Genomic DNA, 56,354 nt, shown 5'->3' on the forward strand with positions numbered 1-56,354 from the left:
GTGGGCGGCAGATTTTCTGTTCACGACTTTCTGTTCCACGACACGGCATACGTCGTGAGCATCTGGCATAGTGCCCTCCGTGGCGCAACTGAGAATGGATGGGCACCGGGTCCTGGTCGCAGACCTGGTGGGGGACACCATCAAAGCGATCAACGGCTCGATGGTGGCGTACGAGGGTGCGATTACCTTCAAGAACGCCGGAATGGGCGGTGGCGGTGGGTTACGTGCCGCGCTGAAACAGAAGGCGGCAGGTGAATCACTGTCCCTGATGGAAGTCAGCGGTCAAGGCACCGTCTACTTCGCGGTCGACGCCCAGGACATCACGATTATCGAGCTCAACAACGACGCTTTGCACGTCGAAGCCTCGCAATTGCTCGCATTGGTCGGCCAACTGCGAACCGACGTGAAATTTGCCGGTCTCCGCGGCGCAGGTTCCGGACAGGGCTTGTTCACGACGGTCGTCAGCGGCACCGGTCTGGTGGCCGTGCTGTCGAAGGGCGGACCGATCATCGCGCTCGAAGTCAGCCCGCAGTATCCGCTGGTTGCCGATCCCGACGCATTCGTCGCTCACCGTGGCCAGCTGAACCAGAGCTTCGTCACCGACGTCACCTGGCGTTCTGCGATCGGCGGTGGCAGCGGTGAAGCGTTCTCGCTGCGATTCGACGGATCCGGAGTCGTCTACATCCAGCCCGAGGAGCGCTGAACCATGCCGTTGGAATTGGTGAACAGCAAGGTCGTCAAGTCGACCCTCGCGCCGGGCCAGAACGTGCTCGCCCGCACCGGGTCGATGCTCTACTACACCGGTGACGTCCGCTTCATCCCGCACAGCATGGGCGGTGGGCCCGGCGCCATGCCGAACATGGGCGGTATCGCCGGGATGGCCGGCCGCATGATGTCCGGCGAGCATGCACGCATGATGGCGGCCGAGGGAAACGGTGAGGTCTTCTACGGGCATGCCGGCTTGTACGTCGAGGTCATCCACCTCGACGGTTCGTCGATGCTCACCGTCGAAGCCGACCGACTCCTCGCACACGACGGTTACCTCCAGAGTTCGATAGTCGCTCTCACGTCGCAGGGCGGCGTGCGCGGAGCAGTACGCGGCGCCATGACCGGTCAAGGACTGTTCACGACGCAGTTGCACGGCCAGGGAAGCGTCGCGGTTCTCTCGCACGGGGGTGCGATTCCGTTGCAGGTCGGTCCGAACAATCCTCAGGTCGTCGTCGACCCGCAGGCATACGTGTGCCACATCGGTCAGATCAACGTCGACATCTCCGCGAACGTCGGTTGGCGCGAGGCCGTCGGCAAGGGCTCGGGGGAGTCCATCCAGCTGAAGATGACCGGCGCCGGCACCGTCTGGGTCCAGGCGTCCGAGCAGAAGTTCTGAGAGGGCACAGAGCATGGGTATCGAAATTCACAATCCGGCAACTCTGCCCGCCAACGACAACGTCCCGGGCAACGATTACGCCTTCTGCGTCGAGATGGCCGGGCAGCCGTGGTTCACGTCCAAGGGCGCGATGATCGCGTACTACGGAAACATCAACTTCGAGCCGCTCGGGCGCACGAGCATGACGGCGATCGTCGCGGCCAGGTTCTCTTCACCGCTCTACGCGGACGACTGGGTGCTCGCTCAGGGACAGGGCAAGTTGATCCTCGGGGACCGCGGATTCAACATCAATTCCTACGACCTCGACGACGGCAACCTCACGATTCGCGCGGCCAATCTCCTCGCCTTCGAGACCAGCCTGGACCTCAAACAGTCCATCGTCCCAGGCTTTTTGACGCTACTGGGGACAGGCAAGTTCCTGGCGTCGTCCAATGGCCCGGTCATGTTCGCGGAGCCGCCGCTCCGCATCGACCCGCAGGCGTTGGTGGGTTGGGCCGACTGCCCGTCGCCGTCCCACCACTTCGATGCCGACTGGATGCAGAGCTTCCTGGGCGCGGTTCGCGGAAGCATGTTCGGCGCGAACACCGGCGAAGAACGCCAGTTCGATTTCACCGGAGCCGGGACGGTACTGATCCAGTCGAGCGAGAAGGTCGTCCACGACGGACACCTCCTCAAACACATCGAATCCGAGACGGTCGCACTCGGGCAGAACAGTCTGCGCGCACTGCACGCCTCGATCGGTGCGCGGCTGCAGAACTGACGTCTCGGGGTACGCGAGGTCTCACCGAGGGGGCCGGTCCGGTAGCGTATGGGCGTAATCGTCGGTATTTGTGTGCGCGCTCTGGGTCTCGAGTCGAACGATCCATCTCGCGTCACGAGGATTGCAAACACTTCACATTGCAAGACCACTTACCTGTGCACGAGCAATACGTGCTCGCGAGAAATACAAGGCTGGAGTAGTAACCCGATGACCGAGGACAGTCACCGCACCGCAGGCGCCTCCTACGCGGCAGCAGGAGTCGATATCGCCGCAGGCGACCGGGCGGTGGAACTCTTCGCCCCTCTGGCCAAGAAGGCCAGCCGCCCCGAGGTCATGGGTGGCCTCGGTGGTTTCGCCGGCTTGTTCTCCCTCAAGGGTGACTACAAGGAGCCGTTGCTCGCCGCATCGACCGACGGCGTCGGAACCAAGCTCGCTGTCGCGCAGGCGATGGACAAGCACGACACGGTCGGACTCGACCTCGTCGCCATGGTTGTCGACGACCTCGTCGTCTGTGGCGCCGAGCCGCTGTTCCTCCAGGACTACATCGCCGTCGGCCGGGTCATCCCCGAGCGCGTCGCGGAATTGGTCAGCGGAATCGCCGAGGGCTGCATCCAGGCCGGCTGCGCTCTCCTCGGCGGCGAGACCGCCGAGCACCCCGGCATCATGGCCGACGGTGACTACGACCTTTCCGCCACCGGTGTCGGCGTCGTGGAGGCAGAGAAGCTGCTCGGACCGGATCGCGTTCGCCCCGGCGACGTCGTCATCGCCATGGGTTCTTCGGGACTGCACTCCAACGGATACTCACTGGCCCGCAAGGTCCTGCTCGAGATCGACCGCATGAACCTGAGCGCACACGTCGACGAGTTCGGCCGCACGCTCGGTGAGGAACTGCTCGAGCCCACCAAGATCTACGCCAAGGACTGCCTGGCACTCGCTGCCGAGACCGACGTGCGCACGTTCTGCCACGTCACCGGTGGCGGCCTCGCCAACAACCTCGCGCGCGTCATGCCCAAGGGCTTGGTCGCCGAACTCGATCGCGGAACCTGGAGCCCCGCTCCGGTCTTCGCCATGATCGCGCAACGCGGACGCGTCGAGCGCGCCGAGATGGAGCAGACGTTCAACATGGGCGTCGGCATGGTCGCCGTCGTCGCACCCGAGGACGTCGACCGCGCACTTGCCGTCCTCACCGCACGCCACATCGACTGCTGGACGCTCGGTAGCGTCAAGAAGGCGTCGGACGCCGCTGCAGAGCGTGCGTTCCTGGCCGGAGACCACCCGCGCTTCTAGACCGCAACGTCAGCTGCCCCATCGGAGAGATCCGGTGGGGCAGTTTTGTGTGTCCGTACAAGCAGGCGCGAGGCGGAAAATGGAACGCAAAAATGAGGAAGAGCGATCAGCTCTTCCTCATTTCACAGTCTGCGCGGTGGCAGTGCGCGGTCAACGCCGCCAGTCGTCGTAGTCGTCCTCTCGCGCATGCCCTTCCCTATCGGAAGTCTGGTCCGATCGGACACTGCTCCGATGCGAGTTGGTCGATCCACCTGCGAGCTCTCTTTGCAGGCTGTCGAAATCCGTGGTCGGTACGCTGTATTTCAATTCGCGTGCAACCTTGGTCTGCTTTGCCTTAGCCCGGCCGCGGCCCATGGCTGACCCCCTCGCGCTTTCGCGGGGCGGCCTGGGGAATTTGGCGGCCCCGTTTGAGTGTGTAAGTTTCCTGACACACACTCTAGCGTGGAAAAGTCGCTTCCGCTTCCACGAAGGCCTCACCGCCGTGTCTGATTGCTCTCACTATGGCCGCGAGCTGCCAGGATGCTGAAAGAACTCGTCAGAACTTTGTGAGAACTGCTCAGAAGTTTCCGGGAATTGCGCGAATCGTCCCCACTCGGGCGTCGCCGCCGAAGACCGGAGCGGATGCGAGAGCCGCCAACTCCTCGGTCCACTCGGTGTTCATCCGCTTGAGCAGAGCTGCCGCCAAGGGCAGGAGCGCCCGCTCGTGACCGTCGTCGATCTTGAGGGCGAAAGCGGAACCGTCGGGAAGCGCTCCGGCGTAGATGCCGTCGTATCCGGTCTTGGAGAACAGACCCGGCACGGCGGACATCAGGCGCTGATCGTTGCGGCCGGTGCCCGAGACGAGGAAGGGGTTCTCGCGGACCGCGTCGGCCACAGCTCGTTCGGGTGAGTCGGGCTCAGCCGAGGGCAGGCGTCCGAATGCCCGAGCCAGGTTCGTGAGCGAGAGCGGCACGATCGGGAGACCACAACCGTCGATGCCGAGTTCCTGCTCTTCCTCGCCGCTGAGATCGAAGATCGTCTCCTGGATCGCGAGCTGCAGGGGATGAGTCGGCTCCATGTACGTCTCGAGCGGCCAGTCGTTCACGACGCACGTGGCGAGCATCGCGGAGTGCTTGCCCGAGCAGGTCATGTAGATCGGGCTGGGAAGCTCGCCCGCTGCGATCAGTTCGGCTCGGGCCAGTTCGTTGCCCGGCAGATCGGAGGGGCACTGCAACTGGTCGACACCGAGTTGGTAGCGAGCGAGAAGCGCTGCGACCAGTTCGATGTGATCGGCCTCGCCCGCATGTGAGGACGACGCGACGGCCAGCTCTTCCGGACTGGTGGGTGCAAAGCCGTTACGAAGCGCAGCGACGGCTTGCAGCGGCTTGTTCGCCGAGCGCGGGTAGATGGGTGTGTGAATTTCCCCGAGTCCGACAACGACCTCGCCGTCGGCGCCGAGAATGACGGCCGATCCGCGATGCACGCATTCGCGGAATCCGGAGCGGACCACTTCCACCAATTCGATACTCACGAGTGCACCTGCGCTTCTGCTTGTTCGATGAACCTCTGGACGCGCGCGGTGACGTTCGGTGCAAGGTCGGTGTGTTCTGCGAGCAGCCGTCGAAGCCGCTCAGGGTCCGTTCCGGCGAAGACCTCTCGAACAGTCACTCCGTGATCCGGTACGTGGACTCGGGTGACCGAATCGCCCGCGGCGATCGTGCCGGTCCGGTTGACGCGAAGGTAGGCGCCGACGTCGGTCCGCTCGGTGAATCTTTTGACCCAGCCCTTTTCCGCGGCCCAGATGCCGAAGGTGCCGCACGGGACGCGGGGAGCAGTCACCTCGAGTTCGAGAACGTCCGACGCCTCGGCTCCGGTGATGTGCCAACGCTCGCCGATCACGGCGTCCGTGACGAGCATCCCGCTGATGTGAAGATTCTCGCCGAACCATCCGGGGCCGAGAGGTCGGCCCAATTCGTCCGACCAGCGCTGCGCTTCGTCGCGCTGATACGCGTAGACAGCTTGGAAGGCGCCGCCGTGGAACTCGGTGTCGCAGACGTAGTCGCCACCCAGACCGAGTCGGCCGACCGCGACGCGGCCGTCGACGGGACGCTTGTCGATCGCGGTACGGGGGACTCGCCTGACGCCACTGTCACGTTCGGTGTGGACGACGCAGACCGCGTCGACCATGCCCGTCACTTTCCGCGCAATCGGTTGACAGCCTCACGTCCGGCCTGGGGTGCGTCGTCCGCCACGATCGAATCCGGATCGATGGACGCAGCGCTGGGGCCGGCCATCAGTTCGGTGTCGACCGGGATGTTGCGCTTGATCAGAGCGAGTGCGATGGGGCCGAGCTCGTGATGATTGACGACGGTCCCGACGCGTCCGACGGCCCGTCCGCCCGCCGTGATCGGGTCACCCGGTTCCGGGACGGCTTCGGCGCTGCCGTCGAGGTGCAACATGACGAGATGGCGCGGGGGCTTGCCGAGATTGTGAACTCGGGCGACGGTTTCCTGACCGCGGTAGCACCCCTTGTCGAGGTGGACGGCGCCGTGCTCGGCCGGCCCACCGATCCAGTGGACCTCGTGCGGGATGGTCCGTTCGTCGGTGTCCAGTCCGAGGCGAGGCCTCGTCGCTTCGACGCGCAGTGCCTCGAAGGCCCAACTGCCGGCGGGCTTGGCGCCGGAATCGGTCAGCCTGGTCCACCACGCTGCCAGTTGCTCACGTGGGACGAGAAGATCGAAAGAGTTCTCGGTAGGCCACGGCATGCGGCGGACAAATCCGCCGTCGGCCAAGGCGTGAGCGTCGTAGGCCTCGGTGGGTGTCTGAACCTCGAGTGCGGCGAGGACAGTTGACGCTTCGGGTCCGATCAGGCTCAGGACCGCGAGTTCGTTGCCGTCTCGAGGTTCGGCCTTGGACCAGAACACCATCTTCTTCAAGAAGGAGAGAAGGTCGGGTCCGCGGTTCGCCTCGGTGTCGATCCAGGTGACACCTGCCAGGTCCGTCTGCACGAAGTGGTGCTCGACGCGTCCGTTGACGTCCAGGCTCAAGTTCTCGGCACTCTTGCCGTCGGGGAGCGCGGCGATGTGCTGGCTCGAAATCGTGTGCAGCCACGTGAGGCGTTCGTCGCCGGGAATGGCGATCACGAATCTGTGACTGCGGTCGACCACCACTGCTGCGCGCTGCGCGGTTCGCTGTTCGCCGAGAGGATCGCCGTAGTGCCACGCGACACCGATGTCGGCCGAACCGTCCGGTGCGGTGACCGCGCCGGGGGAAGTCAGAAGTGGGCTGTTGGGCACAAGAGCGTTGTCGACCACGAGACCAGTCTAGGAGTGTGGGCGGGATCGCGGTTACAGGGCGGCCCCGGCGGCTTGGCGGATCGTTAGGGTTGATGGCATGCCTGATCGCGTATTGGTGACTCTCGACCATGAGGTGCTCGATGCTGACGCACCGTTTCTGCACGCCGACGACCTGGCGGTGGTGCGCGGCGACGGAGTCTTCGAGACGCTGTTCGTACGCGACGGCCGCGCCCGGGTGGTCGAGGGACACCTGAGTCGACTGGTTCTGAGCGCGCGGGCACTCGGTCTGCCCGCTCCCGTTCTCGATGATTGGCGTCTGGCGATCGAGATGGCTGCCGAGGAGTGGGGGACCGAGAAGGAAGGCGCTCTTCGTCTTGTTCTGACCCGCGGCCGTGAGAGCGGTGACAAGCCGACAGCCTTCGTGATGGTCGGTCCGGTGGCCGATCGGGTCAGACAGGTCCGCGAATCGGGGTTGTCGGTGATGACTCTCGAGCGAGGTTTCTCTGTCGATCTCTCTGCCCGGGCACCCTGGCAGCTACTGGGCGCGAAGACGTTGTCGTACGCAACCAACATGGCAGCGCTTCGATATGCGGCGAATTTGGGTGCTGACGATGTGATCTTCGTCAGTTCCGAGGGCAATGTGTTGGAGGGGCCACGCTCGACGGTGGTGGTCGTTCGGGACAGGACTTTGATCACACCGCCTCCCGCACAGGGCATTTTGATGGGCACTACGCAGCGCGCCCTGTTCGACGTTGCCGGCAGTGCTCGCTTCGATTGCCGATACGAAACCCTCCGACCTGCGGATTTGATTGCGGCCGACGGAGTGTGGATGGTTTCGAGCGTCACGCTGGCCGCACGCGTCCATACACTCGACGGGCTCACATTGCCAGAGCCGAAGGTCTCCGGGGAATTCGCGGAATTGGTTGAACGTGCAATTGATTCGGATTCAGCAGGGCGATAGGCGAATAGGAATCGCGACAGGTCTCTACTACATTTGGTAGTAGCAAAGTCCTGCGGTCCAAACCGGACAGCAGTACCGTGTCCGCAGGGGCCGAGCGACTGCCCGCGTCTCGAACCCCGAAGCCTGTCCCAGGGCCCTACTCTCGGAGTAGCCAATGGATACTTTGGACGTCTCCAGGTGGCAGTTCGGTATCACTACCGTCTACCACTTCATCCTTGTTCCGCTGACCATCGGACTTGCGCCGATGATCGCGATCATGCAGACGATGTGGGTGGTCACCAAAAAGGACCACTGGTATCGGCTCACCAAGTTCTTCGGCAAGCTTTTCCTCATCAACTTCGCACTCGGTGTAGCCACCGGCATCGTGCAGGAGTTCCAGTTCGGCATGAACTGGAGCGAGTACTCGCGATTCGTCGGTGACGTCTTCGGAGCTCCGCTCGCATTGGAAGGCCTCGTCGCCTTCTTCATGGAGTCCGTCTTCATCGGACTCTGGATCTTCGGTTGGGGCAGGCTGCCCAAACTTGTACACCTGGCGTGCATTTGGCTCGTGGCGATCGGCGTCAACGCGTCGGCATTCTTCATCATCGCGGCCAACTCGTTCATGCAGCATCCGGTCGGTGCGACGTACAATCCTGAAACGGGTCGTGCCGAGCTCACCAGTATCTGGGAGCTGCTGACCAACAACACCGCTCTCGCTGCCTTCCCGCACGCGGTTGCCGGCGCCTTCCTGACAGCGGCGACGTTCGTCGCCGGCATCAGTGGTTGGTGGATGGTGCGGAACATGCGCCGCGCCAAGCAGGCTGAGGCCGCCGAAGCCGAGCGCCTCGAAGCCGACGCACGGACGATGTACCGCCCGGCAACACGATTCGCGTTGCTCGTCATGATCGTGGCCGGAATCGGCATCATCTATACCGGTGACGTCCAAGGCAAGCTCATGTTCCAGCAGCAACCCATGAAGATGGCGTCGGCGGAATCGCTGTGCGACACCGAGATGGATCCGGACTTCTCGATCCTCACTATCGGCACTCACAACAACTGTGACAGCGTGACGCACGTTCTGAAGGTGCCGTTCGTTCTTCCATGGTTGGCCGAGGGCAAGTTCACCGGCGTCGAACTGCAAGGCGTGAACCAACTGCAGGAGCAGGCGGAGCAGGACTTCGGACCGGGTAACTACCGACCGAATCTCTTTGTCACGTACTGGTCTTTCCGCGCCATGATCGGCCTCGCCGCCGGTTCGGCAGCACTGGCTCTCGCGGGACTGTGGGTCACTCGTAAGGGGCGAGTCCCGGACCAGAAGTGGTTCGGAATCCTCAGCCTCGTCGCGATTCCCACTCCGTTCATGGCGAACAGTGCCGGCTGGATTTTCACCGAGATGGGCCGTCAGCCCTGGGTGGTGCATCCCAATCCGACCGGCGTCGACATGATCAGACTCACTGTCGACCAAGGTGTTTCGGACCACGCGTCGGCTACCGTCTGGGCTTCGCTGATCACCTTCACCCTCCTGTACGGAGCGCTGGGTGTGGTCTGGTTCAAGCTGATCGTGCGGTACGCGAAGGAAGGCCCGTTGGAGCACGACATGCATCCGCCGGGCGATACAGATCATGATGAGCCGGAAGATCCGGACAAGCCCAAACAACTGTCGTTCGCGTACTAGGAGGCGATCATGGGACTTCAAGAAGTATGGTTCGTGCTCGTCGCAGTACTGTTCATCGGGTACTTCGTCCTCGAAGGGTTCGACTTCGGTGTCGGGATGCTCATGCCGATCGTCGGCAGAGGCAGTGACCTCCCGGCCGATACGCGTCGACGGGTAGCGCTCAACACGATCGGCCCGGTGTGGGACGGCAACGAAGTGTGGCTGATCACCGCCGGTGGCGCGATGTTCGCGGCATTCCCGGAGTGGTACGCGACGTTGTTCTCCGGGTTCTATCTACCGCTGCTGATCATCCTGGTGGCCTTGATCGTTCGTATCTGTGCCATCGAATGGCGAAGCAAGATCGACGACGACAAATGGCGTCAGCGTTGCGACTGGGGCATCATCTTCGGCTCCTGGGTCCCGGCAGTTCTCTGGGGCGTGGCTTTCGCGAACATCGTTCGGGGCGTGGCGATCAACGCCGACAAGCAGGTCGAGTCGGGATTCTTCGATCTGCTCAATCCGTACGCGCTGCTCGGCGGTCTGACCACCGCGCTGGTGTTCGCTCTCCACGGTGCAGTGTTCCTGGCACTCAAGAGTGCCGACGAGGTTCGTGAAGATGCCGTGAAAATTGCTGCACGACTGGCAATTCCAGCTATTCCTGTTGCCGGCGGATTCGTTCTGTGGACGCAACTCGCCTACGGCAAGGGATGGACGTGGATTCTGGTAGCTGCCGCTGCTGCGGCACTGATCGGCGTCGTCTTCCTGACGCGGGCCGAGCGCGAAGGCTGGGCCTTCGTTCTCACCTGTGTGGCCGTCATCGCCACCGTCGTGCTGCTGTTCGCCTCGCTGTTCCCGAACGTCATGCCGTCGACGCTGGATCCGGCGTACAGCCTGACCATCGAGAACGCGTCGTCGAGTCCGTACACGCTCAAGGTGATGACGTGGGCCGCGGCATTCATGACACCGGTGGTGATCATCTACCAGGGCTGGACGTACTGGGTGTTCCGACAGCGCATCTCCTCCAAGCAGATTCCGGCGTCGATCGGTCTCCGATTCAAGGAGAAGACTTGGTAGTCAGGAACCCTGAATCACGACACATTCGAAACACGAAAGAACTGACGGTCGAATTCACGTGACAATCGAAGTAGGCGACGCTCCCACCACTCGGGAGCGTCGCCGGGGGCCGATCGACCCGCGGCTGTGGCGACATTCCGCTTCTGCGCGCGGCTACCTGATCCTGACTGTTGCTCTGTCGATGGTGAACGTCGTGATGGTCATCGTCGCGGCGCTCATGATCGGCCGGGTGCTGGCCGGAGTGATCACCACTCGAACTGTGGATGTTTCCTCGTGGACAACCGAATTGGTTGTTCTCGCCGCAGCTGTGGCGGTCCGAGTTCTGGGGACCTGGCTGCAGACCAGGTATGCGCACCGGGCGTCGACTCGCGTCGTTGCCGAGATCAAGAACGGCGTGCTGACGTCGGCGACGGCGATGAGTCCTCGCGATCTGGATCCGCGGCGTGACGAGATCGCGACCGTGGTCACCCGAGGTGTCGACGGCCTTGGTCCGTACCTGACGGGATACCTTCCGGCCCTGGTCTTGTCGGTGACGCTGACACCCATCACCCTGATAGTCATTGCGGTGCAGGATATGACGTCTGCGGTCATCATCTTCGTGACGCTGCCGCTGATCCCCATCTTCATGATTCTGATCGGCCTGCTGACAAAGGGTAAGTCGGAGAAGACGCTGGCAGCGATGACCACGTTGTCTTCGCAACTGCTCGATCTCCTTGCCGGTTTGCCGACGCTGCGGGCGCTCGGTCGTCAGCAAGGTCCTGCCGAGCGCGTCCGTGAACTCGGTGACGCTCATCGGCGAACGACGATGTCAGCTCTCCGCGTCGCGTTCCTGTCCTCGATGGTGCTGGAACTGCTCGCAACGCTCTGCGTCGCGTTGGTGGCCGTGAGTATCGGCTTGCGACTGGTGTACGGCGACATGTCACTCGAGCCGGGGATAGTCGCGTTGATCCTCGCCCCCGAGGTGTACCTGCCACTTCGGATGGTGGGAACCCAGTTCCACGCCGCCGAGGACGGAATGGCGGCAGCCGACAAGGCATTCGAGGTTATCGAGGCGGATTCTGCCGCGCCGGAGGGTGGTAGCACGACGGTGGTCGCTCGAGGCGCCGACATCGTCTTCGACGGACTCGGTGTGGCCTCTCGTGGCGGAGTCGCACCGTCTCGACTTTCCGCCGTGGCGTCCCCAGGGGCGATCACCGTGCTCACCGGTCCCAACGGCTGCGGCAAGTCGACGGCAGTGCACGCGCTGCTCGGGTTGATCGAACCGAGCAGTGGGCGTGTGACGGTCGCCGGCGTCGATGTCCGAGACCTGGACGAGCACGCGTTGTGGAGTCAGTTGGCCTGGCTTCCCCAGCATCCGGTCCTCCTACCCGGCACCGTTCGTGAAAATCTCGATCTCACCGGGGTCGTCGATGCGCAAGCACTGACCCACGCCGCTGCTGCGACGGGATTCGACGCGGTACTGGCCGAGCTGCCTGCGGGCGTCGAGACCGTGATCGGCGTCGGCGGTACAGGTCTGTCTTTGGGGCAGCGGCAACGGCTGGCACTGACACGCGTGCTGGCCTCGGACCGCGCAGTTCTTGTCCTGGACGAACCCACCGCTCACCTCGACTCGGATTCGGAAGGGACAGTGTTGGCTTCTCTGAGAGCACGGGCGGAGCGTGGCGACACCGTTGTCGTGATCGGCCACCGTCCGAGTGTGCTTGCCGCAGCTGACCGGATCGTCGAGGTGCGCGCTCATGAGAAGTGACGCTCACGATCCGCTTCTGCGTGCTCTGCGGCTACTGGAACTTCGGCCACGACGCGTTCTGACGGCGGTCGCGGCGGGCGTCGCAACACTCGGCAGCGCACTCGCCTTGGCCGCGCTGTCTGCGTGGTTGATCACGCGGGCCTGGGAGATGCCTCCCGTTCTCGACCTCAGTGTTGCGGTGGTTGCCGTACGCGCATTGGGAATCTCACGTGGTGTCTTCCGCTATCTCGAACGATTGACGACGCACGACGTCGCGTTGCGCGGAACCACCGCGGCGCGATCGAGGATCTACCAGCAGTTGGCCGCAGGAGATCCCGCGGCAGCAGCCGGACTACGACGCGGTGACCTGCTCTCACGTACGGGCGCCGACGTGGATGCACTGGGCGACGTCGTCGTCAAAGCACTGATCCCGATTGCGGTCTCGATTGTCCTCGCGTTTGCTGCGGTGGGAATCCTGTTGTTCATCTCGGTTCCGGCCGCGCTCATTCTGGCCGTTGCGCTGGCGGTGTCCGGGATCGCGGCACCCTGGCTGTCGGCTCGTGCTGCTCGACTAGCCGAGGCCGACAGTTCTGCTGCCGCAGCGCGATTCAGTGAGTCCGCGGTGACCGCCCTCGACCATTCCGCCGAGCTCCGGGTATCGGGTCGCTTGGATCAGGCGGTGAGCGAGGCGGTCTCTGCCGAGAACGATGTGGTCGACGCAACCGATCGCGCGGCGGTCCCGAGTGCCTTTGCCGCCGCTACCACGCCCCTGGCAATCGGAGTGAGCGTCCTCGGTGCCCTGCTGATCGGAATTACGCTGTACGGAACCACCGAGATGTCACCGATGTCTATGGGAATCCTTGTACTGCTTCCGCTGTCGGCTTTCGAGGGAACCGCGATACTGCCCAGCGCGGCGGTGGCATTGACCAAGGCGCGGCTGGCGTCGGCACGCATCATGGCGGTACTCGATCGAGCCGACGCCGAACACGTTGAAGGAAATCGTGCGTGGCCGGAGGACGGGATTCTCAGCGTGCATGCATTGCAGGCGGGTTGGCCCGGGGGAAAGGTGACCGAACCGCTCTCCGTGGATCTTCCTCGCGGTGCCCGCGTTGCCGTCGTCGGCGAGAGCGGATCCGGAAAGACCACCGCGCTGATGACGATGGCGGGACTGCTGCCGCCTATCGCGGGAACAGTGCGCGTTGGCGGAGTGGATGTTTCGGAAGTCGATCCGGCCGAACTGCGCAGGCACGTCGGGTACTTCGCCGAAGACGCACACCTCTTCGAGACGTCGGTACTCGAGAACCTGCGCGTCGCGCGGGGTGACCTCACCGCCGAGGACGCGGAGAAGGCACTTGCCGCAGTCGGTCTCGGCGACTGGCTGTCGGAACTGCCTGAAGGGCTCGACACCTACCTGGTCGGCGGCATGCGAGCGGTTTCGGGCGGTGAGCGTCGTCGGTTGCTGTTGGCGCGCGCGATCGTCTCGCCTGCGGAGGTGCTGCTGCTCGACGAGCCGACCGAGCACATGGACGCGGAGGCCGGCGCTCAGTTGCTCCGCGAGTTGCTCGGTCGCGACGCAACGCTGGTCGATTCTTCGCGAACCGTTGTTGTCGTCACCCACCAACTTCCGGACGGCACACCAGCTGACCAGGTGGTATGCGTCGGAAAAGTTTCTGTGGAAAATACGTTGCCGTCATCGTGAAGTGGGCGTACTTTCTCCTGTACACAAGGAAGGAGGTGGTCTGAAATTGAAGTACAGACGGACGCGTGAGGTGGCTGCCAGCTAGCCGCAATCGCTGATGGAATTCACTTACCGCGTGAGCGGCCGGCGAATCCCAGGCAGCCACCCGACCCCCGAGCCCCCGATCAGTCCGACCGGGATCCGCGCGAAAGCGTGGGTGTGGCTCGGGGGTCGCTTCGTGCCGTGCGCCTTTATCAACCCCCGGCGGTTAATAAAGGCGCACAGCGTGGACAAGGATTAGGCCCCCACCATCCACCGCGCTCGAGGATGGCTCTGACCTCGGCTGCAGTTCGGCACGAGGCCCCCTCCACCTCCTCCCAACCGAAGACCAGTGTGGCGTTGCCTGACAGTTCGGATGCGTTTCCTCGCCGACGATCCCGCAGCGCAGTCGCCCGAGAAGAGTGGAAGGCAAATCCGTCGAGTCGAACGATCAGTGCGACACCGCAATTGCGGTAGTCGACGTCCTCGTAGAAAGTTCTCCCATCGACGAGGACCGGCGATTGCCGTCGTGCTTCCGGCAAACCGTGTGCTCGCTCGACCTCGATTGCGTAGCGATGTTCGAGTACCGACTGGACACCGCGATCCAACAGGTCCAATGTCGAGGACAGCGCTTTGACATATCGCCTCGGCCGTCGGCATTCCATTCGGGTGCGCAATTCCATCCGTGACACTTTGCACGCCGTGGCCGAGCGAATCAGAGAACGAGCGGCGTCGCGAGCCGACGGCTCTGCAACCGCCAGGTCAATTGCGGTGTCGGCCAGCGAAGTACGAGCAGGCTGAGTGGCAACGCCGATGTGGGCCTGAGCGCGTGAACGATGAACGATCACTCCGGGATGGGCAGTGGACCACCCCAACGGAACGGGGCGCGCCGGGGAGCGTTCGGGTCTGACCGTCGGACTCTGACAGCGGGAGGATCTGCCGTATCGGACCGTGATGTGGATCGGCAGTTCGGACTCGATGTGCGTGAGTCCCCACTCTTCAGCTGCAGTCCGGTGGCTCAGGTAAGTCTCTCCGCCGCCGAACAGCAGTGCGGCCTCGAGAATCATTGCTCGGTTGAGCGGCCCGTTGGTGCTGGATTGAACGCCGTGGAGGACGGAAGTCCATTGACCCGATTCGACCAGATGTTGGATGCGGCGCGGTGAATAGCCGAAAGGGCGTAGTTGTTTATTGGTCGCGAGTCCGTGTTGGAAGTCGAAGAGTCTTCGGAGATCAGGATCGATGTAGTCGCAGCTCATGCGAATACCGTGAGATCGCGGACCGACAAGAATCGGTCGAAGATGCCGCTCCGAAGTCCGCCTGTGGAATTTGTCGGTGCCTGTGGATGAATCTGCTGTGCGCCTTTATTAACCGCCGGGGGTTAATAAAGGCGCACAGCAGAACTAGCCGATGTAGCGCGTCAGGCGGGCCGAGAGACGCGGTTCCAGGCCACCGTCAGACATGATCCGCTCTTCGACGTACGCAAGGTCGCCGCCTTCGACGATGCCGTACAGACGCTTCGCGCCGCCGTACAGTGCACCGGACTGGCTGCGGATCACCACGTCGGTGGCAAGTTCCCACGACGCCTGGGTGAGTGCGCGCCCGTAGTACATTTCGACGACACCGGAGCTGTGGCTGAGCAGGAGTTCGACCACTTCCTGGTTGACGCTGCCCGGGATGCCGTCGCCGCCCATGCGCCAGTAACCGCTCTCGCGCAGATCGGGGCTCACGTACTTGCCCTCGGCGTCGAGGCGCCAGGACCGGGACTCCCAATTGAGGTACGGGCCGCCGTCGTGCGAGATGACGATCTGCTGACCGAAGGCGTAGTCGCCGGTCTCGTCGTGTCCTTCACCCTCGCCGCGCCAGACACCGACGAGGGGGAGAAGCGCGAGGAGTTCGGGATTGATGTCCGGGCCGAGGCGCAGGTTTGCGGTGTCCTCCGGCAACGGAAGGTCCGGCAGGGTCGGAATGTTGAGCGACGCCGTCGACTTGGAGCGCTCGACGGCGATGGCGACAGCTTCGTCCCCGCTGCCGCGCCTCACGGCACCTGCAGCGGCGGAATCGTCAGCGGTCGCGTCGGACCCTGAATCCGGAGCCTGACTCACGACTCGTCGGTGACCAAGCGGTACACGACGTACACGGAGAACCAAGCGATCATGACGGATGCGAGTGCGAGGAGTACCTCGAAGAAAATGACCACGGGTACATCTTAGACCGCGGCGACCGACCGGAAAAATCGGGAGCCGGAATGCAGAAGGCCCCGCACCGGAGGGGTGCGGGGCCGCCTGACAAAGCAGGAATTACTTGCTGACGGTCACGTCCACGTTGTGCACGCCCGAGCCCTCGGGAGCGACGGTGGAAGTGCCGTTGCCCGAGCTGGACAGTGCACGCACGGTCCACTCGCCCGGAGCGGCGAAGAAGCGGAAATCGCCGGTTCCCGATGCCACGACCTCGGCCGTGAACTCTCCGGAGCCGTCGAGCAGACGCACGAATGCGCCGCCGATGGGCTGGCCGTCAGCTGCGAGAACGCGGCCGGTGATGACCGTTTCCTTCTCGACGTCGACGCCGGCAGGCAGGGTCTGGCCCTGAGTAGGTGCTCCACACATGATCAGGCTCCCAATTCGATCGGTGCGCCGACGAGTGAGCCGTATTCGACCCAGCTGCCGTCGTAGTTCTTGACGTTGTTCTTGCCGAGGATCTCCTGCAGGACGAACCAGGTGTGGCTCGAACGCTCGCCGATGCGGCAGTAGGCGATCGTTTCCTTGGTGTCGTCGAAGCCCTTTTCCGCGTACAGCTTGGCGAGGTCGTCGTCCGACTTGAAGGTGCCGTCCTCGTTGGCGGTGGTGCTCCACGGGATGTTGATGGCTCCGGGGACGTGGCCACGCTGCTGCGCCTGCTCCTGCGGAAGGTGGGCGGGAGCGAGGATCTTGCCGGAGAACTCGTCAGGGCTACGAACGTCGACGAGGTTCTTGCTGCCGATGGCGTCGATGACCTCGTCGCGGAATGCGCGGATCGAGAAGTCGGGGGTCTCGGCCTTGTACTGCGTGGCTTCGCGGTTGACTGCGTCCTTGGAGAGCGGGCGTCCGTCGAGTTCCCACTTCTTGCGGCCGCCGTCGATCAGCTTGATGTCCTGGTGGCCGTACAGCTTGAAGTACCAGTACGCGTAAGCGGCGAACCAGTTGTTGTTGCCACCGTAGAGAACGACGGTGTCGTCGTTCGCAATGCCTTTGGCGGAGAGCAGATCCGAGAACTGCTCCTGGTTCAGGAAGTCGCGTCGGACGCCGTCCTGGAGGTCCTTGCGCCAGTCGAGCTTGACTGCACCCTCGATGTGGCCGCCGTCGTATGCGCTGGTGTCCTCGTCCACCTCGACAAAAACGGTCTTGGGGGTGTTGAGGTTCTGCTCAGCCCAGTCAGCGGAGACTAGGACGTCGGAGCGAGCCATGGTGTTCCTTTCGATGTGGTCTTGCATCGGTCGTTTTCTAGCAGGGGTTCAGCAGGGTTGTGGGGCAAGCGTTTTCACGCGGTGGTAGCGCGGCCGGTATTTCGCAGCCTTGCGACGAGTGGATAGATCTGGCAGCCGAGGCAGATGCCGAACGCGGCGTTGAGCAGGGCCGCGAACAAGGCGAAGCCGGTGGCAACGGTGCCGACGATCGTCGACCCGGCCAGGAAACCGACCGTGCCGGCGAGTGCGAAGACGAAGCCGACGAACTGCGCGAAGCGCAGCGGCGCCACGGGTTCGCGTTCGCTGACCGGCGAGAGTCGCGGGGCGACGAGCTTGCCGAAGATCTGGCCGTACGGGCTGCGCTTGGGGCCGAGTACCGCTCCGACCGCGAAGACTATGGCCTGCAGTGCGAGAACGACGGTGGCGGCGGGCAGTGAGAAGGTCGAGAGGATGAGCGTGAGTACGAGAACGCCGGTGGTGACCCACGCGGCGAATCGAGGTCCGCGGACGTCGACCTGCTCGAGCTGGGGTGTGGTTGTGGACATCGGGAGTGCTCCTGCGCTGGATTGCATGATGCTGTGCCTGGGCCGAGAAAACGGGACGTCAAAGTCCCACTCGGTGGATTGATCACGTGAGCGAAAGCTCGAAGGTCAGAGAGATCTGACGGATGAGGTGATCAGCAACAGGTACAGCAACAGCCCCCGAGGCGGCACAGGTCTACTGCGCGGCGTCGGGTGAGCATCAGCTCGTGGCGGGTTTGCACGTCGGCGAGTTTACCCCGAATTCTCGGATTTTGGCTCGTGGGGTCCGGATAGTGGTACGAGTGCAGCTTTCAGATCGGCTGCGGATGGCACTCCGGACACCCGGAACTGTTCCTCCAGGCCACCGTCGAGGATGAAGGTGGTGGGCAGCGAGAGGACACTCATCTCGCGTGCCAGAGCCGGTTCCTTGTCGATGTCGAGCTCGATCTCCACCGGCGGACGGGGAGCGTCGGCCATCGAGATCACGACCTGACCGACGACGCGGCGTACTGCCGCGCACGGTCCGCACCAGTCGGCAGAGAAATGCAGTACGACGGGTCCGCCGTTCGGCGAAGAGACTCCAGCGGCGCGGAGCAGTTCGAGGCGACTGTCCGCCGCGCCGGTCGCGGCCGGCGCGGTGACTCGGACCTTTCCGTTGCGCGACTTGAGAAAGAGCCCGACCGCGACGACGGCCACCAGCGCGACCAGCAGAATTGTGATCCCGGTCATCGGTTCTGCAGCTCTGCGAGATCGATCGTCGTGTTTTCGGCGCTGCCCTCGATCACGATTCTTCCGCCTTCCGCGTAGACCAGGCTCGGCTGAATTCCGTAGGGAAGTGCCTGCGGATCGATCGTGTAGCTGAACAAGCCGAGGACGACGGGTTCGAGTGCTGCGGGGATCGAGAAATCGGCTTTGCCCTCCGGACCGAAGTACAGATTGCTGGCGACGATCTTGACCTGCCCACCTTCCAGAACGAGGTTGGCCTGCACGCTCACTGCAGTCTCGACCGGACCGACGGCAACCGTTCCCGTCAGCACGACGGCGCCCGCGGTGCTCGCTCCGGTTCCGCCGCTGCCCCCGGTGCCATCCGACTTGTTGGCAGGCGGCGAAGATACCTGCAGGTCAGGGATATTGAGCAGCTTTCCGAGGTCGGTGGCGTTGATTCCCATCCGGCCGTCGAGTTTGTCGACGGGGAGTTGGGTGACATTGCCGTTCACGATGTCGGAGAAGGGAACGGTGACCCCGCGCAGATCAGCCTCGACGGTCACTTCGCCCACCACGTCGCTCTGGACGCCGGTAGCTCTGACGTAGACGTCCTTGTATTTCCCGCCGAGTGCCTGGGTGAGGAAGGGGAACCCGTTGAAGGTGACCTCCGGATCCGACTCGAGTGATGCGCCGGTTCGGAGCTCGCGGGAAACCCGGTACTCGGCGTACGCGGCCGCGCCGAAATCGGCCACCAGTCCGAGGCCGAGGAGAAAGACGATGCCGATGATCAGTTTGCGCACCGCACCATTGTGACGGACTCCGGTCGGGGTTCGATGCGACGGCCCCGGTACCAGGCACGCTAATGTAGGGACCGACCAAAAGCGTCGAACTACTCGAGCGTTGCCCTCACGGGTTGCGCGGGCTACTAGATAGGAGGCCGTGTGGAACTGCTCCTCCTCACCTCCGACCCCAACCCGGAAGCTGTACTACCGGCGTTGGCGTTGCTGGCGCACTCGGTTCGGCCTGCCCCCACAGAGGTTTCCTCGCTACTCGAGGCAAGTTCCGCGGACGTGGCATTGGTGGATGCGCGCACCGATCTGGCTGCCGCACGCGGGTTGTGTCGATTGCTCGGAAGCACAGGATCCGCAGTACCTGTGGTCGCCGTCCTCACCGAAGGCGGACTCGTTGCCGTCAACGCCGACTGGGGGTTGGACGACATCCTGCTTCCCGGTACCGGTCCGGCTGAGGTGGACGCCCGATTGCGGTTGTTGGTCGCCCGCAGCGGCGGTGTGGCCAGTCCGGAAGCGTCGGGAAAGATCACGCTGGGCGAACTGATTATCGACGAGGGGACGTACACGGCACGACTGCGTGGACGGCCCCTTGATTTGACTTACAAGGAATTCGAGCTGCTCAAGTACCTCGCGCAGCACGCCGGACGGGTATTCACCCGGGCGCAGCTGCTGCAGGAAGTGTGGGGCTACGACTTCTTCGGCGGCACCAGGACGGTCGACGTCCACGTGCGTCGTCTGCGGGCGAAACTCGGCACCGAATACGAGTCCTTGATCGGTACAGTCCGAAATGTCGGATATAAGGCAGTGCGTCCGACCAGGGCCAAGGGTGGCGCAGCTGCTCCCGTTCAGTTCGAGGACGACGAGGACGTCGACTACGACGCGGCCGACGGATCGGTGGTCTGACGTGGGTTGGACAGATTCACTGCCGGCTGGATTCGCCGAGCAGGTTTCCGCGCTTCTCGATCGCGCAACCGAGTTCGACGGCAAGGCGCCCGTGTCGGAACAGGGGCGCCATGCCGTTGCCGGGCGCGGCGGCGCGCGACACTTCCTCGAACTCGACGGCGATGCAGTCGTCGGTTATGCGCAGCTGCAAGCCGGTTCGGACGAGCATCCCGACATGGCGGAGTTGGTGGTCGACCCGCAGGCGCGGCGCCGCGGCATCGGAACCAGGCTTGCCGCAGCGGTATTCGACGAGGGCCGGCCGGGCACGCGTGTCTGGGCGCACGGAAACGTCGACGCCGCAGTCGAATTCGCCAAGAGCCTCGATCTGGTCAGCGTTCGTGAACTCCTGCAGCTGCGTCGACCACTCGATGCTCCGCAGCTTCCGGAAATCGTTGTGCCCGAAGGTGTGACGATTCGGACGTATGGTGGACCCGAAGACGATTCCGAGATCCTTCGCGTCAACAATGCGGCCTTCTCCTGGCATCCCGAGCAGGGTGGCTGGACCCAGGCGGAGATCGACGAGAGAACGGCCGAAGGTTGGTTCGACCCTGCTGGTCTGTTCATGGCGTTCGCGGACACCGATCCCGATACTCTTCTCGGCTTTCACTGGACCAAGGTGCACGCACCCGAAGGTGACGATCCGGAGCTGGGGGAGGTGTACGTCGTGGGGATCGATCCCGCGGCGCAGGGACGAGGTCTCGGCCGAGTGCTGACTCTCGCGGGCATGCATTACCTGCGTGATCGCGGCCTCGGAACCGTCCTTCTGTACGTCGAAGGCGACAACACGGCCGCCCTCCACACGTACGAACGACTCGGCTTCGATCGGTTCCACGTGGACATGGCTTACGCCCGCGCGCTCTGACGTCACAGTCGGACACGCAGAAATGTCCAGTCTGTTCATTCTCCGTTAACCATGTGTGGTCCAGCCGGACACCGCGCCCGCCTACTTTTCTCTGTGGGCAGCGCCGTGTTGCCTGATGCAGATTTCAATCATTCTGCGTCTCATGTCGCCGCCCGATCGTGGGCGTGGCGGTAGCGATTTCCGGAGGATCTTGGTGAATCTCAAGCGCAGTGGTGCCCTGCTCGGTGTAGTGGCCGTGGGCGCCATGACCTTGGCCGCATGTGGCAGCGACAACAACTCGTCGTCGACGGGTGTGGACGCGTCCGCATCGAACGCAACGTGCGAAGGCAAGAGCAACCTCTCTGCCGCTGGTTCCTCGGCACAGAAGAACGCCATGGACCAGTTCGTCGCCACTTACATCTCCGTGTGCCAGGAAAAGGGCAAGACGGTCAACGTCGCGTACAACCCCAGCGGTTCGGGCGACGGTCGTACACAGTTCATCGCCGGCCAGATCGACTTCGCCGGCTCCGACTCGGCCATCAAGGACGAGCAGGCCGACAAGGCCAAGGAGCGTTGCGTCGGCGGCGAAGCCTGGAACCTTCCCCTCGTCTTCGGCCCGATCGCAGTTGCATACAACCTCGACGGCGTCGACAAGCTCGTTCTCAACGCAGAGGTTCTCGCGAAGATCTTCAACGGCGGCATCACCAAGTGGAACGATCCGGCAATCGCCGCGCTCAACTCCGGTGCATCGCTTCCCGACGAGAAGATCACCACCGTGATCCGCTCCGATTCCTCGGGTACCACCGACAACTTCCAGAAGTACCTCGACGCGGCATCGAACGGTGCTTGGACGTCGGGCGCAGGGTCCGACTTCACCGGTGGCGTCGGTGAGGGCGCCAAGGGTTCGGCGGGCGTTGCACAGGCAGTTGCCACGGCACCGGGTTCGATCACCTACGTCGAGAAGTCGTTCGCCGATCAGAACAAGCTCTCGGTTGCCGAAATCAACACCGGCTCCGAGGCAGTCGCACTGACCAACGACACGGCCGCGAAGTCGATCGCAGGCGCGAAGTTCAAGTCCGACGCAACCGGCGACCTGACGCTCGACCTCGCGTCGATCTTCAAGACCAACGAAGCCGGCGCCTACCCGCTGGTTCTCGCCACGTACTCGATCGTCTGCTCCAAGGGCTACGACGCGGACACCTCCGCAGCAGTGAAGTCGTTCCTGACGAGCGCGGCCAACGAGGGTCAGGCCAACCTGGCCGAGCAGGGTTACGTCCCGCTGCCGTCCAACGTCCAGGATCGCCTCAACGCGTCCATCACGGCAATCAGCTGACCTAGAGACTCGTGCGGACAAGCTCATGGATCTACATTCAGACGTGAAGGAAGTGAGCGCGCATGAGTGACGCGCCCATCACCTCGACATCTCGTTCTCCCGGCCCCGCAACCAGCGGGGCCGGGGTGGGCGGTCCGAACGGCAGCACGGAGGACACGATTACTTCCACCAAGGCTCCAGAAACCGAGCATCCTCCGAAGGGTGACGGTCCGGGTAGCGGCAACAGCAAGACGGTGACCCGTCCGGGTGACCGCATCTTCAGCTCGCTCGCCTCCGGTTCGGCAATCTTCATCACGGTTGTCATCGCGGCGATCGGCGCGTTCCTGATCTGGCGCGCTGTTCCTGCTTTGAGCCGGAACCAGGTCAACTTCCTGACCAGCCGTGAATGGGTCACGCAGAACATCAACGCGATGGCGTTCGGTGTCCTCGACCTTTTCCAGGTCACGGTGTTGGTCTCGCTGTTCGCACTGGTGCTCGCGATGCCGATCGCACTGGGCATCGCGATCTTCCTGACTTCGTACTCACCCAAGTGGCTCACGCGGCCACTGTCGTACACGATCGACCTTCTGGCAGCTGTGCCGTCCATCGTCTACGGCCTGTGGGGACTTCTCGTCTTTGCTCCGGCGATCACCCCGGTCGCGGTGTGGCTCAACGACACTCTCGGCTGGTTCCCGCTCTTCGCCGACGGCAGCGGATCGATCACCGGCGGCGGCACCATCTTCACCGCAGGCATCGTCCTCGCCGTGATGATCCTTCCGGTCATCACCGCAGTGACCCGCGAGGTGTTCATCCAGACCCCGCGATCACAGATCGAAGCCGCACTCGCCCTCGGCGCCACGCGCTGGGAAGTTGTGCGCACCACGGTCATCCCGTTCGGTAAGTCCGGCTACATCAGCGGCTCGATGCTCGGTCTCGGACGCGCACTCGGTGAGACGATGGCGCTGTACCTGATCCTGCGCACCACCTCTCAGGCCTTCGGCTGGTCGCTGTTCGACGGCGGCTCGACCATCGCCTCCAAGATCGCCCTCGGCTACGCGGAGTTCAACAACGACATCCAGGCAGGCGCGTACATCGCAGCCGGACTGGTGCTGTTCGTACTGACCTTCGTCGTCAACGCGGCTGCCCGCGCAGTGATCGCCGGAAAGAAGGACTGACCCATGACCTCCACTCTGGACCGGCCGGTCAAGGCCCCCACTTTCCAAGGCGTCGGCGCTCGTCGTCGTGCCAAGGACGTCATCGCGACCATCCTGGTGAGCCTGGCAGTCGTCATCGCGCTCATCCCGTTGGTCTGGGTGCTCTTCACGGTCATCGCCAAGGGCCTGCCCGCTCTGACGTCGCCTACCTGGTTCACCAACTCGCTGAGCGGATTGACGGCGTCGGCCGACGGCGGCGGTATCTATCACGCATTGATCGGCACCTTGCTGCAAGGCATCGTGTGCGCGGTCTTCTCCATCCCGCTCGGTATCTTCGTCGCGATCTACCTGGTGGAGTACGCCGACCGGAAGTCGAAGCTGGGCAAGCTGACCACGTTCATGGTCGACATCCTCAGCGGTGTTCCGTCGATCGTGGCAGCGCTGTTCATCTACGCCCTGTGGATCGCGACCTTCGGCTTCCCCAAGTCCGCGTTTGCGGTGTCACTGGCTCTGGTCCTTCTGATGGTCCCGGTCGTCATCCGCTCCACCGAGGAAATGCTGCGCATCGTCCCGATGGATCTGCGAGAGGCGTCGTACGCGCTCGGTGTGCCGAAGTGGAAGACCATCTCGAAAATCGTTCTGCCGACGGCACTTCCCGGCATCATCACCGGCGTCATGCTGGCCCTGGCCCGCGTGCTCGGTGAGACCGCACCGCTGCTGATCCTCGTCGGCTACGCACCGTTCATCAACTTCGACCTGTTCAACGGCGAAATGGGCACACTGCCTTCCGTCATGGTCGCCGAGATGAACAACCCCACCGACGCCGGCACCAACCGCATCTGGGGCGCAGCACTGACCCTGATCCTGCTGATCGCGATCCTCAACATCGTCGCGAAGCTGATCGGTCACTTCTCACAGGTCAGAAGTAAGTGATGCGGCCTCGGAACATGTTCGTACTCAACAGCGTCAACAACTCAGTAGGGAGCCGGTAATGGCCAAGCGTCTGGATCTCAAGGACGTCAACATCTACTACGGCAAGTTCCACGCCGTCGCCGATGTGGGCCTGTCCGTCCCGCCCCGGAGCGTCACCGCCTTCATCGGCCCGTCCGGTTGCGGCAAGTCCACCGTTCTCCGTTCACTCAATCGCATGCACGAAGTGATTCCCGGTGCGCGTGTCGAGGGTTCGGTGCTGCTCGACGGCGAGGACATCTACGGCTCGAACGTCGATCCGGTCGGTGTTCGCAAGACCATCGGCATGGTGTTCCAGCGACCCAACCCCTTCCCGACCATGTCCATCAAGGACAACGTCGTCGCGGGCTTGAAGTTGCAGGGCGAGCGCAGCAAGAAGAAGCTCGACGAGGTGGCCGAGCGTTCGCTGCGCGGTGCCAACCTGTGGAACGAGGTCAAGGATCGCCTCGACAAGCCCGGTGGCGGCCTCTCAGGCGGTCAGCAGCAGCGTCTGTGCATCGCGCGTGCCATCGCGGTCTCGCCCGACGTCCTGCTCATGGACGAGCCGTGCTCCGCGCTCGACCCGATCTCGACTCTCGCGATCGAAGACCTGATCACCGAGCTGAAGAAGGACTTCACGATCGTCATCGTCACGCACAACATGCAGCAGGCTGCGCGTGTGAGTGACCAGACGGCATTCTTCAACCTCGAGGCAACCGGCAAGCCCGGTCAGCTCGTCGAGATCGACGACACCGAGAAGATCTTCTCGAACCCGACGCAGAAGGCCACCGAGGACTACATCTCCGGCCGCTTCGGATAGGTCCCGGGATCAACCCTGCACGATCATGTTTCACCCCCGTTTCCAACAGGAGACGGGGGTGAAACTTTTTGGTTGTGGTGATAGTTCCCACTCCGGTGCGCAGAGCTGAGCGTCGTTGGGCGCCCGAATAATTCGATGAGCAGCGCAAGTGCGCCGAGTGGGCGCTGAAGTAGCCGACGACGTGAATCTCGTGGATACTGACGACGCTTCGGACAATGCTAATCTCGGCCCGACAGCACGCTGTCGATCGATGTCGTTTCACAACCGGAAGGGCTTGTCAGTGCACCTCACCCCTTCAGATACCGAAAAGCTGCTCCTGAGCGTCGCGGGCATGGTCGCCCGTGACCGCCGCGAGCGCGGGGTACTGCTGAACTACCCCGAAGCGATGGCACTGATCTCGTGCTGGATTCTCGAGCGCGCGCGTGACGGAATGACGGTTGCGGAACTGATGAACGCCGGTCGGCAAGTGCTCACCCGCGACGACGTGATGGAAGGGGTACCCGAGATGATTGCAAACGTCCAGGTGGAGGCCACTTTCCCGGACGGTCGCAAGCTGGTCACCGTGACGGAGCCCATTCGATGATTCCCGGCGAAGTACGTGTGTCCACCGAACCGCTCGAGTTCGGCATCGACGCGGAAAAAATCACGATGGTCGTCGTCAACGACGGCGATCGCCCCATTCAGATCGGTTCACATCTCCACCTTCCCGCGGCCAACCCGGCGTTGACCTTCGATCGCGAAGCGGCAGACGGCTTCCGGCTCGACATCCCCTCGGGAACGTCGGTTCGGTTCGAACCCGGGGTCAGCAGAACGGTGACACTGATCGCGCTCGGCGGACTCAAAAGGGTTCCGGGCCTGCAGATCGTGCCGGACGAAGACCTACCGACACATGCGCGCGAGCCCAAGACCGTCATGCCGTTCGGCACGCCCGGCGTCGAGGTCGAAGAACCTTTGCGAGCGTCCTCGGTGAACGTGCGTGTGAGTGATGTTCCAGTCGAGGCGGATTCACCGGATGACGCCGCGACGACAGTTGAGAGGACAGCCGAATGAGCAGGATCGATCGACGCGGCTACGCCTCCCTGTACGGCCCGACCGCAGGCGACCAGATCCGTTTGGCCGACACAGATCTGTGGATCGAGATCGAGCACGACTACACCGCGACCGGCGACGAGATGGTCTTCGGCGGCGGTAAGAGCATCCGCGAGTCGATGGGCCAGGGCCTGACCACTCGCGACCAGGGTGCTCTCGACGTCGTCATCACCAACACGGTGATTCTCGATCACTGGGGAATCGTCCGGGCAGACGTGGGAATTCGCGACGGACGCATCGTTGCGATCGGCAAGTCCGGTAACCCCGACATCATGGATGGCGTGCATCCCAAGTTGCTCATCGGGCCGAGCACCGACGTGATCGCCGGCGAGGGGAAGATCCTCACCGCGGGTGCGATCGACACTCACGTGCACTTCCTCAGTGAAATCGAGATGATGGAGGCGCTCGCGACCGGTACGACGACGGTGGCGGGCGGCGGAACGGGCCCCACCGAGGGAAGCAAGGCAACCACCGTCACACCCGGCGCCTGGTCCTTGACGATGATGCACCGCGCCCTCGACCACATCCCGCTCAACGTTCTTCTCCTCGGCAAGGGCAGCACCGTCAGTCATGAGGCCATGCGTCAGGAAGCTCTCGCCGGCGCAGGCGGATTCAAGGTCCACGAGGACTGGGGTTCCACTCCGGCTGCGATCGACGCAGCTCTGCGCGCAGCCGACGAGTTCGGCCTCCAGGTAGCGCTGCACGCCGACAGCCTCAACGAAACCGGTTACGTACAGCACACTTTGGATGCGATCGCCGGACGTGGGATCCACGTGTTCCATGCGGAAGGCGCCGGCGGCGGGCACGCACCGGACATCATCGTGACGGCAGGTGAGCCGAACGTTCTTCCGGCATCGACCAATCCGACGTTGCCGCATACCGTCAACACGGTTGCCGAGCACCTCGACATGCTCATCGTGTGTCATGCGCTCAATCCCCGGGTTCCGGAGGATCTTGCCTTTGCCGAGTCCCGGATCCGTCCGACAACGATTGCAGCAGAAGACTTTCTGCACGACATCGGAGCCATCTCGATCACCTCGTCCGACGCCCAGGCGATGGGCCGTATCGGTGAGGTGACCCTGCGGACATGGCAGGTGGCTCACGTCATGAAGGCCCAGTACGGCAAGCTGGGCACCAGCATGCCGGCCGACAACGAGCGTGCGCGGCGTTACGTCGCCAAGTACACGATCTGCCCCGCGGTGGCGCACGGTATCGATCACGAGATCGGCTCGGTCGAGGCCGGGAAGATGGCGGACCTGGTGCTGTGGGATCCCGCGTTCTTCGGAGTCCGTCCTTCTGCCGTGATCAAGGGCGGGGCGATAGTTGCTGCGCCGCTTGGTGATCCGAATGCTGCTATCCCGACCCCGCAGCCGGTGTTCGTTCGCCCGGCCATCGCGGCGACTCCGGGATCGGCCCCGCACCTGTCCACGACGTTCGTCTCTCCGATGGCCATCGAGGACGGTCTGGCCGATCGTCTCGGTCTCACCCGCACCCTTACCGGTGTTCGTCCGACGAGACACCTCACCAAGGCGGACATGCCGAACAACACGGCGCTGCCGTCCATCGACGTCGATCCGGAGACGTTTGCCATCAAGGTCAACGGCGACCTGATCGCGCCCAACCCCGTTGACGTAGTGCCGATGGCTCAGCGCTACATGCTGTTCTGAAACCATGTCGATCGAGACGGCGTCTGCCGAGATAGCATCGATGCTCTTGGCAGACGGGCGTCTGCCTACCGGCGGTCACGCGCACTCGTCGGGGTTGGAACCGGCACTGGCGGGCGGACTCCTGCAGAGTCAGGTCCCTGACTTCATTCGCGGTCGACTCGAAACAGTCGGACTTGTCGAGGCCGCTTCAACGGTGGTCACGCGCCGCTGGGCCGTAAGTGAGGGTAGTGCAGGCGAACTCGAGGACATCTCGAGGGAACTGCTCGCTCGGACTCCCAGCGCACCGCTGCGTGAGGCGTCGATTCAGCTCGGCCGTGGGCTGGCGAGACTGGCGTCGCGATTGTGGCCGCAGCACCCCGCGGTGCAGATGCTCATGGCGCTGCCTGGGCATCCGATGCGTCCGCTCGCGTTGGGCGTCTTCACGGCGGTCTCCGGGATGGACGACCTACAGGCAGCCAGATCTTGTTTGTACGACGACGCCCAAACGGTGGCGTCGGCGGCATTGAAGCTACTGCCGGTGGATCCGGCAGAACCGGTCGAATGGTTGCTCCGAGCAGCCCCGACCATCGAAACCGTCGCCGCGGCTGCCGTAGCCGTCGAGGGCGTCGCAGATATACCCGCAACAACAGGGCCGTTGGTCGAACAATGGTCACTCGAACACCACGCTCGATCCAGGAGGATTTTCCGTGCTTGACAACCTGAACAACACCACCACTGCTGCAAGAGGTTTGAGGCTCGGCGTTGCCGGCCCCGTCGGCACCGGCAAAAGCACCCTCATCGCCACCATCTGCCGCGAACTCGCGGCGGAGTACGAGATCGCGGTGGTCACCAACGACATCTACACCGACGAGGACGCGCGACTGTTGCGCGCGGCCAACGTTCTGCCGATCGAGCGCATCGTCGCAGTCGAGACCGGTGCGTGCCCGCACACGGCTATTCGTGACGACGTCACGCCGAACCTCATTGCGGTCGAAGACCTCGAGCGTCAGTTCCATCCCCTCGACATGGTGATCGTGGAAAGCGGCGGTGACAACCTGACCGCCACGTTCAGTCCGGCACTGGTCGACGCCCAGATCTTCTGCATCGACGTCGCGGGCGGCGGAGACGTCGCCCGCAAGGGCGGTCCCGGAATCGAGCGGGCAGATCTGTTGGTGGTCAACAAGATCGACCTGGCCCCGTACGTCGACGTCGACGCGGTCCAGATGGTTGTCGATGCCACGGCCGCGCGTGACGGACTTCCAGTTCTCGCGCTCAGCCAGAAGGATCACTCAACGATCGACCAGCTCAGTGCGTGGCTCCGCCAGGTCATCGCATCTCATCGCGCGGGTAGTCACACCCCGCAGGATCCGGGGCCGATGGCGCCGCACTTCCATGCCGATGAAGAAGACCACGGTCACGGTCACGGGCACAGCCACTCTCACGCTCACTGATGCGCACTGGAGCTACGCGGGTCGTCGTCGAGAGAGTGGGTGACACCGCTGTTGCGCGAGAGCTGATCTCGGGCGACTTCCTGGCCCCGCGGTTCGTCGACGCTCGCCGGCTCACCGTGCGAATTGCCTTGGTAGGCCACAGTGCAACGCTGCTGGCCGGCGACGACCTGCGTATCGAGTTCGTGGTCGCACCCGGTACGTGTCTCGAGGTGATCGAGCCGTCCGGGACCGTCGCGTACAACGCACGCGGTGGCCGGGCGTCGTGGTCGGCTTCGGCGAGCGTCGGTGCCGGTGCGGCGCTGATCTGGCGTGCGGCACCGTTTGTCGTCGCCGGCGGCGCGGATGTGACCAGGCGCGTGGATATTTCACTGGAATCCGATGCCGTTGCGCTGCTCGACGAGATGATCGTATTCGGCCGGACCGGCGAAACCGGCGGTGCGCTTCGCTCGGATCAGCGCATTACCGTCGACGGTGACGCGCTGCTCGTGGAAACTCTCGACCTGCGTAGCGTTCCTGGCCGTTCGCTGCCGGGAATTCTCGGTGGCCATCGCGTGCTCGGTACGACCATGCTGTTGGGGATGAAGACTACCGACGACGTCGAAGGGCACGTGACGCCGCTGGCGGGAGCAGGGATGCTGGCACGGGCCGTTGCCGATCACGCACATGAGGCGAGCGCAGCGTTGGATCCGATCTGGTCGCAGTGGCGTGGGCGAGTTTCGCAGGAGTACACCGACTGATTCGCCCTACCGTCACACTTCGGGAGGCTGCGTCGTCCAGTATGTGACCAGGCCGAAGAGAGCCGGGCGCACAGGTTTGACGGAGGCATCATGCGAATTGTTGTTCTGGGCGGAACCGGCCAGATGGGAAAGCTGGTCGTCGAGCAGGCAAAGGCAGGGGGCCACGACGTGGTCGCTGCCGCTCGATCGACGGGAGTCGACATCTCCACGGGTGCGGGGTTGGACGAAGCATTTGTCGGTGCCGACGTGGTCGTCGACGTGAGTGATCACGTCACCAACAGTGCCAAGAAGGCAATCGAGTTCTTCGAGACGGCAGCGAAGAACATCGCCGCGGCCGAAGCCAGGGCCAGCGTGAAGCACCACGTGTTGCTCTCGATCGTGAACTGCGACGATCCGCAATTGAAGTCCTTCGGTTACTACCAGGGGAAGGCTGCGCAGGAACGCGCGGTGGAAGCGTCGAGTATTCCCTTCACGATCCTGCGATCCACTCAGTGGTTCGAGTTCGGCGAGAAGACGATCGCGCTGTTCGGACTGGGGCCGATCGCTATGGTTCCTCGGATGCGGTCACAACCGGTGGCAGCGAAGACCGTTGCCGAGGCGCTCGTGACCTGCGCTCAGAACGGTCCGACCGGGAGGGCTCCGGACCTGGCCGGGCCCGAGCTCCTCGAGATCCCGGCCATGACGCGCGAGATCTTGAAATACCGTGGCCGACGTAAGTGGCTGATCCCGATCTCGATGCCGGGAGCGGGTAAGGCGATGAAGGGTGGGGCGCTGCTGCCCGGGCCGGGATCCACAACTGCAGGACCCACGTTGGAAACCTGGTTGCACGAGAACTGAATAGGAAAGGCGGCCGCGCAAGTGCGCGGCCGCCTTTTACTCACGTGGACGGTTGGGTTCAGAGATCCGGGTAGTTCAGAGATCCGGGTACGAGGTGAGGTTGTCGACCTTCTCGGTGGTTTCGGGCTCTTCGGGCAGCTTGCCGGTCACCAGGAAGATGACACGTCGGCCGACCTCGACGGCGTGGTCGGCGAATCGCTCGTAGAAGCGGCCGAGCAGCGTGACGTCGACTGCGGCGGCAACGCCGTGCTTCCACTCACGGTCCATGAGGACGGTGAAGAGGTGGCGGTGGAGGTCGTCCATCGCTTCGTCTTCTTCGCGCAGACGGGCAGCGCGCTCGGGGTCGCGGGTCTCGAGGACGACCTTGGCGGCCGCACCGATGGAGACAGCGATGCGTCCCATCTCGGCGAAGTAGCCGTTGACCTCTTCGGGAAGCACGTGGTTGGGATGTCGGCGGCGCGCGATCTTGGCGACGTGCAGGGCGAGTGCGCCCATGCGGTCGATGTCGGCGACGATCTGGATTCCGCTGACCACCGAGCGCAGATCTCCGGCAACGGGAGCCTGCAGGGCGAGCAACGCAAACGCGCGCTCCTCGCAGATGGTGCTGAGTTCGGTGATCTTGTCGTGTTCGCCGATTACTTGTTCTGCCAGGGACAGGTCTGCCTGGAGCAGGGACTGGGTGGCGCGCTCCATAGCGGCACCTGCCAGTCCTGCCATCTCGCCGAGCGTGTCTGCAAGCTCGGTCATCTGTTCGTTGTAAGCCACGCGCATGAGGTCAGAGCCTACGTGCCGTGAAAGACCAAGTCACAAGCACCAGGTGAACGCAAGGTGAATGAACGCGTGTCAGTCGCAGGTGGTGTCGCCGGCGTTGACGCTGGCGATGTCGGCGGGCAGAGCCGTCGAGGTGCTGGTGTCGACCGACGTCGGATTTGCCGCCAGGATGGTTCCCGGGTCCGCGGGGGCGACGACGGTGCCGGCGAAATTGCTTCCGACGACGACCTCGATCATGTCTCCCATGCTCGGAGCGAGAACCAGAACCGCGCCGGGAATCGAGGACGCGACGGTCACCGCTTCAGCCTCGTAACCTGCGGCGTAGCGCACGACGGTGGTCGACGCTTGAGCATTCGCCAGGCCGGTGGCTGCGCTGAAGTTACCGACCGTGGAGATCTGGAAACCGTAAGCCGCGAGGCTGTCGGCGATCGTCGCGGCCTGCCCGGCGATTCCCGACGCGTTGGAGACGTCGACCGAGATGTTGTAGGCGCTCATTGCCTCGACGGAAGTGGCGGCCGGCGGCGTGCTGGACGTAGGAGCGGTTGTCGTGGAACTGGTCGACGACGGTGTGGTGTCCTCGCGCTCTTCGCCCGGAAGCGGATCGTCGTCGATGATCGCCTGGAAGAGGGACTTGATCTCGTCCGTGCGAGGAATCTCGTTGCCCCAGTCGTTGGTGCCGTCCGTGGGGACCGTCAAGAACGTGACCGCGCCTGCGTCGACGTTCTGGAGCGAGCGACCGAGGGTGACCAGTGACTTGGTGTCGATGTTTTCGACGAACGTGTCGCTGGTGAAGGCGTTGATGAATCCGTTGAGCTTGCTCGGATTCAGGAGGACCTGGTTGGACAGGGCCGAGCGGAGCAGCGCCGACAGGAACTTCTGCTGACGGGTGATGCGCCCGTAGTCGCCGTTGCCCTCGGCTTCGACGTGGCGAGCACGCACGTAGTTGAGGGCGGTACGGCCGTCGAGCATCTGCGTGCCGCCGGAGGCGAGGACGGTTCCGAGGATGCCGTCTTCGATCGGTCCGGGGGAGCAGACGTTCACACCGCCGACGGTGTCGACCATGCGCTCGAAACCGGCGAAGTCCATTCCGACGAAGTGCCCGATTTTCAGGCCGGACATCTTCTGGATGACCTTGACCAGGCATTTGGGGCCACCGAGTGCGTATGTCGCATTGAGTTTGTCGCCGCTCGCTGCCGGGAAGGTTTCGCTGGTGTACTTGCCGGCGTCGTTGTCCCATCCCTGACAGATCGGACGTTCGACGTCGAGGTCACGCGGGAAGGAGACGGCGACGACGCGGCTTCGGTCGGCGGGAATGTTCACCAGCATGACCGTGTCGGCTCGGGCGCCTTCGGCGTCTTCGACGGTTCCGGCGCCGATCTCACCGCTCGCACCGGCGCGGGTATCGGTGCCGATGATCAGGTACGTCTCGTCGCCGAGTTGACCACCGGCGTCGATGATGTCGTCGGACTCGGTGTCGAGTGCCGCAATCTGATCGAATCCGCCTTCGACCGAGCGCAGATAGCCCCACACGACGCCGGTCAATGCGAGAGACATGACGGCCAGGAACGCTACTGCCGATCGGCCGATCACTTTTGCGCGATGGCGGCGGCGAATCTTGCTTTGCGCCAGACGAGTGGCGCCGGTGTCACCGACTACCCGCGGCACTGCGGAGGTGACGGGATGTTCTTCGGTGATCCAGTCCGCAGCGGCGGGCGGAACGGACGGACGGGCGGGAATCGGCCGGGCGGGGGGCGGCGACGACGCTGCTGAAGATTGAGTCTTGGGTGGTACGGATTTGTTCGGCGCCAGCTTGGGCGGCGTAGCCGGGGCTGGTGGCGGCTTCTTGTCGCCTACCCGACGGACCAACTCGGCGACCGAAACAGAGTCGTCGGTCGGAGGCGAGTCCCGTCGCCCGGTACGTCCACTGCTGCGACGCTCCGGGGGACTGGGTGGTTGCGGTGTTGGTCGCTGGGGTGTGGCAGGGCGCTGGGGCGTTGCCGGTTGGTCCGGTCGGGCGTTGCGGAAGCGCTTGTCTGCGAGCGGACGTTCCCAGGGGGCGCGGCTCTCGGGCGGAGGTGGGCCCGAATCGTGATCATCACCCACCGATGCAACCTGTCCCGTCGTCGACTGTCAGTAACTCGTCATTCAGATGCCGGCGTCAACCGGTTGTCGACGAAGCTGGAGCCATATTACTGGTGAATCCTGAGTGCTTCACTCAGAAAGTGATGTGAGTAATCCGACGGCGTGTTTTCGCTAGCCACCCGAGTGCATCATGTCAGCTCCCACCGGCACAAGGTCGTCTTCGGGATCGTCGAGCCAACCTTCCGGGAGTGCTACCTGACCGGGTGAGCCTTGGCGTCCGCGCGGGCCTTCGGCGTCCTTGGGGAACGGGACGTCGTGGTCGAGCTGTCCGAGCAGATCGTCCAGTTCGGACAACGTGCTGACCAGAGCCATCGAGACCCGCAGATCCGATCCGACCGGGAACCCACGCATGTACCAGGAGACGTGCTTGCGAAGTTCGCGCAGACCCTTCATTTCACCGTGATGTGCGGCGAGCAGTTGGGCGTGACGGGCGATGATCTTGGTGACTTCGCCGAGCGTCGGCGGCGTGGCGATCTGTTGTCCGTTGAGAGCTGCGCTGAGTTCCGCGAACAGCCATGGCCGTCCGAGGCAGCCGCGTCCGACGACGACGCCGTCGCAGCCGGTCTCGTTCATCATGCGGGCAGCATCCGAGGCGTCGAAGATGTCGCCGTTGCCGAGGATCGGCACGTCGGTGACGTGTTCCTTGAGGCGCGTGATCTCGTTCCAGTCAGCAGTGCCGGAGTAGCGCTGCGACGCGGTACGTGCGTGAAGTGCGACGGCAGCGGCGCCTTCAGCTGCGGCGATCCGGCCTGCGTCGAGGTGCGTGTGATGTTCGGGGTCGATGCCGACGCGCATCTTGACGGTGACCGGAATGTCGGTGCCTTCGGTGGCGCGCACGGCTGCCGCGACGATCTGACCGAACAGTCGACGCTTGTACGGTAGCGCCGATCCGCCGCCCTTGCGGGTCACCTTGGGTACCGGGCAGCCGAAGTTCATGTCGATGTGATCGGCCATGTTCTCGTCGACGATCATCTTGGCCGCGGCGTAAGTCGTATCCGGGTCGACGGTGTACAGCTGCAGCGACCTGGGCGTTTCGGTCGGACCGAACGTGGTCATGTGCATCGTGGCGGGTTGGCGTTCGACGAGCGCGCGGGCGGTGACCATCTCGCAGACGTAGAGCCCGGACGTGCTGCCTGCACGTTCGAGTTCGAGTTCACGGCACAGCGTGCGGAAGGCGACGTTGGTGACGCCCGCCATGGGTGCGAGGACCACGGGGCTGTGCAGCTCGAGTGAACCGATACGAAGGGATGACATGTCTACCTCTGAACAAATACTTGTGACAATTGGAAGTGCCCGGTACCGAATCCGGTACCGGGCACAGAATAGCTGGTGAAACTAAGAAGCCTGCTGTTCGCGCTTGGCGGCTTCGCGTGCGAGCATGCGATCGCGCTGTTCCTCGAACTTCGTCGCGTTGGCGGCGAGTGTCTCGAGGAAGGCCGCCAACTCTTCGCGCGTGTTCTCGCCTTCGGCGCTGAAATCGTTGCGCTCGAAGATGTTCCACTTACGCAGGACAGGCCAGACGACCTCGTCGAGGTGCTGGCGAAGGTCGTAGATGCCGTGCTTGGCCATGAGGGCGCCGTTGCGGCGGAAGTTCGGCATGCCGGCACCGGGCATCTGGAAGTTCTGGACGATGTTCGCCACAGCCTTGAGCGCCTGATCGGGAGCAAGATCGAGCGCGGCGGCGCAGATGTTGCGGTAGAAAATCATGTGCAGGTTCTCGTCGGCGGCGATGCGCTGAAGCATCTTGTCGGCAATCGGCTCGTCGCAGGCCTTGCCGGTGTTGCGGTGGCTGACGCGCGTCGCGAGTTCCTGGAAGGTCACGTAGGCGACCGAGTGCAGCAGGCCGGCGTCGCCCTCGTCGATGGGTGCGCTGTAACCGTTTGTCATGTGTTCCATGCGGAAGCGCTCGAGCTCGACGGGGTCGACTGCGCGCGTGACGACGAGGTAGTCACGCATCACGATGCCGTGGCGGTTCTCCTCGGCGGTCCACCGGCCGACCCACGTTCCCCAGGCACCGTCCTGCGAAAAGTTCTCGGCGATCTCACGGTGGTACGACGGCAGGTTGTCCTCGGTGAGCAGGTTGGTGATCATCGCGGCGCGAGCTACCTCGCCGAGTTGTGACTGTTCGAGACTCCAGTCTTCGCCACCCATGGCTGCGAAGTTACGGCCCTCGTCCCACGGAACGTAGTCGTGTGGATGCCATTCCTTGGCCATGGAGATGTGGCGGTTGACGTTCTCCTCGGCAACCGGCTGCAGCTCTTGTAGCAGCTCCAGCTGCGTCAGAATCCTCGTCATTTCTTGCCTCCATGTTGAGTGAATGCGCGACTTCGCCCCAGCCTACGGCACCGTAGGTTTGAAAAGAATGGCATGAAAATTGCTCCCCTCGAGGGATGTTACCGATCCGTAGTTATCCGGGGGCACTTTCACTACCAAGTCGTTCTTTCGACGTAGTCGCGGAAAGTCCGGGCGGGATCGGACAGCTCGCGGCTCTTCGACCAGATCAGCCCTATTTTTCGCTGTGCTCCTTCGATCGGTACGTAGACGACTCCTTCGGCCCAGATCGGTGGATCCTGAACCGGCATGATGGAGACACCGAAGGACGCGGAGACCAGTCCGCCGACCGTTGCCAGCTCGCTGCTCTCGAAGACGAAATTCGGAGTGAATCCTGCGGCCGCGCACAGTTCATCGAGAATTCTTCGCATCCCGAAGTTCGGATGCATACCGATGAACGGTTCGTCGGCCGCGTCCGCAAGCTCGACCGAATGCAACTTCGCAAAGCGATGATCAGCCGGAACAGCCAATGCCAGTGACTGCTGGGCGATCTGCATCCACGCCACCTGCGGATCGCGCGGCTGAGGCGAGACGACGGCCAGGTCGGACGTGCCGGCGGCGATTCTGTCGACCAGGAACTGCGCGCTGTCCTGATGCAGTTCGAATCGCACTCCGGGATGCTCGACGCGGTATCCGCGCAGCATGTGCGGCACCAACCAGGTGCCGAACGAGTGGAGGAAGTCGAGCCGGACCGTGCCGCTCTCGGGGCTCGCCAGCGACTGGATTTCGGTCTGCGCGGCGTCGAGGGCACGCAGTGCGATGCGAGCATGTCGATAGAGGATCTCGCCGTACCGGTTCAGTTCGAGTCGGCGTCCCTGACGGTCGAAGAGTGTCACGCCGATCTGTCGTTCGAGGCGTGCGAGTTTGCGCGAAAGGGTCGGTTGCGACAGGTGAGTCAGATCCGCGGTAGCGGTCACCTGTTGGGTTTCGGCGAGCACGACAAACCATTCGAGGTCTTCGGTCAGCATCACGAACCCAATCTATATACCTCTGGAGCATATAGAACACCAACTTTATGCATTTTCTTTTGCCGAGTCTGGGCGGGAGGATTCTTACCGGAGGTAAGTGATGCCTGGAGGTACGTGGTGACTGTCGAGAATGTGATCGAATCCGAAGTGATGCCGCTTCGCCGCGGAACATCGGGATATCGAACCGTGACCGTTGCGTTGTTCGCGGCCGGGCTGTCGACGTTCATCTCGATGTACGCGGCACAGGCGTTGCTGCCTGCGTTCGCCGAAGACTTCCACGTCTCGCCTGCGGTGTCTGCGCTGTCCGTCTCGGCGACGACGGGCATGTTGGCGTTGGCAATCATTCCGGCCAGTGCGCTCTCCGAGCGGTTCGGTCGCACACGGGTGATGATCGCGTCGGCGTCGGCGTCCTGTGTGATCGGTTTACTTCTACCGCTGAGTCCGACGATCGAGGTTCTGCTGGTCGGACGCGCAGCACAAGGATTGGCTCTGGCCGGTGTCCCGGCGGTGGCGATGGCCTATCTGGCCGAGGAGGTCGATCGGAAGGACCTCGGTGCAGCGATGGGAAGGTACGTCGCCGGCACGACGATCGGTGGGCTGATCGGACGGCTCGTGCCGTCGGCCGTCGTCGATTTCAGTACGTGGCGTTGGGCGCTGTTGACTGCGTCCGCGCTGTCGGCATTGTTCGCGCTCAACATGATCCGGCGGCTTCCCGCGTCGAAGTTCTTTCGCCCGCAACCGATATCGGCGCGCACGATCGCGTCGAATCTACGACGCCACCTTGCGAACCCGTCGCTGCGAACACTCTTCGCTTTGGGATTCATCCTGATGGGCGGCTTCGTGTCGATTTACAACTTCCTCGGGTTTCGGCTCACGGCAGCACCTTTCGGCCTTCCTGAAGCGCTTGTGGGCCTGGTGTTCCTTTTCTACCTTGCCGGAACTTTCACCTCGGCGGTAGCCGGCGGGGCCTCTGACCGACTGGGTAGGCGCAGCGTGCTGCTCGGGTCGGTTGTCGTCATCGGTATCGGCCTGGCACTGACCGTTCCGGACAATCTGGCGTTGACGCTCGTGGGGATGCTGCTCTTCACCGGAGGATTCTTCGCCGCACATTCGGTGGCCAGCGGTTGGGTGGGGCTGATCGCTACCGATCACCGGGCCGAGGCGTCGGCGTTGTATCTGTTTGCCTACTACGCGGGTTCGTCCGTGGCGGGCGCCCTCGCGGGTCTTGCATACGCGGGTGGCGGTTGGGTCGGGGTCAGTACTTTTGTGGGCGCGCTGCTGTTGGTTGCGTTTGCCTTGTCACTGAGGATGTTTCGATCTTCGACGATTGACTGAACAGAGCACTGCGGCGACCCCGAACGGGATCGCCGCAGTGCGTTCTGTCGAGCGTCTTACTTCTTGCCTCCGCCGAGGAGGCCGCCGAGCAGGTCTCCGAGGCCGCCGCCACCGGATCCACCCAGGATGCCGCCGAGTGCGCCGCCGATGCCGCCGCCGGAATTGCCGCCGCCGCCGAGAATTCCGCCGAGGAGATCCCCGAGCCCGCCGCCACCGGAGGCCTGAGTCTGCGCGCCGGCACCGCCACCGGTGAACTGCTTGGCGAGGTAGGCCAGGACGATGGGAGCGAGGATCGGCAGCAACTGCTTCACCAGATCGTTTCCACCGCCGCCACCGACACCGCCCAGTGCGCTGGCGACCTGATCGGTGTTGCCGCCGAAGATGTTCGAGACGATCTTCTGACCGTCAGCGGTGTCGACTTTGCTGATGTCGACGCCGTCGTCGAGAAGGCTGGTGTCGGCGTGAGACTGCAACGCGCTTTCCAGCGAGGCTGCACCGGCGGGATCCTGCGCGTTGGCGCCGAGGCCACCGACCAGGGTCGGAAGTGCAGTCTTGACCGCCGATTCGGCAGTTGCCTGGTCGACGCCGAGTTGCTGCGCGATCTGGTCGATGGGGATCTGGGATAGAAGGTCGTCAAGCGATGCCATTGATGCCCTACCTCTTCTGGGGTACTACTCGTCAGTACCCGGCTGTTGCAGACACTAGTGAATGTCGGCGTCGACGGTAACCCTCCGGTTGCCGAGCGGTCAGGCTCGGGTCTTCTCGCGGGGGACCAGGCACGCTAGGAGAGCGAGAATCAGTCCGCCGGCCGTCAGAATGAATCCTGTCTGATTTGTCAGGATCGTGGAGTAGTTTTCCCTGATGACATTGTCGAACTGATCGTTCACGCGGTAGTAGAACGTGCCAAGAGTCCCCAATCCCACGATAATTCCGATCCATGCTGCGATGCGAGAACCGAACAATGCGGCGATCAGAATCAATACGGCGGCGGCGAGCAGAAGTATCGCCATCGACCGGTAGAAGGTCACGGACTGATCGCCGAGTTGCTCGATTGCCCACCCTGCCGGAAAGCCGTCCCGCAGGTCCTCGAGGCGAACATTGTCGGGTTTGACCCCGGCCAGTACGTACATGAACGAGCCGACGGCAACGGCGATTCCACAAATGAGCAGAACGAGATGAACTAACGTGCGCATGCCAGTCTCCCTGTGTTCGGAGTTCGGTGACGCGGTCGTCGCCGAGCCTAGCTGTGTCGCGGGTGTCAAGCTCGGTATCGAGCGTGCAGAATCGTCTCCATGCCCGACAACATGCGTCGACTCGAAGAGATCTCGCTGTCGCTGCCGGAAGCGGAGCGCGTCGACATCGAAGCGTGGGACGGCCACCCGACGTTCCGGGTCCGCGGCAAGAACTTCGTGTTCTGCAACGTCGAAGCCACCTCCTTGACCGTCAAGCTGAGCAAGGAGGAAGCCGAAGCGGTGGTGGCCACCGAACCAGGCGCAAGTGCTGCGGGCTATGGACTCGGTCGACACGGGTGGGTTGCACTCGACATCGGCACCGACGTTTCCGAGGAGAAATGGTCGCAACTGGAGGAGTGGATCTACACCTCGTTCACCCTCGTTGCGCCGAAGCGGCTTGCCCGGATCGTTCTCGATGCGGATGAGGAACGCCCGTAACGGATAGATTCGTCAGTACAGACGCCGACTAGACGAGGAATTGTCATGACGACACCGGAAACTTCACCGGCCACCGCAAAACCGGGCATGCCGCCGTGGGCGAAGAAGGCCATCGGGATCGCAGTGATGGCGGTGGTCCTGGTCATCGCTTACTTCATCCTTGCCGCCTTCCTTCCGCGTTGGTGGGCGCAGCGCATTGCGTCGTTGGCGAACGGCAGTTTCAGCGCCGGAATCGCGTGGGGGCTGCTGTTCGGTCTCGTGTGCACCCTGGTCCCGCTCATCTTCTTCCGGGCGGTCTGGCAGGTGCGCAAGCGCAAGCATGCTCGAATCATGCAGATCACGGCTCTCGCGTTGGGTGTGATCTTCGCGCTGCCGAATCTGCTCTCTCTGACAGTTGTTCTCGGCAACAACAACGCTGCGCATGCGGGCGAGCGGATCCTCGACGTCGACGGCCCCGGATTCCGCGGAGCATCCGTTGTCGGTGCCGTCCTGGGCGTTGCGTTGTTCCTTGGACTTGTCGCGCTCGGCTACATGTACAAAAAGCGTGGAAAGGATCTCGACAAGATGCGCGGTGAGCTCAAGCAGCACGAGCCGCAGAGCAAGGGCGAGGCTCCGGCTCCGGAAATCTGAGTCAGCTCTTCGACCGAGTACTCAGTCCGACACCGACTCCGACGGTTCCCGCCGCCACCAGTCCGGCGAGCGGGACAGCCCAGTGTCCGGCAAATGTGCAGGCGAGAACCAGGATTGCACTCACCGGTAGAACAGCCTGCTCGATCCTGTCGCGCTTGAAGTGGCGTGAATGCATGAGCCACACGAAGATCAGGAACATCGCGGCCGGAATCGTGACCGCGGCAGATGCTGTGAACGTCGAAATGTGCGCTTCGCCAACTGCTTCCTCGACGGCTACTTCGATGCCGGCGCCGATGGCCGCAGCGGATCCGAATACGAAGTAGTGCCCGTATCCCCACAACAGGACGGCGCGATTGCCTTGGTCTGCGAGGTACTCGTGGATCGGGACGGCGAAGTAGATCCACAACGCGGAGAACACGATCAGAACTCCGCCGACGGCAATCGGAATCAGTAGATCGGCGGCGTCGAAATCCCGGATGCCGGATTGGACCGCGATGGTGGCGGCAGCGATGGTTTCGCCGAGCATGATGATGGTGAAGAGGCCGTAGCGTTCGGCGATGTGATGCGGGTGCCACGGCGTCTGGTGGTTGCGTTCGGCGATCGCCGGCACCGCGAGTTCGGCGATCATGAGAACGAAGAAGCCCGGAATCCACGCCGACGCCGGCATCAGGAGCAGCACGATCCAGCCGGCCTGGACGATCACGAGCCCGGCGGCATATTGCAGAGCAGTGGTTCGCGCTGCACCGGATTCACCGCTGGCGGCTCGAAGCCATTGGCAGGTGAGCGCAATTCGCATGATGAGGTAGCCGACGATGGCCGTCGTACGGTCGGTTCCGTCGAATGCGTCGGGGATTCCGGCGGCGAAGACGAGCACGCCACAAATCTGTACGAAGGTCGCGACCCGGTAGGGGACGTCGTCCGTGTCGTAGGCAGACGCGAACCAGGTGAAGTTCACCCACGCCCACCACAGCGCGAAGAAGACGAACATATAGCCGGCGATGCCGTCGGCGTAGTGGCCCTCGGCGACAGCATGCACCAGTTGAACTCCGGCCTGTGCGGCTGCAACCACGAAACACAGGTCGAAGAACAGTTCGAGTGGCGTCGATGCGCGATGGTTCTCGTCGCGGCTGCGTGCGCGCATCCGGATGATCGGCATAACGGCCCGGCCGTGGCCCGCGCCCGTACTGGTGTGTTCTGTCATCGTCCCCACCTTGCTCCGACGTCTAGTGCAGGAGCGCAGTCTAGGGCGAATTCCGTCGGGTCGACGAATGAGACATTTCGCCCCTCACCACACGAGAACGGGTTTGACGACTCGGCCCGACGCCTGATCTTCGACGGCTTTGTTGATGTCGGAGAACGCGTAGCGCGTCACCAAGCGGTCGATCGGAAACCGGCCACCGGTGAAGAGCTCGACGAGTTCGGGGATGAATGTCGAGACTTCCGACTCTCCTTCGATGCATCCTCGAATTGTCTTTCCGCTCAGCATGATGTCGGCCATGTTCACCTCGACCGTGGATGCTCCGAGTCCGACTACTGCCAGTGTTCCCCGTGCTCGAAGTGATGTGACGGCTTGATTGATCACGGAGCCGATTCCGGTGGTGTCGAGGGAATGTGTCGAACCTCCGTCGGTGGCGGCGCGTACTGCTTCGACCGCGTCCTCGGTGGTCGGATCGACAGTGACGGCGCCGAATTCCTCGGCGAGTTCGCGCCGCTGCGCAACGGGGTCCACGGCGACCAGGGTGGAAACGCCGGCAGCCCTCGCCGCCAGCAGCGCTGCGAGTCCGACGCTGCCTGCCCCGAAAACGGCAAACGTCGAGTCGGGCTCGGGGCGAAGTAGATTCAGCACGGCACCCGCGCCGGTTTGAAACCCGCAGCCGAGCGGAGCCGCGACGGTCAGGTCCACCGCAGGATCGACGACGACGGTGTTGTCGGCAGTGGCTATGACGTATTCCGCGAAGCTGGACTGGCCGAAGAATGCGGACCGTATCGGAGTTCCGCTTCGCCGGACCGGCGTCGAGCCGTCGGTGCGTGCGCCAGAGCTGTTGAGCCCGTGTGAGCTTTCGCAGTACGCCCGATGACCGCTGAGGCACTGCCTGCACACACCGCAACTGCGGTAGCTCAGCAACACGTGATCACCGGGCGCAATGCTGTCGATCGACGAGCCGACGGCCTCGACCACCCCCGCTCCTTCGTGCCCGAACACGCAGGGGCCGAGCCTTTCCGGTAGCACCGACTTCGTGAACAGATCTGTGTGGCACAGGCCGGTCGCGACGATGCGAACCAGAATCTCGTCCGTGCGGGGTTCGTCGATCTCGACGGTGTCGAGCGTGAAGGGGGAGTGCGGGCCGTGTGAGAGCGCCGCTGTCATCTGCATGGAGGATCTCGAATTCTGTTCGGCGCGAATCACGCTCGCTCGAGCAGGAAGTAGTAGTGCTGCCCGCCGTCGAGAACCAACGCCGACTTTCCGTTCATGATGCCCATCAGTGTCGAGTCGTCGACCTTCTTGAAGTGGTCGAAGATCGGCGCACCGTCGTAGACCATCGTTGCCGTGACTTCGCCACGAAACTCGATGTTCCACAGGCTTGCTTCGCCATTGCCGCCCTTGACGTCGGAATAGAGGTTGCCGTCTTCGTCTCGGCAGATCAACGGCTTGGCATCCTCGACGGAATTGAAAGTCTTGCCGTACCAGCGGCTCGCGGACAGCTTTTCGTGCAGACGATGACCGGTGGCGAAGTCGTCACCCTTCCACTCGCCGAGGATTTCTTCGGCGGCGACGGTTTCCAGCGCGGCCCACACTTCGTCGAGTTCTGCTGGTGAAACACTACTTTCCGATCCACGGAGCCGGGTGAATGCGGTTCGAGCGTCATCGAGATTCATGTCTCTCCTCGAGTCGACGGTAAGTGGCACGACTTGTTCGCGAACCAAATTGTTCGTCAACTCTGCACGCTACGCCGAACCGGATGGTTCGGCAACGGCCGATTCGTTCTAGGCTGTGAACATGCGCTCAGCAGGGGAAGCTACGAGGGACCGCATTCTGGCGGCCGCAAAGGACGAATTTGCCACGTACGGGCTGGCCGGCGCGCGGATCAATCGGATCGCCGCGCAAGCGCGTGCCAGCAAAGACCGTCTCTATGCGTACTTCGCAAGCAAGGAAGAGCTGTTCGCTGCCGTGACCGAACAGTGGACGTCCGAAACAACAGCGGAGACAGCACTTCGAGGTGACGACTTGCCGGGCTATGCAGGTCGCCTCTTCGACAACTACGTTGCCCATCCCGAGAACGCCCGATTGCAGCAATGGGCGGATCTCGAAGCGCCGGACGTCATGAGCGAGGACGACATACGAAGCAAGACCTTCCGGCCTAAAGTTGCGGAAATCCGCAAGGGGCAGCTCGAGGGACACATCGACCCCGCGTGGAATCCCACGGAGTTGATCCTGCTGATCACGGATATCGCCCGGATGCTCGCGCTCAAGTCGTCTCGTTCCATCCCTCGACGTCGGGAGGCGGCAGTCGAGGCGGTTCGGCGTTTGATTGTGGCGTAGCGAGTCCAAACGCGAACGTCCACGCCCGTCGCTGTGTGGTTGCCCGGATTTACGGATTTCTCAGTAACGGTGCGTACGTTGGGCGTCGGCTCGTTGACGCCCTCGGGATGTTGACGTGCCGCCAAAACTTTTGTCGTCGACTGTTCAGATGCTGGTGAGCAAAAGGATCGCGGCCGGCCACCCTGACTGAATATCGTCGACGCCGAGCGTGTTCCTTCGGTGCGCGCACCTGTTCAGCATCTGGAGTGGACCCGTGTCGAAGTGGCCGTGCATATGAAGATCTCGAAGAAGGTAGCGCTGGTCGTTGTGGCTGCTTGCGCCCTGACGTTGGGATCGGCGCAAGTCGGAACCGCCCGCGCGGACGCGCCGGTCAAGGTCAGCGTGGCCGGTCATGTGGTGAGCGCCGGGCACTTCGAGCAGGTGCGGCGCCCCAACCGGTGTGTGAAGGCCGGGACGGGGAAGTCGAAACCGAGCGAGCAGAAGTCCACGAATCGCAGTGGGCGTCGAGGCAGCGGGGGATGCTTCTGACAGTGATTGCGAAGTTCCGCAATCAGCCGTCGCAAATCTGTAACACGTTCTAATCTTGCGGTATGGACGTGACTTACGAAGGGACCAAACGCGAAGTCGCTACCGACAGGGGGACTTTGCGCTATCACGAGGCGGGCGATGGTCCGCCGTTGATCCTGTTGCACGGCTCCGGGATCGGCGTGAGTGGATGGCGGAATTACCGGGGGAACCTCGAGGTGTTCGCAAAGCACTTCCACTGCTACCTCCTGGAGTTCCCGGGGTTCGGCGTGAGCGATGCCGTCGACGGTCATCCAGTTCTCACGGCAACCTCGGCGGTGGTTCGATTCATGGATGCGCTGGGAATCGAATCCGCTGCGATGATCGGCAATTCGATGGGCGGAGTTGTCGGGGTCAACGTCGCGATGAGGTTCCCTGACCGCGTCCGCAGATTGGTCACCATCGGAGGCGTGGGCCCGAACATCTTCAGTCAGAACCCGAGCGAAGGTACGCGTCTCCTCCAGGAATTCGCCGACGCTCCCAGCCGTGAGAAGTTGGTTCGCTGGCTCGAGTGCATGGTTTACGACAGATCCGTGATCACCGAGGAGCGGATCGAGGAACGATGGCAAACGGCCAACGATCCGGCCTCGCACCAGGCATTGACCGCGATGTACGGATCCAAAGCCTTTGCCGCTCAGCAGCAGATGATGTCCAACTCGGATGTGCCGCCGTACTGGTCGATGATGCACAAGGTGCAATGCCCGACCTTGCTGACATGGGGACTCGATGATCGGCAGTGTCCGCCGGACATGCCGATGATTCCGATGCGACTGATTCCGAACGCCGAACTGCATGTATTTCCGAACTGCGGGCACTGGGTGATGATCGAAGCCAAGGAGGCATTCGAGCGCGTGACCCTCGAGTTCCTGCTTCGATGACCTGCTGTTGCATTCATGTGGCACGAATCGATGTGGCACGAATGCACAAGACCCGGCGCCTCTGAATGAGGCGCCGGGTCTGTGTTTGTGCCCCCAGTAGGACTCGAACCTACGACCTGCGGATTAAAAGTCCGTAGCTCTACCAACTGAGCTATAGGGGCGCGGCGCAGAGTCTAACGGGACCGCAGAGTCCGTGAAAACACCACCCCCACCAGAAGGGCGATTCCGATGACGGCGATGGTCCCGCCAGTGCGATGCAGACCCGCGTCGTCGATGGTTCCGCGCATGGTCAGCTCGATGACGACGGCCGCAAGGTTGGCGCCGATGTACTGGATTGTTCGGTAAAGACCGATCGCAGTTCCGACGTCGGCGGAGGTGGTCACCGAGTTGATCAGGTTCTGGTTTCCCATGTTGTTGAAGCCGTTGGGAATGCCCAGGATCGCCGCAATCAGCAGGAGTGCCACAAGGGGAGTCGAACTCGATTCGACAAAGGCAATCAGAATCCCGCCGACAGCCAACGCGGCGGTGCCGATCAGGAGGGTGATTCGTGCGCCGAATTTCCCGTACACCCTGGACGCGGACATGGTCGCGAAGATCCCGACCGCAGCGACAGGCAGCATGAAGAGCCCGGCGCTGATCGGTGACATTCCGCGGGCTACCTGTAGCCACTGGGGGAGTCCGAAGAAGATGCAGTAGAACGCTGTGTAAGTCAGCAGGGTCCGGCCGAGAGTCATGCTCAGTGCGCGGTTTCGGACGACGGCGCGGACGTCGATGAACGCCGAGGCCGTTCGACGTTCCCACCAGACGAACAGGAACGCGAAGAGGGCCGTCGACGGGACGAGGTACCACTTCGCGTGCTCGGCGAGAGAGAGGAGAAAGAGCATCGTCGATGTCGTCAGAGCGAGAAACAGGGTGATGCCGAGTGGGTCGAGAGATTTGAACAACGCAGCGGCGCCGGCCCGGTCGGGCAGGGCGGAGTCGCTCGGGGCGGCGAAGAAGACCCATACGGCAGTGACGACGACAAGCGGGAGGTTCACCCACATGATCGATTGCCAACCGAGTGTGCCGACCAACAACCCGCCGAGAGTGGGCCCCAGCGCGACGACCGATTGAGCGCAAATGGTGAGTGTTGCTATAGCTGAACGGGTTTGAGTCCGGTGGCGGTCAGCGTATTCGCGGATGACGGTCATCGCGTTCGGATACTGTGTCGCCGTGCCGATTCCGAGCAGGATTCGTGCGGCGATCAGCCAGCCCAGCGACGGGGCGAGCGAGCCGAGGATCGATCCGGCAGCGATCAGGCCCAATCCGGCGAGGTAGACGCGTTTGGCGCCGAGGATCGATCCGAGTCGACCAGCCGCCGGCGCCGTGACCGCAGTCGCGATGTAGAGGGCCGAGATGACCCACGCTGTGCCTGAACTGGAACCGAAGTATGTGGCGATCGGGACGATTGCCACCGCAATCATCGACGAGTTCAGCGCTTGAAGAACGGTTCCGGAGCCGAGAGCAAGACTCAGTTTCAGTGGAACGGGAGTTTGGGGGGTCGGCGTTTCGACGACGGTGGTCACGAGTTCATCAGTGACTCCTCTGATATCGATGTCGATGCTGGGGACTCGCCCTGGCCGAGTCTTCGCAGGATTCGGCCGGCGATCAGAAGCAAGTCACGCTCGGCTTCGGTGCACTCGGCGTCGATGACCTCGGCCAGCCACTCTGTTCGTTTCGTTCGGTCTTCGTGAAGGGTCGATGTGCCGAGTTCGGTCATCGTGACCAAGACCGCGCGGCCGTCCGATGGATCCGCCCTTCGCGTCACCATGCCCTGCTCTTCGAGCGCGGCCACGGTCTTTGCGATTGATTGCGGCGTGACGCGCTCGAATTTTGCCAATTCTTTGGCGGTCGACGGACCTTGTCGGTCGAGGTGGCCGAGGGCCTGGATCTGGCTCGGCGTGAGCTTGTGGTCGTTGCGTTTGGTGCGTAGACGTCGGACGAAGGCACCCAGATCGTCCCAAAGTACGTCGATCTCGTCTCGAGCCTTGCTGCGACCCTCTCCAACATTCATTTAGACAGTCTAACTGTGTTGTTTCGATGCTGCCAGTACGGTTTCGACGGAAAAGGGGGAATAAACAATTGCACTAGTTGTTTAAAACCTTGGGACTGCTGTCCATCGGTCGGCGAAGCAGTTCCGTCTGCGAGGTCGAATTATCAGAATCTCGGGCACGAAAAAGCTCGGATGCGCACCCCCTGCGGCGCACCCGAGCGGCCAAAACCATACCACTTGGTGTCTTTTGGGCATAAAGTCGGTTCTTGTCCCCTGAACAGCCGATTGCGTCTAGTACTTTTGGCGGGTATGGCTCTAGTCCTTACGTAGGGTGTGTTGGAGGGGATATTGTGAAGTTTCGGGGGATGACAGGCGCCGATCACGGCGGCTCTGCGTACCAACTCTGCGAGAGGCACAACACCGTAAATGGCACGTCAACAAGAGCGTGCGCGGCGTACCCGCGCCGCCCTGGTCGAAGCGGCTGCAGTCGAATTCGCCAAGCGCGGCTATGCAGCTGCGTCGGTGAACACGATCCTCGAGGGCTCCCGCGCCACCAAAGGCGCCATGTATTTCCATTTCCAGTCCAAGGAAGAGTTGGCGCGAGCGGTTCTGACCTCGGCTATCGAAACCTTCACTGGAATTACTGATCGTTGGGCCAAGAGAACAGACCTCGATCCATTCGTCGCTTTGCACGGTCTCGTGCTCGACATTGCCGAGGTCTTCCGTGCCGAGGTGATCGTGCAGGCGGAATTCCGGCTGATCATCGAGCCCGAGTTCTACAAGGATGTGCAGTCCGGTGGTGGGCAGGTCTGGGGAAAGACCGCCTATGAGTTGGCATTGCGTGCCAAGGACGACGGTTTGCTCCGAGAAGACGCCGACCCGGACAAATTCACGCGTGTACTGGCAGCGAGCCTTGCCGGCCAGCGGTACATGGCAGACCTGATTGCCTCCAGTGGAGATCTGGGCGAGTGGTTCGAGGAGTCTCTCGAAGTAGTCCTCGAAGCCATGGCTACGCCGCAGTGGTTGGAGACGTTCCATCGTGACGGGTGGCCCCAAGTCGAGTTCCCTGACACTGAATAGTGCACTTTTCTGCCCGTGAACAGGCGATTTGTGATTTCCGAATGCCGTGCCATAAGCTATCCAAGCTCCCAACGGAACGCCGTTGGGGTACTAGTTCGGAGAGATCCGGCGGGCCCCCTTCGTCTAGCGGCCTAGGACGCCGCCCTTTCAAGGCGGTAGCGCGGGTTCGAATCCCGTAGGGGGTACGTTTTGCGAAAGCGAAACGATGCAGTATGGTTTGACCCGCACGACACGCTTTGAGATGCACAAATGCCAGGCCAGGACAGTGGTTTGGGAGCGGCTCGAAGATGTAGTACGGTTTCACAGCAAGGAAAAAGCAAGGCCCTGTGGCGCAGTTGGTTAGCGCGCCGCCCTGTCACGGCGGAGGTCGCGGGTTCGAGTCCCGTCAGGGTCGCAAAGCTTTGTTCTCAATCAATCGGTTGAGAACAAAGCAATGCGATAGGCATTCGGTTCGGGTGCCGTCCGGCCAGGTAGCTCAGTTGGTACGAGCGTCCGCCTGAAAAGCGGAAGGTCGCCGGTTCGATCCCGGCCCTGGCCACCATAATTCTTATCGACAAGCTCCAATCTCATGTTCTTCGAACATAAGGTTGGAGCTTTTTCGTGTTCGGATGTCAGTCGCCATAAACCGCTCGGCTCGATCATCTGAGTTATACGCATCCTTTGTCTCCGTGAATGATTCCGGTGACCGGGAACGTGCTGCGCGTCACTCCGTCAAGAACCTCACTATTAGCCGGTTGCGGCCGATCCCTGGCCGCGTCTACTGGAAGTGAGGTGGAATCTCCGTGTCGCACTCGAGATCTTGGCCTATCGGGAAAGTCAGCCGGGTCGCCGTGGCGCTGATCGGTGCCGGTGTCCTGTTGGTGGGCTGCGCGAGCAGCAATGACGACAGCGGTACCGATACGACGACCGCGTCGGGAGACATCGTGACCGGCATGGTCAACGAGCAGCCCGATCCGGGAACTGCGGTGGCCGGCGGGACCATGACGTACGGCGTACAGGTGCTCGTTCCCTCACTCGACCCGACGAAGACGGCCGCTCGCGGCGGTTCCGGCGGTGAGGCCTTCGCTGCTGTGTACGACGTCCTGATGAGTTACGACACTGCGAGCGGCGAGTTCGAGCCCAAGTTGGCTGAATCGCTCGAGACAGCTGACGACGGAGCCACCTGGACGCTGAAACTTCGCGACGGTGTGAAGTTCAGTGACGGCACCACCCTCGACGCCAACGCCGTGATCGCGAGCATCGATCGGTACAACGCGGGCAAGGGCAATGGCGCCGAACTGTGGCTGGCTTCGGCGGAATCGGCGCAGGCAAGCGGTCCGACGACAGTGGAATTCAAGCTGAAGACGCCGTGGATGCGTTTTCCGTCGATGCTCGCACTCGGGCACGGGATGATCGTCGCCCCGAGTTCGCAGCAAGGCGACAAGTTCACCGCCGTCGGAGCCGGACCTTTCACCGAAGATGTCTTCACACCGAGCGTCGAGCGAATCTTCAAAGCCAACCCGTCCTACTACGGCGGCGCTCCCAAGCTGGACAAGTTGCGGATGGTTGCGCTCAACGGCCCGCAGGCCAATCTCGAATCATTGAACAGCGGTCAGCTCGATGTCGCCTACATTCGCGGCCTCACGTCGGCGATCAATTCTGCCAAGTCCGCTGGTTACCCCGGCTACATCGACGTGCTCAATGCCGGCAGTGCCGAGATCGTCAACAACCGTGAAGGCCGACCGGGCTCGGATGTTCGCGTTCGCCAGGCCATCGGCTACGCGCTGGACACCACGTTGATCGATCAGCGAGTGGAAAACGGTGAGGGACTGCCGGGCTCGGAGTTGTTCGGTCCGACGTCGCAATGGCATGTAGACACACCGGGTATTGCCTACGACCCCGAAAAGTCGAAGGAACTTCTGAATCAGGCAAAGGCAGACGGGTACGACGGCAGCCTCGACTACGTCGTTCTCAGTGAGCCGAAGGACCACGCGATCGGCCTCGCCGTGCAGTCACTGTTGCAGGCCGTCGGGTTCGAGGTGAACTTGATCTTGGCCAACAACGCCGGCGACATCGTGCAGAACGTCTACGTCAAGCACGATTTCGACCTCGCGCACGCGGGCATCGGAATGTACGAGTCGATTCTCGATCTCGGATTGTTCTCCACGACCAACAGCACCTCGATGGCGAATACTGCTGGATATGCGAACCCGGCGATGGATCAGCTGATCGCAGATCTACAACAAGCCAAGGACAATTCGTCGACCCTGGCGATCATCGGCAAAATTCAGACGCTGTGGAACGAGACGGTTCCATCGGCGCCGATCGGCGGGCTGACGTCGTTCTGGGCTTGGCAGAAGAATGTTCACGGTGTCGTTCCCACTGCCACGGGAATCATGCTGTTCGATCAGGCATGGATGGGCGCGAAGTAGCGTTCCAGCGCACACCGAGAGCCCCGTCCGACGCGAGTCGGGCGGGGCTCTTTGGTGTCTACGTCGGCTAGCGTTGCGCAACCCTTTCGATCAGGATGATTGTATTGAAATATGTTGTTGGTCAATATGATTCGCCGATCGTGATTTGACTTGTTCAGCGTCGCCCGCATAGATTGCATCCACCATCCAGAGTGGCTGAGAGACCTGGCTCGATGATGCCGCAGCAACCCGCTACCTAACCGCAGTGTGGGTGCTACCGCCAGGACCGATGGAGGACACATGACTGTATTTGCCGTGGGTATCGAACTGGACGGCGAGGGCACTCACCCCGCTGCCTGGCGCCGAAGCTCACACCGCCCGGACCAGCTGCTCACGGGCAAAGCCGTGCGCGATCGCGTCGCGGCTGCCGAGAATGCCGGCTTCACGTTCGCGACGTTCGACGATTCCATCCTCCCCCCGAGTGGTGACGTCGTCGGCCGCATCGATGCCGTCTCGAGGGCGTCGTACGTGGCGGCGACAACCAGCACGATCGGGCTGGTCCCCGTCGTCGGGACCACGTACGCCGAACCGTTTCATACGTCCTCGCAATTGGCGACGTTGGACTACTCCTCGCGTGGGCGTGGCGGCTGGCTTGCTGTTCCGGTCGAAGACGATGCCGCGGCGAGGGCGTGGGGGAGGGCTCCAGTAACAACGGAGTCGGCGCGTCAGCAAGAGCAGCGGGATTCGGTCACCGTTGTGACCGATCTCTGGGACTCGTGGGAGGACGACGCCGTCGTTCGTGACTATCTCAGTGGGCGTTTCCTCGAGCGTGATCGTCTGCATTACGTCAATTTCGAGGGCGACACGTTCTCGGTGAAGGGGCCCGCAATCGTTCCGCGGCCGCCTCAAGGCCAGTTGGTGGTGTTCGGCCGCTACGGCGAAATCGATCCACGCCAGCCGGATGTTGTTCTCGTTTCCGGTGATTCGGTGGAGACCATTGCACAGTCGGCTGCCAAGGCGCGCGATGAGGGCGCGTCATTGGTGGTCGCCGAGCTCGATGTGGCATTCGATACGCCGAATCTGTCTGCGGCGCAGCGGAGGACCGAGCTGAACTCGTACGGGAATGCCGTCGTCACCGGCCGACTGCTCCTGGCTGCAGATCCGGGGGAAGCGGCCGTGGTTCTGAAGGAATTGGCCGGACACCTCGACGGTGTTCATTTCCATGCTCTCGTGATCGACGAGGACCTTCCGGTGCTGGCCAAATTCGTGCTTCCGACGCTGTCCAAGGCCGGGTTGACGCGACGCCCGGTTCCGGGATCGACCCTGAGGGGCAACCTCGGTCTGCAGCGGCCCTCAAATCGATTCGCCCACTCCTCCTGACTTGACTTCGTGCTAAGGATATTTCGGCCATGACTGCATCACGCTCCGCCGTACCTCGACCCGACGCTCACGTTCACTTCGGTGTCTTCTTCCAGGGGGTCAACCACACCACCATCTGGTCCGATTCCGCGAGCGGATCCCAGATCGACTTCGAGACGTTTAGGCGGTTGGTACTCACCGCCGAGCGAGGTCTGTTCGACGCCTTCTTCCTCGGTGAAGGCCTGCGGCTTCGCGAGCAGAACGGCAAGATTCTCGATCTGGATATCGCCGGCCGCCCCGACGCCATTGCGCAGTTGGCCGCCCTCGCCGGTATCACCGACAAGATCGGGTTGGTCGCGACACAGAACACCACGTACAACGAACCGGCCGACCTTGCGCGTCGACTCTCCGGCCTCGACCTACTTTCCGACGGACGGGCCGGCTGGAATGCGGTGACCACCGACAACGCGTGGACGGGAGAGAACTTCCGTCGCGGTGGTTTCCTCGACCACTCCCTGCGCTACGAGCGTGCCGGGCAGTTCATCGAAACCGCGCGGGCACTGTGGGATTCGTGGGCCGACGACGCGATCTCGGATTCTCGCACGTCCGAGAACTGGTCTACTCCGGGTGCCGTCGGCGACGTGCGCAGGCAGACTTCACAGTTCGACATCTCCGTGACGCCGACGCTTCCCCGAAGCCGCCAGGGGCATCCGGTCATCTTCCAAGCGGGTGATTCCCCGAGTGGACGCGATTTCGCGGCGACCCATGCCGACGTCATCTTCTCGCGACACGGGACTCATTTCGACGGCGCGCTCGACTTCGCCGACGACATTCGGGCTCGGTTGCGTGAAGCCGGGCGACCGGAGGACGACGTCAAGATCTTGCCCAGCACGCAGATCGTGTTGGCGGAGAACGAGTCCGAAGTCGAGGAGAAGGCAAGGTGGGTCCTCGAAGGCCAGTTCACCGGTCAGACTGCCCTCTCTCTCGTCGGACTGGTGTGGGGTAAGGACCTTTCCGATCGAGACCCCGACGGTCCACTCCCCGAGGAAGATCCGGTTGCCCGCCCGGTTTCGGAGACGCGCGGTTCCGCGCGGGACGGCAACGACCCCATTGCGATCGCACGTGAATGGCGTGCTCTTGCCGAGGCAAAGAATCTGTCCCTACGTCAGGTCGCTATCGAGACCTCGCAGCGTTCGGGTTTTGCGGGCACTCCGGGGCAGGTCGCAGATCAGTTGGTCCATTGGGTGCGCAATGGAGCTTCGGACGGCTTCAACATCTCGCCGTACCTGGTGCCGACCGGGCTCGACGAGATCGTCGACTGGTTGATCCCGGAACTGCAGGAGCGTGGGGCGTACCGCACCGAGTACTCCACGTCGACGCTGCGAGAGCACTTGGGGTTGCGACCGCCGCTCACGCGTCGGGCCACGTCTGAAGCTGCGGGGTAACGGGTCCTGTCCCACACAGTCACAGCGACGGCCGAATCCACCAAGCTCGGTTCGGCCGTCCGCTGGGAAATCGTCGTCTGCGTAGCTGCGGGTTTCACCACCCTTCTCGATTCGGCGGTGCTCGGAATCGGGGTTCCGTCGATCCGGGCGTCGCTGGGCGCGTCGACCTCGGAGGTGCAGTGGATCCTTGCGAGCTATTCGCTGACTTTCGGCTTGGCCCTGGTGCCGGCGGGCCGACTCGGTGACGTCGTCGGGCGTCGACGCTTGTTCTTGGCAGGCCTGAGCATTTTCGCGGTGATGGGAATCCTCGGAGCGTGTGCGTCGGATCCGTCGATGATCGTGTTGGCTCGGCTGGGGCAAGGGATCGGCGCAGGCACCGTCAGTTCGCAGGTGCTCGGCATCATCACCGACCGGGTGTCCGGAAAGGCTCGGGCGAAGGCGTTGGGCGCGTACAGCACCGCGGGTGGTCTGGCCGGCGTTTCCGGACCGATCCTCGGTGGCGTACTGCTGAAGTATTCCGACGCCGACTTCGGATGGCGGTTGCTTCTCGTTCTCAACGTGCCGTTTGCTCTGATCACACTGATTCTGGCGTTTCGCTTTCTGCGCCGTGATCGAACCACCCGATCGGGCGCGTCGATCGATCCGGTTGGGCTGTGTCTGCTGGCGACTACGACCGGGCTCCTGTTGTGGCCCATCGTGACCCGGACCAGTGTTACTGTCGCCGCGGCTTTCCTGATCGGTGCGTTCGGCGTTGCCGTTGCCTTCTGGTTCTGGGAACGTCGGTACGCCGAGCGCGGCGGGACGCCGGTACTGCTTTCGTCGTTGATCGCCTCACGGGGCTTCCGACTGGGTACGACGGTTGCACTCTTCTGGTTCGGATCCATCCTCGCCGTCAACGCGGTGCTCAGCCTCTATCTGATCGAAGGTTTGGGCTTCGCCCCACTGAGTGCGGCGTTGATCATGACCGGTAGTTCACTCGCGATGGCCCTGACGTCGGCTTTCGGATGGCGGCTCGTTGCCAGGTTCGGCCGAAGTGCGGTGGTTTTTGCGATAGTCGGCGAGATTCTTGTCATCCTCGGCTACATCGCGGCGGTCAATCTGATTCCTCGGGAACATCTGATCCCGGTGCTGATAGTCCTGGCGGTGTTGTCGGGAGTTGCCAGCGGCTTGGTCGACGCGCCCAATCGGGTGCTGACTCTCGAATATGCACCGGCGGGTGCGAACGGAGTTGCGGCGGGTTTCCTTCAGCTGTCGCAGCGACTGTCCGCGACCATCTCGCTGGCCGCGGTATCGGGGTTGTATCTCGGTGTGCTCGGATGCTCGCCCGACGGATATGGACGTGCGTTCGGGATCGCGCTTGCCGTCTGCGTGGTCATGTTGACGCTCTCGTTGGCGGGGGCGGTGGCAGACCGACGCCGGCGAAGGACGTGACCTGGTATTTCGTGGGTCTACATGGACCTCGGGAGGCCGAGCCCGTGTGACTCATGGGACTTGTGTTACCCATGGGTTAGGAGTCGTGGGACGATACTTGTGTGGTGACCGGTCGCAGTGAAGACAAGCCCAACGGTCGCGGGAGTGGAGAGCCAGTTAACTCACCCCGTGGAGCGTCGGACAAACGTGACCGCACATCGACACCCTTCCGCGCTCGAACGGCGATGTGGACGAATCGGCCACTGTTCGATTTCCATATGATCGTCGGTCTGGTCGTGCTGATCGTCGCGTTCGGACTGCTGATGGTGCTGTCGTCTTCGGGCGTCGAATCCTATGTTCTGTCCGGGACGTCCTACGCCCGCTTCTGGCCGCAGTGCATGTTCGCGGCGATCGGCTTGGTGATGTTCGTGGCAGTCGTGCGGTTGCCGACCGAAACGATGCGTAGAGCGTCCCCGTGGCTGCTGATCCTGTGTCTTGTTCTGCTTGTCCTGGTGCTGATTCCAGGTATCGGCTCGGAACAAATGGGTGCTCGCAGCTGGTTTGTGATCGCGGGCATTTCCTTCCAGCCGTCGGAGCTGGCCAAACTTGCTCTGGCGATCTGGTCCGCAGCGACGGTTGCGTCGTTCATGAAGGCGCGGATGGACGTCAACCGCGCGCTGCCGGTGATCGGCGGTACGACGTTGCTGGTTCTGGTTCTGGTGGTGTTGGAGAAGGACCTCGGAACCACCATCACCATC

58 protein-coding genes, 4 tRNA genes and 1 riboswitch (1 of these 63 only partly in view) are annotated in these 56,354 nt (G+C 62.9%); of the genes, 37 read left to right on the forward strand and 25 right to left on the reverse strand.

Annotated elements, in window-relative coordinates:
- Positions 1 to 94: 94 nt before the first annotated feature.
- The 4 genes from PCS43_RS24825 (at position 95) to purM (ending at position 3,431) form a co-directional block, all read left to right on the forward strand.
- Complete coding sequence (locus PCS43_RS24825; RefSeq protein ID WP_003940441.1) at positions 95 to 703, forward strand: AIM24 family protein; 609 nt, start codon at positions 95 to 97, stop codon at positions 701 to 703.
- A 3-nt stretch (positions 704 to 706) separates the two neighbouring features.
- On the forward strand, positions 707 to 1,384 hold the full coding sequence (locus tag PCS43_RS24830; RefSeq protein ID WP_003939918.1) for an AIM24 family protein: 678 nt from the start codon (positions 707 to 709) through the stop codon (positions 1,382 to 1,384).
- Positions 1,385 to 1,397: 13 nt separating this feature from the next.
- Complete coding sequence (locus PCS43_RS24835) at positions 1,398 to 2,144, forward strand: AIM24 family protein (protein WP_003939813.1); 747 nt, start codon at positions 1,398 to 1,400, stop codon at positions 2,142 to 2,144.
- Positions 2,145 to 2,351: 207 nt separating this feature from the next.
- Complete coding sequence (purM, locus tag PCS43_RS24840) at positions 2,352 to 3,431, forward strand: phosphoribosylformylglycinamidine cyclo-ligase (protein ID WP_003940225.1); 1,080 nt, start codon at positions 2,352 to 2,354, stop codon at positions 3,429 to 3,431.
- A 150-nt stretch (positions 3,432 to 3,581) separates the two neighbouring features.
- On the opposite strand, the gene PCS43_RS24845 is transcribed toward purM, so the two are convergent.
- The 4 genes from PCS43_RS24845 to ygfZ all read right to left on the reverse strand — a co-directional run bounded on the left by PCS43_RS24845 (position 3,582) and on the right by ygfZ (position 6,724).
- On the reverse strand, positions 3,582 to 3,785 hold the full coding sequence (locus PCS43_RS24845) for a DUF3073 domain-containing protein (protein ID WP_003940337.1): 204 nt from the start codon (positions 3,783 to 3,785) through the stop codon (positions 3,582 to 3,584).
- 202 nt (positions 3,786 to 3,987) lie between these two features.
- Positions 3,988 to 4,941 carry an asparaginase gene (locus PCS43_RS24850; protein ID WP_003940365.1) on the reverse strand — a complete coding sequence of 318 codons (954 nt, stop codon included), beginning with the start codon at positions 4,939 to 4,941 and terminating at the stop codon, positions 3,988 to 3,990.
- Complete coding sequence (locus PCS43_RS24855) at positions 4,938 to 5,606, reverse strand: MOSC domain-containing protein (RefSeq protein WP_042451408.1); 669 nt, start codon at positions 5,604 to 5,606, stop codon at positions 4,938 to 4,940. The genes PCS43_RS24850 and PCS43_RS24855 overlap by 4 nt, the downstream gene beginning before the upstream one ends.
- On the reverse strand, positions 5,603 to 6,724 hold the full coding sequence (gene ygfZ, locus PCS43_RS24860) for a CAF17-like 4Fe-4S cluster assembly/insertion protein YgfZ (protein ID WP_042451405.1): 1,122 nt from the start codon (positions 6,722 to 6,724) through the stop codon (positions 5,603 to 5,605). The genes PCS43_RS24855 and ygfZ overlap by 4 nt, the downstream gene beginning before the upstream one ends.
- Before the next feature lie 79 nt (positions 6,725 to 6,803).
- Here ygfZ and PCS43_RS24865 point away from each other — a divergent pair, with 79 nt between their 5' ends.
- The 5 genes from PCS43_RS24865 (at position 6,804) to cydC (ending at position 13,799) form a co-directional block, all read left to right on the forward strand.
- The gene (locus PCS43_RS24865; RefSeq protein ID WP_270923130.1) at positions 6,804 to 7,667 is read left to right on the forward strand and encodes an aminodeoxychorismate lyase; all 864 of its coding nucleotides are present in this window, start codon (positions 6,804 to 6,806) and stop codon (positions 7,665 to 7,667) included.
- Positions 7,668 to 7,821: 154 nt separating this feature from the next.
- On the forward strand, positions 7,822 to 9,321 hold the full coding sequence (locus tag PCS43_RS24870; protein WP_007733830.1) for a cytochrome ubiquinol oxidase subunit I: 1,500 nt from the start codon (positions 7,822 to 7,824) through the stop codon (positions 9,319 to 9,321).
- A 9-nt stretch (positions 9,322 to 9,330) separates the two neighbouring features.
- Positions 9,331 to 10,374, forward strand: a complete 1,044-nt coding sequence (gene cydB, locus PCS43_RS24875) for a cytochrome d ubiquinol oxidase subunit II (protein WP_003939727.1) — start codon at positions 9,331 to 9,333, stop codon at positions 10,372 to 10,374.
- 58 nt (positions 10,375 to 10,432) lie between these two features.
- A complete protein-coding gene (gene cydD, locus PCS43_RS24880; protein ID WP_161120098.1) occupies positions 10,433 to 12,121 on the forward strand; it encodes a thiol reductant ABC exporter subunit CydD in 1,689 nt (562 codons plus the stop codon).
- A complete protein-coding gene (gene cydC / locus PCS43_RS24885; protein WP_209909764.1) occupies positions 12,111 to 13,799 on the forward strand; it encodes a thiol reductant ABC exporter subunit CydC in 1,689 nt (562 codons plus the stop codon). The genes cydD and cydC overlap by 11 nt, the downstream gene beginning before the upstream one ends.
- Positions 13,800 to 14,032: 233 nt before the next feature.
- On the opposite strand, the gene PCS43_RS24890 is transcribed toward cydC, so the two are convergent.
- From PCS43_RS24890 to PCS43_RS24920, 8 genes are all read right to left on the reverse strand, one after another.
- Entirely contained in the window at positions 14,033 to 15,073 is a 1,041-nt protein-coding gene (locus PCS43_RS24890; RefSeq protein WP_209909761.1) for a type IV toxin-antitoxin system AbiEi family antitoxin domain-containing protein, read from the reverse strand.
- Positions 15,074 to 15,217: 144 nt separating this feature from the next.
- A complete protein-coding gene (locus tag PCS43_RS24895) occupies positions 15,218 to 15,856 on the reverse strand; it encodes an FABP family protein (protein WP_037128815.1) in 639 nt (212 codons plus the stop codon).
- A 258-nt stretch (positions 15,857 to 16,114) separates the two neighbouring features.
- Positions 16,115 to 16,420 (reverse strand): DUF1416 domain-containing protein, encoded by a 306-nt coding sequence (locus PCS43_RS24900; protein WP_003939797.1) that lies wholly within the window; start codon positions 16,418 to 16,420, stop codon positions 16,115 to 16,117.
- A gap of 2 nt (positions 16,421 to 16,422) precedes the next feature.
- Positions 16,423 to 17,256 (reverse strand): sulfurtransferase, encoded by an 834-nt coding sequence (locus PCS43_RS24905; protein WP_003939859.1) that lies wholly within the window; start codon positions 17,254 to 17,256, stop codon positions 16,423 to 16,425.
- 74 nt (positions 17,257 to 17,330) lie between these two features.
- Positions 17,331 to 17,801 (reverse strand): DUF4395 domain-containing protein, encoded by a 471-nt coding sequence (locus PCS43_RS24910; protein WP_003940408.1) that lies wholly within the window; start codon positions 17,799 to 17,801, stop codon positions 17,331 to 17,333.
- Between the two features lie 131 nt (positions 17,802 to 17,932).
- Entirely contained in the window at positions 17,933 to 18,019 is an 87-nt protein-coding gene (locus PCS43_RS33525) for a putative leader peptide (protein ID WP_350318872.1), read from the reverse strand.
- Between the two features lie 10 nt (positions 18,020 to 18,029).
- Positions 18,030 to 18,506, reverse strand: a complete 477-nt coding sequence (locus tag PCS43_RS24915; RefSeq protein ID WP_054827111.1) for a thioredoxin family protein — start codon at positions 18,504 to 18,506, stop codon at positions 18,030 to 18,032.
- Positions 18,503 to 19,282: an LmeA family phospholipid-binding protein gene (locus PCS43_RS24920; RefSeq protein WP_003939847.1), complete on the reverse strand. Its 780-nt coding sequence runs from the start codon at positions 19,280 to 19,282 to the stop codon at positions 18,503 to 18,505. The genes PCS43_RS24915 and PCS43_RS24920 overlap by 4 nt, the downstream gene beginning before the upstream one ends.
- A 141-nt stretch (positions 19,283 to 19,423) precedes the next feature.
- Here PCS43_RS24920 and PCS43_RS24925 point away from each other — a divergent pair, with 141 nt between their 5' ends.
- The 13 genes from PCS43_RS24925 (at position 19,424) to PCS43_RS24985 (ending at position 31,050) form a co-directional block, all read left to right on the forward strand.
- Positions 19,424 to 20,176, forward strand: coding sequence for a winged helix-turn-helix transcriptional regulator (locus PCS43_RS24925; RefSeq protein WP_054827110.1), 753 nt, complete (start codon positions 19,424 to 19,426; stop codon positions 20,174 to 20,176).
- 1 nt (position 20,177) lies between these two features.
- A complete protein-coding gene (gene mshD, locus PCS43_RS24930; protein ID WP_007733842.1) occupies positions 20,178 to 21,077 on the forward strand; it encodes a mycothiol synthase in 900 nt (299 codons plus the stop codon).
- A gap of 193 nt (positions 21,078 to 21,270) precedes the next feature.
- Positions 21,271 to 22,389, forward strand: coding sequence for a phosphate ABC transporter substrate-binding protein PstS (pstS, locus tag PCS43_RS24935; RefSeq protein ID WP_003940482.1), 1,119 nt, complete (start codon positions 21,271 to 21,273; stop codon positions 22,387 to 22,389).
- Positions 22,390 to 22,451: 62 nt separating this feature from the next.
- Positions 22,452 to 23,543 (forward strand): phosphate ABC transporter permease subunit PstC, encoded by a 1,092-nt coding sequence (gene pstC / locus PCS43_RS24940; protein ID WP_209909759.1) that lies wholly within the window; start codon positions 22,452 to 22,454, stop codon positions 23,541 to 23,543.
- A gap of 3 nt (positions 23,544 to 23,546) precedes the next feature.
- Entirely contained in the window at positions 23,547 to 24,455 is a 909-nt protein-coding gene (pstA, locus tag PCS43_RS24945; RefSeq protein WP_003940100.1) for a phosphate ABC transporter permease PstA, read from the forward strand.
- A 58-nt stretch (positions 24,456 to 24,513) separates the two neighbouring features.
- Complete coding sequence (gene pstB, locus PCS43_RS24950) at positions 24,514 to 25,290, forward strand: phosphate ABC transporter ATP-binding protein PstB (RefSeq protein ID WP_003939968.1); 777 nt, start codon at positions 24,514 to 24,516, stop codon at positions 25,288 to 25,290.
- 280 nt (positions 25,291 to 25,570) lie between these two features.
- Entirely contained in the window at positions 25,571 to 25,873 is a 303-nt protein-coding gene (gene ureA / locus PCS43_RS24955) for an urease subunit gamma (RefSeq protein WP_003939800.1), read from the forward strand.
- Positions 25,870 to 26,340 (forward strand): urease subunit beta, encoded by a 471-nt coding sequence (ureB, locus tag PCS43_RS33530; RefSeq protein WP_042451393.1) that lies wholly within the window; start codon positions 25,870 to 25,872, stop codon positions 26,338 to 26,340. Before ureA ends, ureB begins: the two co-directional genes overlap by 4 nt.
- Positions 26,337 to 28,046: an urease subunit alpha gene (locus PCS43_RS24965; protein ID WP_030535249.1), complete on the forward strand. Its 1,710-nt coding sequence runs from the start codon at positions 26,337 to 26,339 to the stop codon at positions 28,044 to 28,046. Before ureB ends, PCS43_RS24965 begins: the two co-directional genes overlap by 4 nt.
- Positions 28,047 to 28,050: 4 nt before the next feature.
- Positions 28,051 to 28,740: an urease accessory protein UreF gene (locus PCS43_RS24970; protein WP_007733855.1), complete on the forward strand. Its 690-nt coding sequence runs from the start codon at positions 28,051 to 28,053 to the stop codon at positions 28,738 to 28,740.
- On the forward strand, positions 28,733 to 29,476 hold the full coding sequence (gene ureG, locus PCS43_RS24975; protein WP_209909756.1) for an urease accessory protein UreG: 744 nt from the start codon (positions 28,733 to 28,735) through the stop codon (positions 29,474 to 29,476). Before PCS43_RS24970 ends, ureG begins: the two co-directional genes overlap by 8 nt.
- Positions 29,476 to 30,213, forward strand: a complete 738-nt coding sequence (locus tag PCS43_RS24980; protein ID WP_245361485.1) for an urease accessory protein UreD — start codon at positions 29,476 to 29,478, stop codon at positions 30,211 to 30,213. The genes ureG and PCS43_RS24980 overlap by 1 nt, the downstream gene beginning before the upstream one ends.
- 90 nt (positions 30,214 to 30,303) lie before the next feature.
- Positions 30,304 to 31,050: an SDR family oxidoreductase gene (locus PCS43_RS24985; protein WP_209909752.1), complete on the forward strand. Its 747-nt coding sequence runs from the start codon at positions 30,304 to 30,306 to the stop codon at positions 31,048 to 31,050.
- 75 nt (positions 31,051 to 31,125) lie between these two features.
- Here the strand turns inward: PCS43_RS24985 and phoU are convergent, their stop codons facing one another.
- From phoU to PCS43_RS25010, 5 genes are all read right to left on the reverse strand, one after another.
- Positions 31,126 to 31,821, reverse strand: coding sequence for a phosphate signaling complex protein PhoU (gene phoU / locus PCS43_RS24990; protein WP_003940130.1), 696 nt, complete (start codon positions 31,819 to 31,821; stop codon positions 31,126 to 31,128).
- 72 nt (positions 31,822 to 31,893) lie between these two features.
- On the reverse strand, positions 31,894 to 33,924 hold the full coding sequence (locus tag PCS43_RS24995; protein ID WP_270923131.1) for an LCP family protein: 2,031 nt from the start codon (positions 33,922 to 33,924) through the stop codon (positions 31,894 to 31,896).
- 150 nt (positions 33,925 to 34,074) lie between these two features.
- A complete protein-coding gene (gene dusB, locus PCS43_RS25000) occupies positions 34,075 to 35,217 on the reverse strand; it encodes a tRNA dihydrouridine synthase DusB (RefSeq protein WP_003939756.1) in 1,143 nt (380 codons plus the stop codon).
- An 81-nt stretch (positions 35,218 to 35,298) separates the two neighbouring features.
- Complete coding sequence (locus PCS43_RS25005; protein ID WP_003940492.1) at positions 35,299 to 36,258, reverse strand: acyl-ACP desaturase; 960 nt, start codon at positions 36,256 to 36,258, stop codon at positions 35,299 to 35,301.
- A gap of 131 nt (positions 36,259 to 36,389) precedes the next feature.
- On the reverse strand, positions 36,390 to 37,265 hold the full coding sequence (locus PCS43_RS25010; protein ID WP_030535254.1) for a LysR family transcriptional regulator: 876 nt from the start codon (positions 37,263 to 37,265) through the stop codon (positions 36,390 to 36,392).
- Between the two features lie 147 nt (positions 37,266 to 37,412).
- Here PCS43_RS25010 and PCS43_RS25015 point away from each other — a divergent pair, with 147 nt between their 5' ends.
- Positions 37,413 to 38,597, forward strand: coding sequence for an MFS transporter (locus tag PCS43_RS25015; RefSeq protein ID WP_167349871.1), 1,185 nt, complete (start codon positions 37,413 to 37,415; stop codon positions 38,595 to 38,597).
- Between the two features lie 56 nt (positions 38,598 to 38,653).
- On the opposite strand, the gene PCS43_RS25020 is transcribed toward PCS43_RS25015, so the two are convergent.
- Together PCS43_RS25020 and PCS43_RS25025 are read right to left on the reverse strand one after the other, a co-directional pair.
- A complete protein-coding gene (locus PCS43_RS25020; protein ID WP_003940105.1) occupies positions 38,654 to 39,244 on the reverse strand; it encodes a DUF937 domain-containing protein in 591 nt (196 codons plus the stop codon).
- 99 nt (positions 39,245 to 39,343) lie between these two features.
- A complete protein-coding gene (locus PCS43_RS25025; RefSeq protein ID WP_003939955.1) occupies positions 39,344 to 39,790 on the reverse strand; it encodes a hypothetical protein in 447 nt (148 codons plus the stop codon).
- Positions 39,791 to 39,889: 99 nt separating this feature from the next.
- On the opposite strand from PCS43_RS25025, the gene PCS43_RS25030 reads away from it, so the two are divergent.
- Together PCS43_RS25030 and PCS43_RS25035 are read left to right on the forward strand one after the other, a co-directional pair.
- Positions 39,890 to 40,267, forward strand: coding sequence for an MmcQ/YjbR family DNA-binding protein (locus PCS43_RS25030; protein WP_007733864.1), 378 nt, complete (start codon positions 39,890 to 39,892; stop codon positions 40,265 to 40,267).
- Between the two features lie 45 nt (positions 40,268 to 40,312).
- Positions 40,313 to 40,897: a hypothetical protein gene (locus tag PCS43_RS25035; protein ID WP_003940111.1), complete on the forward strand. Its 585-nt coding sequence runs from the start codon at positions 40,313 to 40,315 to the stop codon at positions 40,895 to 40,897.
- 1 nt (position 40,898) lies between these two features.
- On the opposite strand, the gene PCS43_RS25040 is transcribed toward PCS43_RS25035, so the two are convergent.
- The 3 genes from PCS43_RS25040 to PCS43_RS25050 all read right to left on the reverse strand — a co-directional run bounded on the left by PCS43_RS25040 (position 40,899) and on the right by PCS43_RS25050 (position 43,774).
- The gene (locus tag PCS43_RS25040; RefSeq protein WP_073512764.1) at positions 40,899 to 42,098 is read right to left on the reverse strand and encodes a low temperature requirement protein A; all 1,200 of its coding nucleotides are present in this window, start codon (positions 42,096 to 42,098) and stop codon (positions 40,899 to 40,901) included.
- 84 nt (positions 42,099 to 42,182) lie between these two features.
- Complete coding sequence (locus PCS43_RS25045) at positions 42,183 to 43,271, reverse strand: NAD(P)-dependent alcohol dehydrogenase (protein WP_193594978.1); 1,089 nt, start codon at positions 43,269 to 43,271, stop codon at positions 42,183 to 42,185.
- A gap of 29 nt (positions 43,272 to 43,300) precedes the next feature.
- A complete protein-coding gene (locus PCS43_RS25050) occupies positions 43,301 to 43,774 on the reverse strand; it encodes a DUF4334 domain-containing protein (RefSeq protein ID WP_042922266.1) in 474 nt (157 codons plus the stop codon).
- Positions 43,775 to 43,895: 121 nt separating this feature from the next.
- Between PCS43_RS25050 and PCS43_RS25055 the strand changes: the two genes are divergently transcribed.
- The 3 genes from PCS43_RS25055 (at position 43,896) to PCS43_RS25065 (ending at position 45,880) form a co-directional block, all read left to right on the forward strand.
- A complete protein-coding gene (locus tag PCS43_RS25055) occupies positions 43,896 to 44,438 on the forward strand; it encodes a TetR/AcrR family transcriptional regulator (protein WP_030535258.1) in 543 nt (180 codons plus the stop codon).
- A 219-nt stretch (positions 44,439 to 44,657) separates the two neighbouring features.
- Complete coding sequence (locus PCS43_RS25060) at positions 44,658 to 44,966, forward strand: hypothetical protein (RefSeq protein ID WP_136470805.1); 309 nt, start codon at positions 44,658 to 44,660, stop codon at positions 44,964 to 44,966.
- Between the two features lie 62 nt (positions 44,967 to 45,028).
- Complete coding sequence (locus PCS43_RS25065) at positions 45,029 to 45,880, forward strand: alpha/beta fold hydrolase (RefSeq protein ID WP_030535259.1); 852 nt, start codon at positions 45,029 to 45,031, stop codon at positions 45,878 to 45,880.
- An 88-nt stretch (positions 45,881 to 45,968) separates the two neighbouring features.
- Here PCS43_RS25065 and PCS43_RS25070 read toward each other — a convergent pair.
- The 3 genes from PCS43_RS25070 to PCS43_RS25080 form a co-directional block, all read right to left on the reverse strand.
- Positions 45,969 to 46,041, reverse strand: a tRNA-Lys gene (locus tag PCS43_RS25070).
- A gap of 12 nt (positions 46,042 to 46,053) precedes the next feature.
- Complete coding sequence (locus tag PCS43_RS25075) at positions 46,054 to 47,445, reverse strand: MFS transporter (RefSeq protein ID WP_030535260.1); 1,392 nt, start codon at positions 47,443 to 47,445, stop codon at positions 46,054 to 46,056.
- A complete protein-coding gene (locus PCS43_RS25080; RefSeq protein WP_007733882.1) occupies positions 47,442 to 47,933 on the reverse strand; it encodes a MarR family winged helix-turn-helix transcriptional regulator in 492 nt (163 codons plus the stop codon). Before PCS43_RS25080 ends, PCS43_RS25075 begins: the two co-directional genes overlap by 4 nt.
- Before the next feature lie 405 nt (positions 47,934 to 48,338).
- On the opposite strand from PCS43_RS25080, the gene PCS43_RS25085 reads away from it, so the two are divergent.
- From PCS43_RS25085 to ftsW, 9 genes are all read left to right on the forward strand, one after another.
- Positions 48,339 to 48,992 carry a TetR/AcrR family transcriptional regulator gene (locus PCS43_RS25085; protein WP_003940323.1) on the forward strand — a complete coding sequence of 218 codons (654 nt, stop codon included), beginning with the start codon at positions 48,339 to 48,341 and terminating at the stop codon, positions 48,990 to 48,992.
- A 112-nt stretch (positions 48,993 to 49,104) separates the two neighbouring features.
- Positions 49,105 to 49,177: transfer RNA gene (locus PCS43_RS25090), tRNA-Glu, on the forward strand.
- Between the two features lie 135 nt (positions 49,178 to 49,312).
- Positions 49,313 to 49,386 (forward strand) — tRNA-Asp (locus PCS43_RS25095).
- 70 nt (positions 49,387 to 49,456) lie between these two features.
- Positions 49,457 to 49,533 (forward strand) — tRNA-Phe (locus PCS43_RS25100).
- A 241-nt stretch (positions 49,534 to 49,774) separates the two neighbouring features.
- Positions 49,775 to 51,403 (forward strand): ABC transporter substrate-binding protein, encoded by a 1,629-nt coding sequence (locus PCS43_RS25105; protein ID WP_209909749.1) that lies wholly within the window; start codon positions 49,775 to 49,777, stop codon positions 51,401 to 51,403.
- A gap of 179 nt (positions 51,404 to 51,582) precedes the next feature.
- Positions 51,583 to 51,678, forward strand: a riboswitch (SAM riboswitch).
- Between the two features lie 4 nt (positions 51,679 to 51,682).
- The gene (locus PCS43_RS25110; protein WP_050654776.1) at positions 51,683 to 52,762 is read left to right on the forward strand and encodes an LLM class flavin-dependent oxidoreductase; all 1,080 of its coding nucleotides are present in this window, start codon (positions 51,683 to 51,685) and stop codon (positions 52,760 to 52,762) included.
- Between the two features lie 29 nt (positions 52,763 to 52,791).
- Positions 52,792 to 54,186 carry an NtaA/DmoA family FMN-dependent monooxygenase gene (locus tag PCS43_RS25115; protein WP_065351335.1) on the forward strand — a complete coding sequence of 465 codons (1,395 nt, stop codon included), beginning with the start codon at positions 52,792 to 52,794 and terminating at the stop codon, positions 54,184 to 54,186.
- Between the two features lie 69 nt (positions 54,187 to 54,255).
- A complete protein-coding gene (locus PCS43_RS25120) occupies positions 54,256 to 55,617 on the forward strand; it encodes an MFS transporter (RefSeq protein ID WP_209911697.1) in 1,362 nt (453 codons plus the stop codon).
- Between the two features lie 224 nt (positions 55,618 to 55,841).
- Positions 55,842 to 56,354: the 5' end (the start) of a putative lipid II flippase FtsW gene (gene ftsW / locus PCS43_RS25125; RefSeq protein WP_064687643.1), read on the forward strand. It continues 864 nt past the right edge of the window; 513 of the gene's 1,377 nt are visible here — the first part of the coding sequence; its start codon is at positions 55,842 to 55,844; the stop codon falls past the right edge of the window.

This window comes from Rhodococcus sp. C-2, from assembly GCF_027854095.1.
Taxonomy (GTDB): Bacteria; Actinomycetota; Actinomycetes; order Mycobacteriales; family Mycobacteriaceae; genus Rhodococcus_F; species Rhodococcus_F qingshengii.

Bases quoted from the DNA above. Each gene is read 5' to 3' on its own strand.
- PCS43_RS24825 (WP_003940441.1), top strand. From the start codon at position 95: ATGGATGGGCACCGGGTCCTGGTCGCAGACCTGGTGGGGGACACCATC.
- PCS43_RS24830 (WP_003939918.1), top strand. From the start codon at position 707: ATGCCGTTGGAATTGGTGAACAGCAAGGTCGTCAAGTCGACCCTCGCG.
- PCS43_RS24835 (WP_003939813.1), top strand. From the start codon at position 1,398: ATGGGTATCGAAATTCACAATCCGGCAACTCTGCCCGCCAACGACAAC.
- purM (WP_003940225.1), top strand. From the start codon at position 2,352: ATGACCGAGGACAGTCACCGCACCGCAGGCGCCTCCTACGCGGCAGCA.
- PCS43_RS24845 (WP_003940337.1), bottom strand. From the start codon at position 3,785: ATGGGCCGCGGCCGGGCTAAGGCAAAGCAGACCAAGGTTGCACGCGAA.
- PCS43_RS24865 (WP_270923130.1), top strand. From the start codon at position 6,804: ATGCCTGATCGCGTATTGGTGACTCTCGACCATGAGGTGCTCGATGCT.
- PCS43_RS24870 (WP_007733830.1), top strand. From the start codon at position 7,822: ATGGATACTTTGGACGTCTCCAGGTGGCAGTTCGGTATCACTACCGTC.
- cydB (WP_003939727.1), top strand. From the start codon at position 9,331: ATGGGACTTCAAGAAGTATGGTTCGTGCTCGTCGCAGTACTGTTCATC.
- cydC (WP_209909764.1), top strand. From the start codon at position 12,111: ATGAGAAGTGACGCTCACGATCCGCTTCTGCGTGCTCTGCGGCTACTG.
- PCS43_RS24890 (WP_209909761.1), bottom strand. From the start codon at position 15,073: ATGAGCTGCGACTACATCGATCCTGATCTCCGAAGACTCTTCGACTTC.
- PCS43_RS24900 (WP_003939797.1), bottom strand. From the start codon at position 16,420: ATGTGTGGAGCACCTACTCAGGGCCAGACCCTGCCTGCCGGCGTCGAC.
- PCS43_RS24905 (WP_003939859.1), bottom strand. From the start codon at position 17,256: ATGGCTCGCTCCGACGTCCTAGTCTCCGCTGACTGGGCTGAGCAGAAC.
- PCS43_RS24910 (WP_003940408.1), bottom strand. From the start codon at position 17,801: ATGTCCACAACCACACCCCAGCTCGAGCAGGTCGACGTCCGCGGACCT.
- PCS43_RS24915 (WP_054827111.1), bottom strand. From the start codon at position 18,506: ATGACCGGGATCACAATTCTGCTGGTCGCGCTGGTGGCCGTCGTCGCG.
- pstC (WP_209909759.1), top strand. From the start codon at position 22,452: ATGAGTGACGCGCCCATCACCTCGACATCTCGTTCTCCCGGCCCCGCA.
- pstA (WP_003940100.1), top strand. From the start codon at position 23,547: ATGACCTCCACTCTGGACCGGCCGGTCAAGGCCCCCACTTTCCAAGGC.
- pstB (WP_003939968.1), top strand. From the start codon at position 24,514: ATGGCCAAGCGTCTGGATCTCAAGGACGTCAACATCTACTACGGCAAG.
- ureB (WP_042451393.1), top strand. From the start codon at position 25,870: ATGATTCCCGGCGAAGTACGTGTGTCCACCGAACCGCTCGAGTTCGGC.
- PCS43_RS24965 (WP_030535249.1), top strand. From the start codon at position 26,337: ATGAGCAGGATCGATCGACGCGGCTACGCCTCCCTGTACGGCCCGACC.
- PCS43_RS24970 (WP_007733855.1), top strand. From the start codon at position 28,051: ATGTCGATCGAGACGGCGTCTGCCGAGATAGCATCGATGCTCTTGGCA.
- PCS43_RS24980 (WP_245361485.1), top strand. From the start codon at position 29,476: ATGCGCACTGGAGCTACGCGGGTCGTCGTCGAGAGAGTGGGTGACACC.
- PCS43_RS24985 (WP_209909752.1), top strand. From the start codon at position 30,304: ATGCGAATTGTTGTTCTGGGCGGAACCGGCCAGATGGGAAAGCTGGTC.
- phoU (WP_003940130.1), bottom strand. From the start codon at position 31,821: ATGCGCGTGGCTTACAACGAACAGATGACCGAGCTTGCAGACACGCTC.
- dusB (WP_003939756.1), bottom strand. From the start codon at position 35,217: ATGTCATCCCTTCGTATCGGTTCACTCGAGCTGCACAGCCCCGTGGTC.
- PCS43_RS25005 (WP_003940492.1), bottom strand. From the start codon at position 36,258: ATGACGAGGATTCTGACGCAGCTGGAGCTGCTACAAGAGCTGCAGCCG.
- PCS43_RS25015 (WP_167349871.1), top strand. From the start codon at position 37,413: ATGCCGCTTCGCCGCGGAACATCGGGATATCGAACCGTGACCGTTGCG.
- PCS43_RS25020 (WP_003940105.1), bottom strand. From the start codon at position 39,244: ATGGCATCGCTTGACGACCTTCTATCCCAGATCCCCATCGACCAGATC.
- PCS43_RS25025 (WP_003939955.1), bottom strand. From the start codon at position 39,790: ATGCGCACGTTAGTTCATCTCGTTCTGCTCATTTGTGGAATCGCCGTT.
- PCS43_RS25030 (WP_007733864.1), top strand. From the start codon at position 39,890: ATGCCCGACAACATGCGTCGACTCGAAGAGATCTCGCTGTCGCTGCCG.
- PCS43_RS25035 (WP_003940111.1), top strand. From the start codon at position 40,313: ATGACGACACCGGAAACTTCACCGGCCACCGCAAAACCGGGCATGCCG.
- PCS43_RS25040 (WP_073512764.1), bottom strand. From the start codon at position 42,098: ATGACAGAACACACCAGTACGGGCGCGGGCCACGGCCGGGCCGTTATG.
- PCS43_RS25045 (WP_193594978.1), bottom strand. From the start codon at position 43,271: ATGCAGATGACAGCGGCGCTCTCACACGGCCCGCACTCCCCCTTCACG.
- PCS43_RS25050 (WP_042922266.1), bottom strand. From the start codon at position 43,774: ATGAATCTCGATGACGCTCGAACCGCATTCACCCGGCTCCGTGGATCG.
- PCS43_RS25055 (WP_030535258.1), top strand. From the start codon at position 43,896: ATGCGCTCAGCAGGGGAAGCTACGAGGGACCGCATTCTGGCGGCCGCA.
- PCS43_RS25065 (WP_030535259.1), top strand. From the start codon at position 45,029: ATGGACGTGACTTACGAAGGGACCAAACGCGAAGTCGCTACCGACAGG.
- PCS43_RS25080 (WP_007733882.1), bottom strand. From the start codon at position 47,933: ATGAATGTTGGAGAGGGTCGCAGCAAGGCTCGAGACGAGATCGACGTA.
- PCS43_RS25085 (WP_003940323.1), top strand. From the start codon at position 48,339: ATGGCACGTCAACAAGAGCGTGCGCGGCGTACCCGCGCCGCCCTGGTC.
- PCS43_RS25110 (WP_050654776.1), top strand. From the start codon at position 51,683: ATGACTGTATTTGCCGTGGGTATCGAACTGGACGGCGAGGGCACTCAC.
- PCS43_RS25115 (WP_065351335.1), top strand. From the start codon at position 52,792: ATGACTGCATCACGCTCCGCCGTACCTCGACCCGACGCTCACGTTCAC.